General features: G+C 54.8%; 45 protein-coding genes and 1 tRNA gene. 33 read left to right on the top strand and 13 right to left on the bottom strand.

What is annotated here, in order from left to right; all coding sequences use genetic code 11:
• The coding region (glyS, locus tag WCC56_RS01495; RefSeq protein ID WP_424690672.1) for a glycine--tRNA ligase subunit beta at positions 1 to 876 on the bottom strand (876 nt) is incomplete at its 3' end.
• A 9-nt stretch (positions 877 to 885) separates the two neighbouring features.
• Positions 886 to 1,800 carry a glycine--tRNA ligase subunit alpha gene (gene glyQ / locus WCC56_RS01490; protein ID WP_424690671.1) on the bottom strand — a complete coding sequence of 305 codons (915 nt, stop codon included), beginning with the start codon at positions 1,798 to 1,800 and terminating at the stop codon, positions 886 to 888.
• Between the two features lie 396 nt (positions 1,801 to 2,196).
• Between glyQ and WCC56_RS01485 the strand changes: the two genes are divergently transcribed.
• The 12 genes from WCC56_RS01485 to WCC56_RS01430 all read left to right on the top strand — a co-directional run bounded on the left by WCC56_RS01485 (position 2,197) and on the right by WCC56_RS01430 (position 13,374).
• Positions 2,197 to 2,589 (top strand): Rid family detoxifying hydrolase, encoded by a 393-nt coding sequence (locus WCC56_RS01485; RefSeq protein WP_424690670.1) that lies wholly within the window; start codon positions 2,197 to 2,199, stop codon positions 2,587 to 2,589.
• Between the two features lie 16 nt (positions 2,590 to 2,605).
• Positions 2,606 to 3,583 (top strand): D-2-hydroxyacid dehydrogenase, encoded by a 978-nt coding sequence (locus tag WCC56_RS01480; protein WP_424690669.1) that lies wholly within the window; start codon positions 2,606 to 2,608, stop codon positions 3,581 to 3,583.
• 91 nt (positions 3,584 to 3,674) lie between these two features.
• Positions 3,675 to 4,559, top strand: a complete 885-nt coding sequence (locus WCC56_RS01475; RefSeq protein ID WP_424690668.1) for a transporter substrate-binding domain-containing protein — start codon at positions 3,675 to 3,677, stop codon at positions 4,557 to 4,559.
• 89 nt (positions 4,560 to 4,648) lie between these two features.
• A complete protein-coding gene (locus WCC56_RS01470; RefSeq protein ID WP_424690667.1) occupies positions 4,649 to 6,172 on the top strand; it encodes an amino acid ABC transporter permease/ATP-binding protein in 1,524 nt (507 codons plus the stop codon).
• Positions 6,165 to 7,232, top strand: a complete 1,068-nt coding sequence (locus tag WCC56_RS01465; RefSeq protein WP_424690666.1) for an alpha-hydroxy acid oxidase — start codon at positions 6,165 to 6,167, stop codon at positions 7,230 to 7,232. Before WCC56_RS01470 ends, WCC56_RS01465 begins: the two co-directional genes overlap by 8 nt.
• Complete coding sequence (locus WCC56_RS01460) at positions 7,229 to 8,167, top strand: ABC transporter substrate-binding protein (RefSeq protein ID WP_424690665.1); 939 nt, start codon at positions 7,229 to 7,231, stop codon at positions 8,165 to 8,167. Before WCC56_RS01465 ends, WCC56_RS01460 begins: the two co-directional genes overlap by 4 nt.
• A 13-nt stretch (positions 8,168 to 8,180) precedes the next feature.
• Positions 8,181 to 9,557 (top strand): dihydroorotase, encoded by a 1,377-nt coding sequence (locus WCC56_RS01455; protein WP_424690664.1) that lies wholly within the window; start codon positions 8,181 to 8,183, stop codon positions 9,555 to 9,557.
• Between the two features lie 14 nt (positions 9,558 to 9,571).
• Complete coding sequence (locus WCC56_RS01450; protein WP_424690663.1) at positions 9,572 to 10,345, top strand: GntR family transcriptional regulator; 774 nt, start codon at positions 9,572 to 9,574, stop codon at positions 10,343 to 10,345.
• Between the two features lie 42 nt (positions 10,346 to 10,387).
• Positions 10,388 to 11,503: a mandelate racemase/muconate lactonizing enzyme family protein gene (locus WCC56_RS01445; protein WP_424690662.1), complete on the top strand. Its 1,116-nt coding sequence runs from the start codon at positions 10,388 to 10,390 to the stop codon at positions 11,501 to 11,503.
• 239 nt (positions 11,504 to 11,742) lie between these two features.
• Positions 11,743 to 12,738, top strand: a complete 996-nt coding sequence (locus WCC56_RS01440; RefSeq protein ID WP_424690661.1) for an acyltransferase — start codon at positions 11,743 to 11,745, stop codon at positions 12,736 to 12,738.
• 31 nt (positions 12,739 to 12,769) lie between these two features.
• Positions 12,770 to 13,057 (top strand): type II toxin-antitoxin system CcdA family antitoxin, encoded by a 288-nt coding sequence (locus WCC56_RS01435; protein WP_424690660.1) that lies wholly within the window; start codon positions 12,770 to 12,772, stop codon positions 13,055 to 13,057.
• Positions 13,057 to 13,374, top strand: coding sequence for a CcdB family protein (locus WCC56_RS01430; RefSeq protein ID WP_424690659.1), 318 nt, complete (start codon positions 13,057 to 13,059; stop codon positions 13,372 to 13,374). Before WCC56_RS01435 ends, WCC56_RS01430 begins: the two co-directional genes overlap by 1 nt.
• Before the next feature lie 8 nt (positions 13,375 to 13,382).
• Here WCC56_RS01430 and malT read toward each other — a convergent pair whose 3' ends face one another.
• Entirely contained in the window at positions 13,383 to 16,109 is a 2,727-nt protein-coding gene (malT, locus tag WCC56_RS01425; protein ID WP_424690658.1) for an HTH-type transcriptional regulator MalT, read from the bottom strand.
• Between the two features lie 362 nt (positions 16,110 to 16,471).
• On the opposite strand from malT, the gene malP reads away from it, so the two are divergent.
• Positions 16,472 to 18,874, top strand: a complete 2,403-nt coding sequence (gene malP / locus WCC56_RS01420; protein ID WP_424690673.1) for a maltodextrin phosphorylase — start codon at positions 16,472 to 16,474, stop codon at positions 18,872 to 18,874.
• Between the two features lie 10 nt (positions 18,875 to 18,884).
• Complete coding sequence (gene malQ / locus WCC56_RS01415) at positions 18,885 to 20,966, top strand: 4-alpha-glucanotransferase (RefSeq protein ID WP_424690657.1); 2,082 nt, start codon at positions 18,885 to 18,887, stop codon at positions 20,964 to 20,966.
• A gap of 87 nt (positions 20,967 to 21,053) precedes the next feature.
• On the opposite strand, the gene malG is transcribed toward malQ, so the two are convergent.
• The 3 genes from malG to malE all read right to left on the bottom strand — a co-directional run bounded on the left by malG (position 21,054) and on the right by malE (position 24,780).
• The gene (gene malG / locus WCC56_RS01410; RefSeq protein WP_424690656.1) at positions 21,054 to 21,944 is read right to left on the bottom strand and encodes a maltose ABC transporter permease MalG; all 891 of its coding nucleotides are present in this window, start codon (positions 21,942 to 21,944) and stop codon (positions 21,054 to 21,056) included.
• Positions 21,945 to 21,953: 9 nt separating this feature from the next.
• Positions 21,954 to 23,516, bottom strand: coding sequence for a maltose ABC transporter permease MalF (gene malF, locus WCC56_RS01405; RefSeq protein WP_424690655.1), 1,563 nt, complete (start codon positions 23,514 to 23,516; stop codon positions 21,954 to 21,956).
• 64 nt (positions 23,517 to 23,580) lie between these two features.
• A complete protein-coding gene (gene malE / locus WCC56_RS01400) occupies positions 23,581 to 24,780 on the bottom strand; it encodes a maltose/maltodextrin ABC transporter substrate-binding protein MalE (protein WP_424690654.1) in 1,200 nt (399 codons plus the stop codon).
• A 356-nt stretch (positions 24,781 to 25,136) separates the two neighbouring features.
• Between malE and malK the strand changes: the two genes are divergently transcribed.
• The 3 genes from malK to malM all read left to right on the top strand — a co-directional run bounded on the left by malK (position 25,137) and on the right by malM (position 28,628).
• Positions 25,137 to 26,246, top strand: coding sequence for a maltose/maltodextrin ABC transporter ATP-binding protein MalK (malK, locus tag WCC56_RS01395; RefSeq protein WP_424690653.1), 1,110 nt, complete (start codon positions 25,137 to 25,139; stop codon positions 26,244 to 26,246).
• Positions 26,247 to 26,272: 26 nt separating this feature from the next.
• A complete protein-coding gene (locus WCC56_RS01390; protein WP_424690652.1) occupies positions 26,273 to 27,571 on the top strand; it encodes a maltoporin in 1,299 nt (432 codons plus the stop codon).
• A 157-nt stretch (positions 27,572 to 27,728) separates the two neighbouring features.
• Positions 27,729 to 28,628: a maltose operon protein MalM gene (gene malM / locus WCC56_RS01385; protein ID WP_424690651.1), complete on the top strand. Its 900-nt coding sequence runs from the start codon at positions 27,729 to 27,731 to the stop codon at positions 28,626 to 28,628.
• A 132-nt stretch (positions 28,629 to 28,760) separates the two neighbouring features.
• Here malM and WCC56_RS01380 read toward each other — a convergent pair whose 3' ends face one another.
• Both WCC56_RS01380 and WCC56_RS01375 read right to left on the bottom strand, forming a co-directional pair.
• On the bottom strand, positions 28,761 to 29,681 hold the full coding sequence (locus WCC56_RS01380; protein WP_424690650.1) for a GlxA family transcriptional regulator: 921 nt from the start codon (positions 29,679 to 29,681) through the stop codon (positions 28,761 to 28,763).
• 1 nt (position 29,682) lies between these two features.
• Positions 29,683 to 30,225 carry an isochorismatase family protein gene (locus WCC56_RS01375; RefSeq protein WP_424690649.1) on the bottom strand — a complete coding sequence of 181 codons (543 nt, stop codon included), beginning with the start codon at positions 30,223 to 30,225 and terminating at the stop codon, positions 29,683 to 29,685.
• Positions 30,226 to 30,400: 175 nt separating this feature from the next.
• On the opposite strand from WCC56_RS01375, the gene WCC56_RS01370 reads away from it, so the two are divergent.
• Positions 30,401 to 30,495 (top strand) — tRNA-Sec (locus tag WCC56_RS01370).
• 357 nt (positions 30,496 to 30,852) lie between these two features.
• Here the strand turns inward: WCC56_RS01370 and WCC56_RS01365 are convergent.
• Both WCC56_RS01365 and WCC56_RS01360 read right to left on the bottom strand, forming a co-directional pair.
• The gene (locus tag WCC56_RS01365; RefSeq protein WP_424690648.1) at positions 30,853 to 31,428 is read right to left on the bottom strand and encodes a PIN domain-containing protein; all 576 of its coding nucleotides are present in this window, start codon (positions 31,426 to 31,428) and stop codon (positions 30,853 to 30,855) included.
• A complete protein-coding gene (locus WCC56_RS01360) occupies positions 31,428 to 31,889 on the bottom strand; it encodes a helix-turn-helix domain-containing protein (protein ID WP_424690647.1) in 462 nt (153 codons plus the stop codon). The genes WCC56_RS01365 and WCC56_RS01360 overlap by 1 nt, the downstream gene beginning before the upstream one ends.
• 396 nt (positions 31,890 to 32,285) lie before the next feature.
• Here WCC56_RS01360 and WCC56_RS01355 point away from each other — a divergent pair, with 396 nt between their 5' ends.
• Complete coding sequence (locus tag WCC56_RS01355; RefSeq protein WP_424690646.1) at positions 32,286 to 32,795, top strand: RcnB family protein; 510 nt, start codon at positions 32,286 to 32,288, stop codon at positions 32,793 to 32,795.
• 91 nt (positions 32,796 to 32,886) lie between these two features.
• On the opposite strand, the gene WCC56_RS01350 is transcribed toward WCC56_RS01355, so the two are convergent.
• From WCC56_RS01350 to WCC56_RS01340, 3 genes are all read right to left on the bottom strand, one after another.
• The gene (locus WCC56_RS01350; RefSeq protein ID WP_424690645.1) at positions 32,887 to 33,363 is read right to left on the bottom strand and encodes a nucleoside deaminase; all 477 of its coding nucleotides are present in this window, start codon (positions 33,361 to 33,363) and stop codon (positions 32,887 to 32,889) included.
• A gap of 95 nt (positions 33,364 to 33,458) precedes the next feature.
• Entirely contained in the window at positions 33,459 to 33,839 is a 381-nt protein-coding gene (locus tag WCC56_RS01345) for a DUF4440 domain-containing protein (protein ID WP_424690644.1), read from the bottom strand.
• Entirely contained in the window at positions 33,839 to 34,438 is a 600-nt protein-coding gene (locus WCC56_RS01340; protein ID WP_424690643.1) for an HD domain-containing protein, read from the bottom strand. The genes WCC56_RS01345 and WCC56_RS01340 overlap by 1 nt, the downstream gene beginning before the upstream one ends.
• 65 nt (positions 34,439 to 34,503) lie before the next feature.
• Between WCC56_RS01340 and WCC56_RS01335 the strand changes: the two genes are divergently transcribed.
• The 14 genes from WCC56_RS01335 to bcsA form a co-directional block, all read left to right on the top strand.
• Positions 34,504 to 34,962 carry a MarR family winged helix-turn-helix transcriptional regulator gene (locus tag WCC56_RS01335; RefSeq protein WP_424690642.1) on the top strand — a complete coding sequence of 153 codons (459 nt, stop codon included), beginning with the start codon at positions 34,504 to 34,506 and terminating at the stop codon, positions 34,960 to 34,962.
• Between the two features lie 96 nt (positions 34,963 to 35,058).
• The gene (locus WCC56_RS01330; RefSeq protein WP_424690641.1) at positions 35,059 to 35,487 is read left to right on the top strand and encodes an organic hydroperoxide resistance protein; all 429 of its coding nucleotides are present in this window, start codon (positions 35,059 to 35,061) and stop codon (positions 35,485 to 35,487) included.
• A 198-nt stretch (positions 35,488 to 35,685) separates the two neighbouring features.
• Positions 35,686 to 36,297 (top strand): hypothetical protein, encoded by a 612-nt coding sequence (locus WCC56_RS01325; protein ID WP_424690640.1) that lies wholly within the window; start codon positions 35,686 to 35,688, stop codon positions 36,295 to 36,297.
• A gap of 12 nt (positions 36,298 to 36,309) precedes the next feature.
• The gene (locus tag WCC56_RS01320; protein ID WP_424690639.1) at positions 36,310 to 36,930 is read left to right on the top strand and encodes a cytochrome b/b6 domain-containing protein; all 621 of its coding nucleotides are present in this window, start codon (positions 36,310 to 36,312) and stop codon (positions 36,928 to 36,930) included.
• A complete protein-coding gene (locus WCC56_RS01315) occupies positions 36,923 to 37,678 on the top strand; it encodes a molybdopterin-dependent oxidoreductase (protein ID WP_424690638.1) in 756 nt (251 codons plus the stop codon). The genes WCC56_RS01320 and WCC56_RS01315 overlap by 8 nt, the downstream gene beginning before the upstream one ends.
• 263 nt (positions 37,679 to 37,941) lie before the next feature.
• On the top strand, positions 37,942 to 39,642 hold the full coding sequence (gene eptB / locus WCC56_RS01310; RefSeq protein ID WP_424690637.1) for a kdo(2)-lipid A phosphoethanolamine 7''-transferase: 1,701 nt from the start codon (positions 37,942 to 37,944) through the stop codon (positions 39,640 to 39,642).
• 668 nt (positions 39,643 to 40,310) lie between these two features.
• The gene (gene dppA, locus WCC56_RS01305) at positions 40,311 to 41,915 is read left to right on the top strand and encodes a dipeptide ABC transporter periplasmic-binding protein DppA (RefSeq protein ID WP_424690636.1); all 1,605 of its coding nucleotides are present in this window, start codon (positions 40,311 to 40,313) and stop codon (positions 41,913 to 41,915) included.
• A gap of 201 nt (positions 41,916 to 42,116) precedes the next feature.
• Positions 42,117 to 43,136 carry a dipeptide ABC transporter permease DppB gene (gene dppB, locus WCC56_RS01300; protein WP_424690635.1) on the top strand — a complete coding sequence of 340 codons (1,020 nt, stop codon included), beginning with the start codon at positions 42,117 to 42,119 and terminating at the stop codon, positions 43,134 to 43,136.
• A gap of 10 nt (positions 43,137 to 43,146) precedes the next feature.
• The gene (dppC, locus tag WCC56_RS01295; RefSeq protein ID WP_424690634.1) at positions 43,147 to 44,049 is read left to right on the top strand and encodes a dipeptide ABC transporter permease DppC; all 903 of its coding nucleotides are present in this window, start codon (positions 43,147 to 43,149) and stop codon (positions 44,047 to 44,049) included.
• 9 nt (positions 44,050 to 44,058) lie between these two features.
• On the top strand, positions 44,059 to 45,045 hold the full coding sequence (gene dppD / locus WCC56_RS01290; RefSeq protein WP_424690633.1) for a dipeptide ABC transporter ATP-binding protein: 987 nt from the start codon (positions 44,059 to 44,061) through the stop codon (positions 45,043 to 45,045).
• A complete protein-coding gene (gene dppF / locus WCC56_RS01285; protein ID WP_424690632.1) occupies positions 45,035 to 46,039 on the top strand; it encodes a dipeptide ABC transporter ATP-binding subunit DppF in 1,005 nt (334 codons plus the stop codon). Before dppD ends, dppF begins: the two co-directional genes overlap by 11 nt.
• A gap of 473 nt (positions 46,040 to 46,512) precedes the next feature.
• On the top strand, positions 46,513 to 47,325 hold the full coding sequence (bcsO, locus tag WCC56_RS01280) for a cellulose biosynthesis protein BcsO (RefSeq protein ID WP_424690631.1): 813 nt from the start codon (positions 46,513 to 46,515) through the stop codon (positions 47,323 to 47,325).
• The gene (bcsQ, locus tag WCC56_RS01275) at positions 47,316 to 48,113 is read left to right on the top strand and encodes a cellulose biosynthesis protein BcsQ (protein WP_424690630.1); all 798 of its coding nucleotides are present in this window, start codon (positions 47,316 to 47,318) and stop codon (positions 48,111 to 48,113) included. Before bcsO ends, bcsQ begins: the two co-directional genes overlap by 10 nt.
• A 91-nt stretch (positions 48,114 to 48,204) precedes the next feature.
• Positions 48,205 to 50,098 (top strand): UDP-forming cellulose synthase catalytic subunit (bcsA, locus tag WCC56_RS01270; RefSeq protein WP_424690629.1); only part of this gene is annotated, 1,894 nt, incomplete at its 3' end.

Genomic DNA, 50,098 nt, shown 5'->3' with positions numbered 1-50,098 from the left:
GTCGTAGACCGGGAAGTACTTCTGGTCGCCCTTCATGGTGTAGACCAGCGCTTCGGCTGGCACCGCGAGGAACTTCTCTTCGAACTTCGCCGTCAGCACAACCGGCCATTCAACCAGGGAGGTGACTTCTTCCAGCAGGCTGTCGCTCAGGTCGGCAACGCCGCCGATTTCGCGGGCTGCTGCTTCGGCATCGGCTTTAATCTGGGCTTTACGCACTTCATAGTCAGCCTGCACCTTGCCGCGTTCCAGCAGGATCTGCGGATACTGGTCAGCATGATCAATGGTGAACTCAGGTTCACCCATAAAACGGTGACCACGAATAGTGCGGCCAGAAGCCACGCCAAGAATGGTCGCTGGCAGACTTTCGTCACCCAGAAGCAGCGTAACGGTATGAACCGGACGCACGAACTGCACGTCTGAGTCGCCCCAGCGCATCAGTTTAGGAATGGGCAGCTTAGCCAGAGAGGTGCTGACCATTGCTGGCAGCAGCGACTGGGCGCTTTCGCCAGTCACCTGGGCGCGATAAAGCAGCCATTCACCTTTATCGGTGCTCAGGCGCTCGGCCTGGTCAACGGTGATGCCGCAACCCCGAGCCCAGCCTTCAGCGGCTTTGGTCGCCACGCCGTTAGCGTCAAACGCAGCGGCAATCGCCGGGCCACGTTTTTCTACTTCACGATCGGGCTGTGCAGCGCTCAGGTTAGCGACTTTCAGTGCCAGACGGCGAGGAGCGGCATACCAGGTCACCGCGCCGTGAGTCAGGCCTGCGGCATCCAGCTCAGCAGTGAAGTTAGCGGCAAAGGATTCAGCAAGATTACGCAGTGCCTTTGGTGGCAGCTCTTCGGTGCCGATCTCCACCAGAAAAGTTTTCTCAGTCATGGCGGCCTCTTATTTCTTCTTGTTATTGCACATCGGGAAGCCAAGCGCCTCGCGAGACGCATAGTAGGCTTCAGCCACGGCTTTAGTCAGGGTGCGAATGCGCAGAATGTAGCGCTGACGCTCGGTCACGGAAATCGCTTTACGCGCATCAAGCAGGTTAAAGGTGTGACCCGCTTTCAGGATGCGTTCGTAAGCTGGCAGCGGCAGAGGTTTCTCCAGCGCCAGCAGGCTTTGCGCCTCTTTCTCGTACTGCTCGAAGCAGGTGAAGAGGAAGTCGACATCGGCGTGTTCGAAGTTATAAGTGGACTGCTCCACTTCGTTCTGGTGGAACACGTCGCCGTAAGTCGTGGTGCCCAACGGACCGTCGCTCCAGACCAAATCGTACACGCTGTCCACGCCCTGGATGTACATCGCCAGACGTTCCAGACCGTAAGTGATCTCACCGGTAACCGGTTTGCACTCCATGCCGCCAACCTGCTGGAAGTAGGTGAACTGCGTCACTTCCATGCCGTTCAACCACACTTCCCAGCCCAGGCCCCATGCGCCCAGCGTGGGGTTTTCCCAGTTATCTTCCACGAAGCGAATATCGTGAATGGTCGGGTCCATGCCCAACTCTTTCAGCGAGCCCAGGTACAGCTCCTGAATGTTGTCCGGTGAGGGTTTGATGATCACCTGGAACTGGTAGTAGTGCTGCAAGCGGTTCGGGTTCTCACCGTAGCGTCCGTCGGTTGGACGGCGTGACGGTTGAACGTAGGCGGCCGCAATCGGCTCCGGGCCTAACGCACGCAGGCAGGTCATTGGGTGAGAGGTGCCGGCGCCGACTTCCATGTCCAAAGGTTGAACAATGGTGCAGCCCTGGCGAGCCCAGTAATCCTGTAAGGTCAGGATCAGTCCCTGAAAGGTTTTAGTATCAAACTTTTGCATGTTGGATCCGCACGCGATACGAGAGGTTATAAAAAGTGGGCGTCAGTATACCCTTTGACCGTCGGAGTGTCAGCCCGCTGTGACGTCCAGCTGGCAGACAGTTGATCAACATCAAGGCAGATTTTCGCTCGCTGGCTCTGAAATGCGCCGTCAAAGCCTATCATCAGAAAATCGTATACGTTCTGTTCAATGCGTATTCCCCTCACGTGTCGGTTCATTTTTTAAAATTCTAACCAAATGATTTATAGACTCTTTAAGTTAAATAGCCTGTGTAATTTCCGATCGACATCACCATACCAGCGCGACAAATCTGACCGATTGGTGAAAATTCGCGCGTTGACTTTCGTCTAATCGTATACGAATTTGAGTGCATCACCCGCACGATGAGACGCTCCAATGAAAAAGGCCATTAGCTATCCAGGTATGAACGCAGAAGACCGTCCAATGGGGCCTGCGCCGCTGTCGGCTGCGGTGCTGCATGAACCGATGCTGTTTATCTCAGGCCAGGTGGCAATTGACCCCTACACCGCGACTGTCGTCGGCAAAACCCTTCAGGAACAGACCCATCAGGTGCTGAAAAACGTTGGAGACCTGCTGAGCCAGGCGGAGATGACCTTCGACAACGTAGTCCGCGTCACGGTCTTCCTGACTGACCTGTCGCTCTTCTCGCAGCTGAACGATGTCTACGCCGAGTATTTCTCCTTTCCGTTCCCGGCGCGCGCCACGGTCGGCATTCAGCTCAACCACCCGGACTTACTGGTTGAGATGGAAGTGACGGCAATGCGCTGAGGCGCGGGAGAAGAGGATGCACATTCATATTGAGAACGACCCGGCAGGCCCTGAAGCGCTGCAACTCACGGAAGCCGTGCTGAAGCAGCGTCTGGAAGCGAATCCGGCTTTGCGTGGGCACTTCACGCTGAGCGAAAACAGCGATCCTCAGCGCATCGCTGACTTTTTACCGGCTGCCGATATCGTCTGGGCAGGCCGCAAATTTCCGCTTTATCAGCACAGTGCTGCGGCAGCAAAACTGGGCTGGGTGCAGGTGATGTCGGCTGGCGTTGAAAGCTGGCTGGAAAAGTGGCCAGAAGCGGTTCAGCTCACAAATGCTTCCGGGGTGCATGGCGACAAAGGCGCGGAATTCATTCTGATGTCGGCGCTGATGTTCAACTATGGCATCCCGGGCTTTTTACAGGATCAGGCCAGCCAGCAATGGCGTCCGACCTTTGGCGGCTGTGCCAGCGGCAAAAAAGTGCTGCTGCTTGGCTTAGGCGGCATTGGAGCAGCGGCAGCGGCTTTACTGACTCGTCAGGGTTATCAGGTAACGGGTGTTACCCGTAGCGGACACACCACGGCTGATGTGGTGCGCTGTATTAGCCTGGCAGACATCGATGCCGAACTGGCTGATACCGATGTGCTGGTCTCCACGTTGCCGTTAACGCCGGAAACGGACGGGATGTTCAGCCGTGAACGGCTGGCGATGTTACCGGCTCGTGCAGGTGTGATCATCGTCGGCCGGGCCAAAGTTTTTGACTACGACGCCCTCAGCGAGAGGCTGACAGCCGGGCAACTGGCTGGCGCTGTACTGGATGTGTTTTACGAAGAGCCGCTGCCGCAAGGCGACGCGCTCTGGCAGTGCCCGCGGCTGATCATCACGCCGCATTGCAGTCTGGACGACCACGGCGCCTATCTCGACGGTTGCCTGACGTTGTTTGAGCAGAACCTCGAACGGTATCTGGCCAAAGAGCCGCTTATAAACCGGGTGAGTAAAGAGAAAGGTTATTGATCTTACGCCAACACCAACCAACGCAGTCGACCGTGATTCATTACTTGCAGGTCATCGCTTCCACACATACCAGCACCAGGGGAATCTTTTAATGAAATTAGCACGCATCGCTTTGTTCGTATCCGGTCTGACCGGCGCACTGGTCTCTCTCTCCGTGCAGGCAGCGGATCCGGTTAAACCTTCCGCCGAAGAGTTCGGTGCGATGGCGCAGTGTAAAACGCTGCAGACCAAATATCCTTCGCTGGTTGGCAAGGACGTTGTCGTGGGGTTGGGTGGGTACACCAAAGGCTTTGAAGCCCCTTCAGCCGCCGATCCAACGGTGATTGAAGGTCTGGACCCGTCGCTGTTCGATCGTCTCGGCGGCTGCCTTGGCTTTAAACATACCTATCAGAACGGCTCGTTCAACGTTCTGCTGACCTCCATCTCAAGCGGCCGCGCTGATATCGGCCCGATGCTTTACGTCACGCCTGAACGTCTGAAGCAGATTGCTTTCGTGGCTTCTGTGCAGGTACAGGACGGGTCGATCGTCGCTAAAGGCAACCCGAAGAAAATCCTGTCTGCTGATGATCTGTGTGGCAAAACCGTAGCAGCCGCCGCCGGAACTTACGAAGCCACCAAACTGGTGCCAGAGCAGACCGCGAAGTGTAAAGCTGCCGGTAAGCCGGAAGTGAGTATGTTGATGGTACAGAACACCGATAACAGCATTCAGGCGATCAAAAGTGGCCGTGCTGATATCTACCTGACTGAAGCTGGCTCAGCCCGTGAAATCGCGAAAGCTGACCCAAGCTTCGACACGGCCTTCACCGTTGACCTGCCGATCATGGTGGGCTTCCCAATCGCGAAAGATAACACCGTGATGCGTAATGCGGTGTTGGATGCGATGAAAGTGATTCAGGACTCCGGCGCGCAGAAAAAACTGCTGGATTACTGGGGTCAGGGCGCCAGCGCACAGCGTATCGCCGTAGATAAAGGTTAAGCGTTGCAGGGTTAAGTGGCAGACCGGACCTGATGCAGACCGTGCCTCAGGTCCGGGTGAGGTAAGCGTCCGACAGCTGGAGAGAGAGCTTGGATGATTTTCTGAAGTATTTAACCCTGCCTTATCTGTGGCAGGGTGCCGTTATCGCGCTGGAATTGCTGGTTGGTGCGCTGGCTGGTGGGGTGATTATTGGTTTCTTTCTGGCGCTGGCCAGCACCTCCCGCCACTGGATTATCCGTTTTCCTGTGCAGGTTTATATCTACATTCTGCGTGGCACGCCGGTCCTGCTGCAGCTGATTTTGCTGTACAACGTGTTGCCGCAGTTTGGCCTGCGCTTCAGTCCTTTCCTCAGCGCTTTGCTGGCGTTGATGATCAACGAAACGGCCTTCTGTGCCGAGATTATCCGTGGCGGCATTCTCGCTACCGATCGCAATCAGCGTACTGCGGCTCAGGCTTTTGGCTACTCACGTACGAAAGAGATGATCCATGTGGTTATCCCTCAGGCGCTGCGTGCCATCCTGCCAACCATGGGTAATGAAGCGGTAGGCCTGTTGAAATCGACCTCTTTGGCTTCCGTGGTCGGCGTGAACGAACTGACCATGCGTGGGCAGACTATCGTTTCACAGAACTTCCTGTTTATTCCTGTGCTGGTGGCTTCGGGCGGCATCTATATGATCCTCTCCTCGCTGCTGGCTGGCGGTCAGTGGTGGCTTGAGCGTCACTACAACCTTGAAGACCGCGCCCGTCGAGCCCGCCTGCGCCTGGAAAAGCTGCCAATGCCGGTGGAGGCTGATAGGGTCTCGCTGCCAAAACAGCGTTGGGACACCCACAAAGCCGCAACGGTACTGGAAATCGATAACCTTTGTGTAGAGTACGGCAGCAAACCCGTATTGAAAGATCTGTCGCTGCATATTCGCCGTGGCGAAGTGGTGGTACTGCTGGGCCGTTCAGGTTCCGGTAAAAGTACGCTGCTGAAATCGATTCTGGCGCTGACGCCGCGCTCCAGTGGCAAAATTTCGACCGAAGGCCATATCATGGGTTATGACGAAAGCGGCCGTGCATTGCCAGACCGTCTGTTGCCGCAGAACCGTGCCCGTTCCGGTATCGGCATTGTCTTCCAGCACTTTGCCCTGTTTGACCATCTGACCGCGTTGGATAATGCCATGAGCATTCCGCTGCGCGTGCAGGGCATGCAGGAAGAGCTGGCCCGCGCCAAAGGGTTACGTGCCTTGCGGGCTGTAGGGTTGGGCGATTTTGTTGCCAACCTGCCACACGAACTTTCCGGTGGACAGCAGCAGCGTGTGGGCATCGCCAGGGCATTAGCCGCTGAGCCTCGTATCCTGCTGTTTGATGAGCCAACCTCGGCGCTGGATCCGGAACTGGTGCGTGAAGTTAACCAGACCATCCGTAATCTGGCGCAAACTGGAATCACCATGATTATCAGTACCCATGACGTGGCCTTCGCCGCAAGCGTGGCGGACCGCGTGGTGTTCTTGCAGGGCGGACAGCTAATTGAGCAGGGGCCTCCGTCCATCCTCAAACAGCCAGAAACCGAAGCCTTTGCCACCTTCCTTAAACATGAGCAGGAACATCAGGAGACTCACCATGCCTGAGTCAGCCAACGGATTGCCCTTCCAGCGAGAAACCCGCCAGCGTTTAGGCGAGCCGCTTTACCGCTACATGATGGGCCAGCCTGCGGATGCCCTGCTGGCAGCGCAGGACGTCAACAGCCAGGATTTGCAACGTTATCGCCTGTTACCCAGAGTGATGCGGGCCAATAAAGGCATAGATACCCGCGTTCAGTTTGCTGGATCTCGCTGGGCTGCTCCGCTGGGCGTCGGGGCTTTTGCCGGTGACGCGATTTTCCATCCAGAAGGTTTGCTGCCGATTGCTCGTGCCTGCAAACGCTTGCAGTTGCCGCTGGCGATCTCTGAAGAGACGGTGACACCGCTGAACGAGATTTGTGCCGTGTATGACGGGTGCTGGCTGCAACTGCGCGCAGCGGGCGAGTTGTCACGCATTGAAGGGCTGATGGCTCATGCTGCTGAATGCGGCGCAAAGGGCATTATTTTAACGGTACTGGCACCGGTTCATCCGGTTCCGGGCTTACAGCCAGGTGGATTTTCCATTGGTGAGGCGCTGCTTCAGCGCGGTCTGAAGACCATCGGGTCTACCGGCCCAGGCGTGCAGGCATTACCGGCTTTCCCCTGCTGGGGCTGGGACGAATTGCGCCAGGCCTGCGAGATGGCCGCGAAGCATCGACTGCCGTTGCTGGTAAAAGGCATCCTGCATCCTGAAGATGCCATTGCGGCACAGAATGTCGGCTGTCAGGGGATCATCGCGTCCAATATCGGCTTACGCCAGAGTTCGCGCTGGGCTTCTCCGGTGCAACAGCTTGCCGAGTTACGTCAGCATTATCAGGGCGAGCTGGTACTGGATGGCGGCGTGCGCAGCGGCACCGATGCCGTTGTCGCCGCTTGTCTGGGCGCTTCGTTGTCGCTGGTGGTTCGTCCGGTGATCAGCGCGCTGGTTTCCGGTGGAGAAGAGGCGGTCTTTGGGCTGCTGTCCGGCTGGGTTAATGAAATAACTGCCCTCAGCCACTGGTGCGGCGTCAGCGAAATCAGCGAGCTGAACCCGTCATTTCTCACCTCAGCCGGAGGGCAAAACGGATGACGATGATGTTAAAACTTAATCAAGGCGACCGCAGCGAATCCCGCATTTATTACTGTGCGCAGTATCTGGCCGAAAGCCTTGGTCTGTTTGCAAGGCACGGGCTCAGTGTGAAGTTCACCACCGCAGAGTCCGGCGGCCATACCGTTCAGGGCGGCCAGGTTCCTGCGGTGATGGCTGGCGAAGCCGATCTGACGATTGGCGGCCCGATGGTGATGATGAAAAATCATCAGGAGAACGGCCCGGAGCTGCTTTGCTTCGCAGCAGCCGTCTCGGCTAATCCATGGTTCCTCGCTGCAGGTCAGGCCGACGGGAACTTCACTCTGGAAAGCCTGCGTGGCAAGCGCGTTATTGATGTAGGCAACGTGGGCACAGCGACCTTGAGCTTTAACTGGCTGCTGCGCCAGCCCCCTCTTAAGAATGAGGTTGAGCTGATTGCTGGCAGTGGCGACGAAGCCGCCGATATGGCCGCCGTCAGCCGCGGTGAAGCCGATTACGCCCTGCATTCGATGCACGCGCTGGCGCCTTATATTGCGCGTGGCGAGCTGCACAGCATCGCCAGCCTTGCGCCACTATGCGGTGCTATTCCATGGAGTGCTTACATTGCCCGCCGCGACGTTCTGGCGGAAAAACAGCAGGCTTTCCTCGCCTTTACTGCCGCGATGCAGGAAGCGCAACAGTGGTTACACAACCACAGCGCTCAGGCGCTGGCAGACCGGGTTGAACCCTGGTATCAGGATTACCCAAAAGCGGCGCTGGTTATCGGGCTTGAAGCCTATCTGCAGGCGAATGTTTTTGCTGCCTCTCCGCTGATGGCGCAGAAAGATTTTGATCGCTTTGCCGTTCTGCTGACTGAAGCAGGCTGGCTGAGCCCGGAAATTCCGGTTCCTTTTGCCGCGCTGGTGGACGTTTCCCTCGCCACCAGTGTGAAACCGTAACAGGAGAAACGGCATGAAGACGTTGATTATAAATGGCCTTGTGGTGCTGGAAAGCGGTGAAGTGCAGGCCGACCTGCTGATTGATCGGGGCAAAATCGCCGGTATTCTGGCGCGCGGAACGGCGCTGCCGCAGGCCGACGAGATTATTGATGCCGCCGGACTGGTGATCCTGCCAGGGGCGATTGATGTTCACACCCACTTCACCGGTTCCCACGACTTCCCTGAGCAGGAACTGCTGGAAGGGACGCGCGGAGCCGCAGCGCACGGGGTCACCACGATTGTGGAAATGCCGCACTCGTTGCCGCCAGCCACCACCACCAAAAACTTTATCGCCAAGCGCGAGATGCTGGCCCGCAGCTGTTCCGTTGATTTCGCCATGTGGGCCGGGCTGGACGGGAATAACGTTGACCAGCTGGCCGAAATGGATGCGCTGGGCGCCATCGCCTTTAAAGCCTTCTTGTGCAGCGGGGCAATCAACGGCGAGGCAACCGATGAGAAAGGGCTACCGCGTCTGAACGATGATGGTTTGCTCCGCGCCATGCGTGAACTGAAGACCTTTGATGGCCTGATTGGCGTTCATGCCGAGAACCACGACATTCTGATCGGTGCAGGTCAAGAATTACGTCAGGCCGGACGCAAAGATACCCGCGCCCACGCGCTGGCAGGCCCGGAAATCGCTGAGATTGAAGCCGTGGGTCGCGTGTTGCAGATTGCCAAAGCTACCGGTGCCAGAGCGCATATCGTGCACGTCAGCTCGGCAAAAGCCGCGCTGCTGATTGCCCGTTCTCGCCCGGAAGTTCGCGCGACCTTTGAGACCTGTCCGCACTACTTACTGCTTGATGAAGAAGATTTGGTGCGCATTGGTCCCAATGCCCGATGCGGCCCGCCAATCCGCCCGCGCCCGGTAGTTGATGCGCTGTGGGAAGTGCTGCAAAGCGGTGAAATTGACGTGCTGGCTTCCGATCACTGTCCGTACACCCCGGAACAGAAACAGGCCGGGCTGGAAACCATCTGGGAGGCTGGCATGGGGCTGACCGGTGTGGAAACGCTGGGGCCGATGTTCTTCAGCGAAGGCCACATCAAACGTGGCGTCTCGTTACAGGATATCGCCCGGATGACGGCTACCGGTCCAGCAAAAGCCTTCCACCTTTATCCGCAGAAAGGCGCTATTGCGCTGGGCTTTGACGCTGACCTGGCCTTTTACGATCCGGCAGCCAGCTGGACGGTAGCAGGGGCGAACTTCCAGGGGCTGGGCAAGTGGAGTGCTTTTGAAGGTATGGCCTGCCAGGGCAAGGTTGTCCGCACGCTGATCCGTGGCGTGACGGTGTTCAGCGACGGCGAAATGCAGGTGGAACCCGGCTTCGGCCAGTTCCAGACCCGTACCCATTAACTCAGGACAGTGCTATGGCCGCAAAATCCGCGACCCCCGCGCGTAAAACGGGAAAACAGGTGAACGCGCCTTTGTTGGACGAAGAGAACATCGACGACAGTTGGGCGCCTGCCAGGCCTCGCACCCTGGTGGATCACGCGGTGGATGCCATTCTCTCGGCAGCTTCCCGGGGATTATTGCTGCCAGGCGATCGGGTTTCTGAACCGGATCTGGTGACCAGACTGGGCATGAGCCGCGTGCCGATCCGCGAAGCGCTGCGCATTCTTGAAAGTCAGGGCATTGTCTCCAGCGAACCTTATAAAGGCATCCGCCTGATGGAGATTTCGCACCAGCGTCTGGAGCAGATTATTGATGTGCGCATTCCGCTGGAAACCCTGGCCTGCCGCCGCGCCATTGAAGCAGGGCGCAACGGCCCACGTGAGATCCGCATTCTGAATCAGAGTGTGGAAGAGCTGGTGCTGATGCAGCAGCGCGAGGACGTCTACGGCTTTGCTACCGCCGATACCGCCTTCCATCGCACGCTGTGCAGCTTTGCCATGAATCCGGTGTTGAGCAACCTGTGGGAATCCATCGCGCGGCAGCTAACGGTCATTTTTGGCCTCTCCACCATGGGCAAATCGATGTCGGCGATTATCGAAGAACATCAGCGGCTGGTAGATGTGTTTGCCGAAGGGGACATCCGCAAAATGGCGGAAGAGATTGAACAACATATCCGCGTGCAGGCTTTGGATGTGGATTACGAAAAAATTATAGCGGAACGCCGCAAATTGCTTTCTCAGGCAGAGTAACGCCGCCTTAGCTTCACTCTTTTGCCACCAGGAACAGACTTGATGAAAATTACCGACGTAGAAGCCTTTTATTTAAGGCTGCCGAACATTGAAAAACGCACCGACAGTTCTCAGGATGCGCTGCTGATCAAAATCTCCACGGATGCCGGTTATGTGGGCTGGGGTGAAGTAGATGGCAGCCCTTACGTGACCAAAGCGATCATTGATGCGCCGTATTCCCACACCATGGTCACCGGCCTGAAATCGCTGCTGATTGGCGAGAACCCGCTGGATACCAAACGTCTGTGGACCAAAATGCACAAGGCGACCCTCTATTACGGACGCAACGGTGCGGTAATCCAGGCGATGGCTGGCATTGATATCGCGCTGTGGGACATCAAAGGCAAAGCGCTGGATAAACCGATTGTCGATCTGCTGGGCGGCGCGATGCGCGACAAAATGCGCGTCTATTCCTCCAACATGTTCCAGTACAGCATTGAAGACACCGTGGCCCGCGCCCGTCATGCGGTTGATACCGGCCATACCGGTGTGAAATTTGGCTGGGAACCCTTTGGGGAAAATGAAGCGCTGGATATGCGCTATCTCGATGCACTTCGTACAGCAATAGGCGACGATGTCGACCTGATGCTCGACGTTGGCCACGCCTGGGATGCGAAAACCACTATCCGCCGTGCAGAACGTTTTGATCCGTTCAACCTGTTCTGGATTGAAGAGCCGCTGCACCCGGATAATTTTGCCGGTTACGGCCAGGTTTCCGCCGCCTGTACTCAGCATATTGCCGCAGGTGAGCAGGAGTGTTCAGTAAGCGGCTTCCAGCGGCTGATTGACGAAGGGGGCATTGATATTGTGCAGATCGATCTGACCCGCACCGGCTTCACTCAGGCGATTGAAATTGCTAACTATGCTCACAGCCGTGGCCGCAAAGTGTGCAACCATAACTTCACCACCGACATCAACACTGCCGCCTCGCTGCACTTCCTCTGTGCCATCGAGAATGCGCTGGTGATGGAATATTGCGTTGAGCCAGGTGAAATCAGCCGTTCGCTGGCGAAGAACCCGGTACGCATTGAAGACGGTTACGCCTGGCTGCCGTCAGAGCCTGGGCTGGGTGTGGAACCGCGCGAAGAGATTATCGAGAAGTTTTTAGTTCGGGATTAAATCCCCGAACTGCCAGTGAATATTGATAGCTAAAGGCCGCCTGACAGCGGCCTTTTTTACTTTAGGTGATACCAGGATAATGGGCACTTTTGGGTATTAAAGTGCAGCGAATTTGTTCCCCATTGAGTGATCCCCGTCGAAACAGTCAGCCTCCTCCGATTTCTTGCACCAAAGGTTGTTGAACAATCGCCGTCCAGCTACCCTCTGGTACGCATTGATGCCAGGTAAATGAGGACAGAATGAAGGAAAAGATCGGCTGGATAGATAATTTGCGGGCGGTGGCTTGCCTGATGGTGATCATGATCCATACCACCACCTGGTACGTGACCAACAGCACGGCGATAGGAGAGCACACCTGGGATGTCTCCAATTTGCTGAATTCAGCCTCGCGCGTTTGCGTGCCGCTTTTCTTTATGATTTCGGGCTATCTGTTCTTCGGTGAACGCAGTGCGCAAGGGCGGCACTTCCTGCGGATCGTGCTGTGCCTGGCCTTTTACAGTCTGGTTGCGCTGGCGTATATCACCTGGCTGACGCCAATCAATGAAGGGATTTCCATTAAACATCTGCTGCAAAAGCCGGTGTTCTACCATCTGTGGTTCTTCTTCGCGATCATCCCGATCTATCTGCTGTCACCGCTGATCCAGGTAAAAGCCGTTCGTGCCGGTTACCTGGCCGTAGTGACGCTGGTGCTGGCGGTGCTGGCAAACCCAAACACGGTCGATCAATCGGTAGGGCCTTTTCACTGGCTTCCGCTGAATCTTTATCTGAGTGGAGACAGTTTCTATTACGTGCTGTACGCGCTGTTTGGCCGCGCGATTGGCATGATGGACACCAATAAACGCGGCATCAGCTGGCTGGCAGGAATGGTGTTTGTGGCAAGCGTAGCGGGCATCGCAATGGGGACAAAAAAGCAGATGGCGATTAACGGTGCCTTTGCGGATACCTGGTATCTCTACTGTGGGCCGGTGGTGTTTATTGCGGCGGTCAGCCTGCTGGTGCTGTTTAAAAACTGCCTGAATCAGCGACCTTTGCCCTTCCTGGCATTGATTTCCCGTCATTCACTGCCGATTTACGGCTTTCATGCGCTGTTTATCCACTTTATGCGCACCCATCATCTGGATCACACCAATCATCCGTTTATTGATATCCCGCTGGTCTTTACCCTCACATTGCTGGGCAGCCTGCTGCTGGCGATGGCACTGCGCCGGATTGATAAGACGCATCTGGTGAGTTAGTAAAGTAAACAGGCTGGTTTTTAACCAATCTATGAGCCATACTTATGCGCATAATTTTGGCGCAGGAGTTGTTATGAGAACCTCTAATTCAGCTAAAAAACGCAGTACTAATGTTTACTTGAGTATTGAACTGATCGAGCAGGCAAAAGAGTTGGATCTTAATCTGTCCGCGACCCTGAATTTGGCGCTGGAAAAAGCGGTTAAAGAGCGTCAGCGAGAGCAGTGGTTGGCCGAAAATCGCGCCGGGCTTGAGGCTCTGAATGGTTTTATAGAAGAAAAAGGTTTGTTCACGGATGACGATGACTTCAGGGTGTTGTGATGAAGCAATTTTCGATTTACAGGAATCAGGGACGAAACCGTCAAGTCTATCCCTATTTTATTGATATCCAATCAGATTTACTCAGCCACCTGGCTACCAGACTTGTCATGCCTTTAGCCCATAAACAGGCCAGCAACTCTCAGGTTAAATCCCTCACTCCTGTCATGCGTATTGAAGAGCATGACTACGTTATCCTCACTTCCATGCTCACTACCACGGACGTAAAAAATCTGAATGAGCAGCACTTTGTTAAAAATGCTGCCGGGATGAGAGATGAGATCGTCTCTGCTTTAGATTTGTTGGTCTTGGGTATCTGACCCACCACTCAAGCCCCATAACCCATTACGGACAGCAGATGCTGGGCCTGTTGCACGGCATCCTGACGGTGCGCGATCCCCATTTTCTGGTAGAGATTGCGGATATGGGTCTTGATGGTGGTAGCCGCTACCGCCAACTCTCCGGCAATTTGCTCGTTGCTGTACCCCGAATAAATCAGCCCCAGAACCTGCCATTCGCGCTGGGTTAGCGGGCTGGTGCGAATTAACTCCGGCACCTGCGGATGCGTCAGCAGTTTATTGACGAAACTTTCATCGAAGTGCGCGAACTTGTGGCGATGGTGCTGATTCAGTTCACGCAGGATTTGTTGTGCACGGCGCTGCTCAAGTTCTGGCAGCAGGTTCAGTTGCAGCAACTGCCTTAACTGCTGCGCCATCATCTCGCCTTCAATCACAAAGTGGCTGATAAAGCCGGTACGATTCGCCAGCCCCAATGCTTCAATCAATACGCGCTGCGCGTCACTTTTACGGCCGGTATTCCAGTACAATACGTTGCTTAACAGCAGGTTGCGGTTCAGATCGCTGATCAGGCGCAGCTGGCGGGCATTGCTGTTCAGTTCATCGAGCACTACCTCGGCCTCGCTAAACTGTTCCAGCAAAATCTGTACCCGGGCAATCGTTCGCCACTGGCCTTGCTGGAAATGGTTATCCGCTACGCCGGGTTTACGGGTCTGTTGCAGCCACTGCCTCGCGGCCGGTTTATTGGCGGTGATCTGCCAGTAAATCACCCGGATTTTATCGGTATTGGTCAGCCAGTCGATGTGATAGTTGCCGTTTTTCAGCAAGGTTTCGCAGCGTTGCAGATAGTGGTGCGCATTATCCAGCTGACCGCGAGCCAGCGCGCATTTCGCCAGCATCGCCAGGCATTGCAGCTGTTGTTGCGGCTGGAAGTTGGTCAACACCGTCAGACCCTGGCGGGCCGCGGCTTCTGCATCGTCCAGTCGCGACCAGGACCACAGCACCTGCGAACGCAGGCGCAGCAAAAACTCATGCATGGGCAATTGTTCAAGGTGCTGCTCACGCACCAGCTCAAACGCGCGGTCCTGCATCTCAAAAGCGGCCTGTAAAAAGCCCTGCGCTATCAGGATTTCACTCTGTTGCAGCAGCGCCCAGAGGGCGTAATGGTAAACCTGATAACGTCTGGCAATCTGCTCGGTCTGCTGCATCAGCGGCAGGGCGCGGGCTAAATCCCCTTTGCAATGCTGAATTTCTCCCGTCACTGAGGTCGCAACAATTCGGCTGTAATAACTGTCATGCGGTAAAAATCGTAACGCTTCTGTAGCCAGTTGAGCGGCTTCATCCTGGCGACCATCGTTAATCGCTACCTGTGCCCGCAGGGCATCGAATTCTGCCGTCAAATCCTGCGCCATCGAGATATCACGCAGCTGCATTTCACCTTCCGCGCGGGACAGTATCGCCTCCACTTCCGCATAACGGTGCTGACTCTGCGCCAGCCAGGCCTGTAACAACACCAGCTTCGGATTGAGGATCATCTGGTCATACGGCAGCGCGTTCAGGCACTCTTCCAGTAAGGCCAGTTCGCTTTGATTGAACAGCGCCCAGGCGTGTTGCAGCATAATATCGCGCAGCATGGTGGTGTCTTTCGCCCCCAGCGCATGGTGGATAGCCTCAGCCGGGAAGCCCAGCGCCAGCCAACCTTCAGAGGCTGAACGGTGGATCGCCGGGATGTCCGCAGACAACTCCCACTGGCAGCGCTGGCGCAGGAATGTGGCAAACAACGGATGGAAGTTAAACCACTCGCCGGTGTCATCCATACGGTGGATAAATAAGCCCTGACTTTCCAGCGCTTCCAGGCGTTGCTGACCATTGTCACCGCCCATCAGACGGACAATCAGCGCGTCGTTCATCGAACGCAATAAGGAGCAGCGCAGCAGGAAATCGCGCGTTGGCGCATCCACTCTGTCCAGGACTTCTTCCACCAGGTATTGCGACAAATGGCTGGCATTGACACCGGCCAGCTTACGGGCTGATTGTTGGGTAGATTGCTGCGCCGGGGTGGTGGACTGGCGCGCGGAAAGGGCGATCAGCTGCAGTGCCGTTGCCCAACCGGCCACCTCGTCACACAGACGATTACTGTCTGCCTGCTCAATGGGCTCTTTTAACCGGCAGTCGAAAAACTGCTGCGTTTCAGGGTGGGTAAAAGCGAGCTGGGTCGAGTTAAGTTCAAGCAGCTGATCGCGAACGCGCAGGTTGGCAATACCCAACGGCGGCAGGGTTCTGGAGAGGATCAGCACCGACACATTTTCAGGTTGATGGCGCAGGAAAAAGCGCATGCCTTCGTGGATAGCCGCGTTGGAAATTAAATGGTAGTCATCAATCACCAGCATCAGGGGCTGATCCCAGTCAGAGAGCTCGACAAACAGCTGAGCAAACAGCGCCGGGAGGCTGGCGTATTGATGCTTCTGGCTCAAGGCTTCGCTCTTGGTGCAGTGGCCGCCCGTTGCCTGTTGGATCGCGGCTATCAGGTAACTGACAAAGCGTTCGGGCTGGTTATCGCTCTCATCAAGAGAGTACCAGCCAAGGTAATTTTTGCCGGACGCCCAGTGCGCCATCAGCGTGGTTTTACCGTAACCCGCCGGGCAGGTCACCAGCGTCAGACGGTAATTTTGTGCTGCGGAAAGTCTCGTCAACAAACGCTCGCGCACCACCGTATTTTGCAACCGCAACGGGCGGCTCAGTTTCGAAGGGATAAGCATATTGAGTATCTTTTGCCGAAGGTCAGAGGACAATTTCCCCTTCTCTAACCCTGATAAAGCCGTGTCAGCTGGCCTCAACGTCAGTTTTTAGGGGGGATTTAATTATTTTAGTGTGTGTAATTAATCAGTTTTCCTTAAGGTCTGCCTGGAACGTATTGATTGCAAGAACGTTACTGTTTTTTGTTTCGTTTAGTCGCACTTCGTCACATTTTTAAAAATCAGATTTTCCATGTTCCTCTCCCGGGCTGACTCGCTACTGGCTACGCCCCTTTTCTCCTCCCTGTCTAATCCCACCCGGGAGGATGCTGTGCTCCCGCTGAACCTTCAGCATGGGACAAATTTACCAGGAGCGAGGAAAGGTGATGCAGGTTCAGTTTGATAAATCGTTGTTTCAGGCCGCGCTGGCACGCCAGTGGCGAGGCTTTGGATTACATCAGGCGCAGGAGATGACGCCGCACCAGTGGTGGCAGGCAACCAGCGCGGCGCTGTCTGAACAGCTGAACGCCAGTCCGGCTCCCCCAGCCAGTAAACAGCCGCAGCGGCACGTGAACTATATCTCGATGGAGTTTCTGATTGGACGGCTGACCGCCAACAACCTGATCAACCTGGGCTGGATTGAGCCTGTGCAGGAAGTGCTGAAAGAACAGGGCGTTGAGCTGGCGGATGTGCTGGAGCAAGAGGTCGATCCTGCGCTGGGAAATGGCGGACTGGGCAGGCTGGCGGCCTGTTTCCTGGACTCAATGGCCACGGTTGGCCAGCCTGCTACGGGCTACGGGTTGAACTACCAGTATGGCCTGTTCCGTCAGTCATTCCGCGACGGCGAGCAGCAGGAAGCGCCGGACAACTGGCACCGTGAAAGCTATCCGTGGTTCTGCCACAACAGTGCGCTGTCAGTAGACGTGGGCTTTGGCGGCATGCTGATCAAACAGCCAGACGGTCATGAGCACTGGATACCAGAATTCTCTTTGAGAGGGGAAGCCTGGGATCTGCCGGTGGTCGGTTATCAGAACGGCGTGACTCAGCCGCTGCGTTTGTGGAAAGCGGGCTCAGTCCATCCTTTCGATCTTAATTTATTCAACGACGGCGAATTTCTGAAGGCCGAAAAACAGGGTGTTGAGGCTGAAAAGCTGACCAAAGTCCTGTATCCGAACGATCACCATCTGGCCGGTAAACGTCTGCGCCTGATGCAGCAGTATTTCCAGTGCGCCTGTTCGGTGGCCGATATTCTGCGCCGACACCATTTCCTCGGGCGCAAGATTGAAGAGTTGCCGCGCTTTGAAGTGATCCAGCTTAACGACACCCATCCCACCATCGCCATCCCGGAACTGCTGCGCATTCTGCTGGACGAACATCAACTGGAGTGGGACGCCGCCTGGAAGATTGTCAGCCAGACTTTTGCCTATACCAACCATACGCTGATGCCTGAAGCGCTGGAGTGCTGGGATGAGAAACTGGTCCGTAGCCTGCTTCCACGCCATTTCTCGCTGATTAAGCAGATTAACGCCCGTTTCAAAAAAGTCGTTGATCAACGTTGGCCTGGCGACAGGCAGGTGTGGGAAAAGCTCTCCATCCATCAGAACAAGCAGGTGCGCATGGCTAACCTGTGTGTGGTCAGCGGCTTTGCGGTAAACGGTGTTGCGGCCCTGCATTCTGATTTGGTGGTGAAGGATCTGTTCCCGGAGTACCACCAACTTTGGCCGCAAAAATTCCATAACGTGACCAACGGCATCACGCCTCGCCGCTGGCTGAAGCAATGCAATCCCGCTTTGTCAGCGCTGATTGACAGCAAGTTGAATGTGGAATGGCTGACCGATCTGGATGCGCTGAAAGGCCTTGAAGCCTTTGCCGATGACAAAGAGTTCCAGCAGTCTTATCAACAAATTAAGGCCGAAAATAAGCTCCGGCTGGCCCACTACGTTGAGCGCACACTGGGGATTACCCTCAATCCTGAGGCGATTTTCGATGTGCAGATCAAGCGCCTGCATGAATACAAACGCCAGCATCTTAACTTACTGCACATTCTCTCTCTGTATCGCCAGCTGCGGGATAATCCAGCAATGGACTGTGTGCCTCGGGTGTTCCTGTTTGGCGCGAAGGCCGCACCGGGCTATTACCTGGCGAAAAATATTATTCATGCAATCAATAAGGTAGCGGAAAAAATCAATAACGATCCGCTGGTTGGGGATCGCCTGAAAGTGGTGTTCATCCCTGACTACAAAGTGTCAGTGGCGGAAATCATGATCCCGGCAGCAGACGTTTCAGAGCAGATTTCTACTGCGGGTAAAGAAGCTTCCGGCACCGGCAATATGAAGCTGGCACTGAACGGGGCGCTTACCGTTGGCACGCTGGACGGCGCGAACGTGGAGATTGCTGAACAGGTTGGCGAGGAGCATATCTTTATCTTCGGCAAAACGGTTGATGAGGTAAAGGCGCTGCTGAGCAAGGGTTACGATCCGTTGGCGTTGCGTAAGCAGGACAAGCACCTGAATACGCTGCTGAAAGAGCTGGAAAATGGCTTCTTCAGTGCGGGGGATAAAACCGCCTTCAAACCGCTGCTGGATAGCCTGCTGTCAGGCGGCGATCCTTATCTGGTGCTGGCGGATTTTGCTGATTACTGCGCCGCACAGCAGCGGGTTGAAGTGCTGTACCGCGATGCCACGCAGTGGACGCGCAGCGCCATTCTGAATACTGCCCGTGTCGGGATGTTCAGTTCCGATCGCTCAATTCGCGACTATCAACAGCGAATCTGGCAGGCGAAGCGCTGAGGAGACCCCAATGGAAAATAATGCACTTGAGCAGGCAGCCATGGAGGCAGGAATTGCCTCCGGCTTCATCAATGCGCATGGCAAGCCTCAGGCTATTGCAGCAGAAACCAAACGCGACCTTCTCCAGGCGATGGGCTGGAGCAACGAGCGTCGTCTGCCGGTAAGGCCGGTGCCCACCGTCAAAGTGTTTACCGAAGGCAACCGGTTTGCCCTGCCGGTTAACGGTGACGGGGATTTCCTCTGGCACTTTCATCAGGAAAGCGGTGCTTCACAGCAGGGAAGGGTTAACGGCAGAATGACGCTGGCGCTGCCCGACCTGCTGGCCGCTGGTTATCACCGGCTTACGCTAAGCCAGGGAACGCAAAGTTGGGAGTGCCGGGTTATTGTGGCCCCTAAACGTTGCTACGAACCGGACTCGCTGCTGGCGGGGAAAAAGCTTTGGGGAGCGTGCATCCAGCTTTATACGCTGCGCTCGGAGAATAACTGGGGAATTGGCGATTTTGGCGATCTCCGGGTGCTGTTGACCCACGTCGCTTCACGCGGCGGAGCGTTTGTCGGCCTCAACCCGATCCACGCGCTTTGCCCTGGCAATCCTGAGGCAGCCAGCCCGTACAGTCCGTCGTCTCGCCGCTGGCTGAATATTATTTATATCGACGTTGCGGCGGTTGAAGACTTCCGCTTGAGTGAGGCTGCGCAACAGTGGTGGCAGGCTGCTGAGACGCAACAAGCTTTGCAGGCTGCCCGGGATACAGACTGGGTGGATTACAGCGCAGTAATGGCGCTGAAGCTGCAGGGACTGCGTCTGGCCTATCAGCGTTTTCTGCAGCGTAAGCAGAATGATGCGCTATGCCAGGCTTTTGCCCGGTTTGTGAAACAGGGGGGTGAAAGTCTCTGGCTTCAGGCCGCTTATGACGCGTTGTATCTGCATCTTGAGCACGAAACCGGCAAAGCGCAGGGCTGGAATGAGTGGCCCGAAGCTTACCGCAACGCGCGTGGCCCGGTAGTCAGGGCTTTTTGCGAGCAGCAGGCACCGGAGGTGGAGTTTCACCTCTGGTTACAGTGGCTGGCCGAAACACAGGTGGAAAGCTGTTATCAGCTTAGCCAGCAGGCCGCCATGCCGATTGGTCTGTACCGTGATTTAGCGGTAGGTGTGGTGGAAGGAGGGGCCGAAACATGGGGAGATGGCGAGCTGTATTGCCTGAAAGCCTCTGTCGGTGCGCCACCGGATATTCTGGGTCCGCAAGGGCAAAACTGGGATTTACGGCCAATGGATCCCTGGGCCATGATCACCCGTGGCTATCAGCCGTTTATCGATCTGCTGCGATCCAACATGATCCACTGCGGGGCGTTGCGTATCGATCATGTGATGGCGCTGCTGCGTTTGTGGTGGATCCCGGCGGGAGAAAGTGCGGACAAAGGCGCTTACGTGCAGTATCCGGTAGACGACCTGCTGGCAATCCTGGCCCTGGAAAGTCAGCGCCACCGTTGCATGGTGATTGGGGAAGACCTGGGCACCGTGCCGGTTGAGATTGTTAGCAAGCTGCGTGAAGGCGGTGTCTACTCCTACAAAGTACTCTACTTTGAGCGCGATGAGGAAAACAGCTTCCGTGCCCCGCAGTCTTATCCGGTCCAGGCGATGGCGACATTAACGACCCATGATTTACCGACATTGCGCAGCTACTGGCAGGGCGATGATTTAGCCCTGGGGAAAGCGTTGGGGCTGTACCGTGATGAAGCGGTGCTGGCCACGCTTTACGCCGACCGGGCGAAGGCCCGTCAGGGCTTGCTGGATGGCCTGCATCATTACGGGTGTGTCTCAGGGAAAACGGCGAAGCGGGCCGCTCAGCTAACGCCTGTAGTGCGCCGGGGCCTGCAACGCTATGTGGCGGACAGTGCCAGCGCGCTACTGGGGCTGCAGCCGGAAGACTGGCTGGATATGGCGGCACCGGTTAACGTGCCTGGCACCAGTGACGAATACCCAAACTGGCGGCGTAAACTGTCCCACACGCTGGAGGCGATGTTTGCCGATCCCGATGTGAACAGCTTGATTCAGGATCTGGATAAGCGCCGCCGTAAAGTCTCGGTTATCTGACCGACAGCAGCAGATAAAAAAAGGGTGGCCGTAAGGCCACCCAGGACACAGGACTAGCTGTAATAATCTTATTACAGGTAAAAATACTTATCCCTTCACACCACCGGCCGTCAGGCCTCCCACCAACCAGCGTTGGGCTATCAGGAACACCGCAGTGATCGGAATGGCTGACAAAATAGCCGCCGCAGCGAAGTCGCCCCACAGGTAATTTTGCGGGTTGAGGTACTGCTGCATGCCTACCGCCAGCGTGTAACTGTTCACGTCACGTAATAACAAGGAAGCCACCGGTACTTCGGTAATGGCGGCGATAAACGACAGAATAAACACCACTGCCAGAATTGGCACCGACAGCGGCAGCAATACCAGGCGGAAGGCCTGCCACGGTGTGGCACCATCCAGCGCAGCCGCTTCCTCCAGCGAGTTATCAATGGTTTCGAAGTAGCCTTTAATCGTCCAGACATGCAGTGCGATGCCGCCCATATAGGCAAAAATCACCCCGCCGTGGGTATTCAGCCCAAGGAAGGGAACGTACATCCCCAGCCGGTCAAACAGGGCGTACAAGGCGACCAGCGACAAGACCGCCGGGAACATCTGGAAAATCAGCATGCCTTTCAGCAGCGAGCTTTTGCCACGAAACTTCATGCGGGCAAACGCATAGGCGCAGGTGGTGGACAGGGTGACAATCCCGATGGCGGTGATCGCCGCAATCTTGATGGAATTCCATAACCAGAGCATCACCGGGAACGGCGGCGGCGTAATACTGCCGTCGCTGTTGGTTACCGCTATCCCCAGCGCCAGTTTCCAGTGATCCCAGGAAACCGTCTCCGGGATCAGGCTGCCGGTGGCAAAGTTTCCGGGCCGCAGCGAGATGGCAAAAACCATCAGCAGCGGGAAGAGGATCAGCGCGACAAAACTCAGTAATAACAGGTGAGTCAGCAGCAATCTGAGACGCTGAGACTTCGGTTTAACCATGGCCATAACGCCTCCTTAATCGAATTTCATTCTTGAAGCCTTGAGATTGATCACCGCAAGGCCGCCAACCAGCAGGAAAATCAGGGTGGCAATCGCTGCCGCCAGGCCAAAGTCCTGCCCGCCGCCGCCTTCAAAGGCGATGCGCCAGGTGTAGCTGACCAGCAAATCGGTGTGCCCGGCTGGCGTGGTCGTCCCGAGCCGGTCAGGTCCGCCGTTGGTCAGTAACTGGATCAGCACAAAGTTATTAAAGTTAAAGGCAAAACTGGCAATCATCAGCGGCGTTAGCGGCTTAATCAGCAGCGGCAGCGTAATGCGAAAGAAGTTCTGAACCGGCGTTGCGCCATCCATCGCCGAGGCTTCATACAAGTCGTCGGGAATGGCTTTCAGCAGGCCCATACACAGGATCATCATGTAAGGATAACCAAGCCAGGTGTTGACGATAATCAGCATGGTTTTGGCGGTCAGCGGGTCGCTGAACCAGGCCGGTTTGATGCCGAACAGAGTGCCCAGCACCAGGTTGATTTCGCCAAAACTCTGGTTGAACAACCCTTTGAAAATCAGGATAGAAATAAATGCAGGGACGGCATAAGGCAGGATCAGCAGCAATCGGTAGGCGGCTTTGCCTTTCAGCTCATCCCATTGCACCACGCACGCCAGCACCATGCCGACCGCGGTGGTCAGTATCACCGTCAGTAATGAGAAAACCACCGTCCAGACAAAAATCGACAGGAAGGGTTTTTTGATCCCCTCATCCTGCACCACGCGCAGGAAGTTTTTCCAGCCAATACCCACCGTAAAACCAGGACTGAGAACCTCTGTTTCCCAGCCTCCTTTGGCATTGATCGCTTGATAAAAACCGGTATTCATATTGGGACTGTAGACTTTACCGCTCTGGCTGTCGGTCAGCAGATTGCCGTCCTTGCTGAGTTGGTAAAGGGGTTGAGTCCCAGAGAACTGGCGCAGCGAACTCATGCGCAGCTGCGTGCCGTCAGCCAGTTCTGCTGACAGCTGGCCCAATGCCTGGCGGTTCTGGGTGATGATCCGCAGGCCGGCTTTGGCCGTCTCAGGGAGTTTTTGCGCCGCCATCTCCAGCGTTTGCGGCTTAGTGGCATCGAATGCGAAGGGTTTGGACACCAAAACGGCACCGTTTTCCGGCGAGGTTAGCGCCAGCTGCCACTTCTCTTCATCAGGATATAGCGCGAAATTCCAGGCGTTATCCGCACGGAACTGGCGGTCCATCAGCACGCTCTGAGCACGTTCAAAGGTCAGCTGGTGGACGCTGCTGTAATTGGTAAAGGCGATGGCGATAGTGCACACCAGCGGGAACAGCACAAACAAGGCCATCCCTGCCAGGCCTGGATAAACATAGCGCCAGGCGTAAGCGCGGCGGTTGCCATAAATATACAGCCCAAGGCTGGCGAGGAGCAGCGTCAGAATGGCAAACAGGTACTCTCCCTGCGCATACATCAGCACAATCAAATAACCGGCCAGCAGGGCAAAAAGGGCGATCGCCGTCCAGGCAAGCGCGGTCTTCACCGGTCGCTTAGAGGGGGTCAGGCTGGTCTGAGCTAAAGGCATAAGAGCAATCCTTGTGGGATCGGGGCCACGCCAGCAGCGTGCCCCCGTTTTTCAGCAAAATCCGTTACTTAGTTACTCGGGCTTCAACATCTTTTAACGCCTGAGGAACGGTCTGTCGGCCATTCACGGCGTTGATGATCGCGCTGCGTTCGGCGTACCAGAAGGCACTCATTTGCGGGATGTTTGGCATGATCTCGCCATTTTTCGAGTTGGCCATGGTGGCCGCAATGCGCGGGTCATTTTCCAGTTTTTCCTGGTACGATTTCAGCGCTACGGCACCCAGTGGTTTGTCTTTATTCACCAGAGCCAGGCCATCATCCGTAATCAGGTAGTTTTCAATAAACTCCTTCGCCAGCTCTTTGTTCGGGCTGGCCGCGTTGATGCCTGCAGTCAGCACACCCACGAAAGGTTTGGAAGGTTTGCCGTGGAAGGTGGGCAGCAGCGCTACGCCATAGTTGATTTTGCTCTTATCGAGGTTTGACCAGGCCCACGGACCGTCGATAGTCAGCGCGGTTTGCCCTTTATTAAAGGCCGCTTCAGAAATCGAGTAATCGGTGTCGGCACTGATGTGCTTGTTCTTCACTAAATCGACAATGAACTGCAGGCCAGCTTTCGATCCTTCGTTGTTCACGCCGGTATTCTTGATGTCGTATTTGCCGTCAACATACTTGAAGGCGTAGCCGCCATCTGCCGCGATGATCGGCCAGGTGAAGTAGGGCTCTTGCAGGTTCCACATAATGGCGCTTTTGCCGTTTGCTCGCAGGGTCTTGTCCAGCGCCGGGATCTCTTCCCAGGTTTTCGGCGGTGTTTTGACCAGGTCTTTGTTGTAAATCAGCGAAAGCGATTCAACCGCAACCGGGTAGCCAATCAGTTTGCCGTCGAAGGTGACCGCGTCCCAGGTGAACGGGAACAGTTTGTCCTTAAACGCCTTATCCGGGCTGACTTCGGCCACCAGGCCAGACTGGGCATAGCCACCAAAACGGTCATGCGCCCAGAAGATGATGTCCGGGCCGTCGCCAGTGGCAGCAACCTGCGGATACTTCTCTTCCAGCTTGTCAGGGTGTTCAACCGTGACCTTAATGCCGGTATCTTTTTCGAACTTCTTACCGACTTCGGCCAGGCCGTTATAGCCTTTATCGCCGTTGATCCAAATCACCAGTTTGCCTTCTTCAATTTTGGCGAAGGCGGAAGAAGAGAGCACCAGCGTAGCCAATGCGGAGACCGCGACAGTGTGTTTAATGATGTTCTTAATGCTGAGGGCCATAATCCAGTCCTTTCATTGCTGTGGGGCTTGGCCCCAGACGGAAAAGCGAGGGTACGACGCCAGTGTGAAGTTAACCTCATTGCGCTTCATCATCCCTCTGCCTACGCCCCCACCTCTCAGAATGTGACGTCGCTAGCAATGCCTTCAGTAATCCCCCTTAAGCCCCCTTATCAGCCATCATTTTTTGCAGTGCAGATCACGAAACTGACTTTTGCCCGGCACTTTCCCGCCTTGCCTGCGGCTCCTCATCCTCCCTGCTCCTCCCCCACAAAAAACCGGCTGCCGGAGGATTACGCTCGCCGGTGATGTCGTCATGCTGCGAGGCATTCAGTAGCCCCCATTTACAGGAGTCCAGGATGGCGAGCGTTTCCCTCAGTGGCGTATATAAAGCCTTCGGTGAGACCGTGATTTCCAGCGACATCAATCTGGAGATTGAAGAAGGCGAGTTCGTGGTCTTCGTTGGCCCATCCGGCTGCGGTAAATCCACGTTGCTGCGCATGATCGCCGGGCTGGAGGACATCACCTCCGGCGAGCTGAAGATTGGCAACCAGCGCATGAATGAGGTGCCGCCTGCCGGACGAGGTATCGGCATGGTCTTTCAGTCTTACGCCCTCTATCCGCACCTGTCTGTGGCCGAGAACATGTCATTTGGCCTCAAGCTGTCGCGCACAAAAAAAGACGAGATTGAACGACGGGTGAATCAGGTCTCAGAAGTCTTGCAGCTGGCGCACCTTCTCGATCGTCGTCCTAAAGCGCTTTCTGGTGGCCAGCGTCAACGCGTGGCGATTGGCCGGACGCTGGTGGCTGAGCCAACCGTCTTTTTGCTGGACGAACCGCTCTCTAACCTGGATGCCGCGCTGCGTGTGCAGATGCGTATCGAGATCTCCAGGCTGCATAAGCGCCTGAAGCGCACGATGATTTACGTCACCCACGACCAGGTGGAAGCGATGACGCTGGCCGACAAAATCGTGGTGCTGAACGCCGGACACATCGCCCAGATTGGCAAGCCGCTTGAACTTTACCACTACCCGGCCAACCGCTTTGTCGCGGGCTTTATTGGCTCGCCAAAAATGAATTTCCTGCCGGTGAAAGTGGTGGCTACCGAGCCAGACCGCGTGCAGGTAGAGCTGCCCGATCGTCAGTGGGTTTGGCTGTCTGTTTCCGGCAGCGACGTGATAGTGGGCAGCAACCTTTCGCTGGGCATCCGCCCTGAACACCTTTTGCCTGGCGACAGCGCTGAGATTGCGCTCACCGGTGAGGTGCAGGTCGTCGAACAGCTCGGCAACGAAACCCAGATCCACATCCAGATTCCGGCAATTCGTCAAAACCTGGTTTACCGCCAGAACGACGTGGTGCTGGTAGAAGAAGGTGCAACATTCGCTATCGGCCTGCCGCCACACCGCTGTCATCTGTTCCGTGAAGACGGGACGGCCTGTCGCCGGTTACACCCGGAGCCGGGCGTTTAAATGCACATGTCCCCCTACAGGAGAAGATGATGATAACAATACGTAATTCCTCTCTGGCGCTGGCAGTGGCTGCAGGCGTCCTTTCTACTCAGGCAATGGCGGTGGATTTCACCGGTTATGCGCGTTCAGGAATTGGCTGGTCAGGCAGCGGCGGTGAGCAGCAATGTTTCAAAGCGACCGGGGCGGAGAGTAAATACCGTCTGGGTAACGAATGTGAAACCTATGCCGAATTGAGGCTGGGTCAGGAAGTCTGGAAGCAGGGCGATAAGAGCTTCTATTTCAACAGTAACGTGGCGTACTCCGTTTCACAGCAGAATGACTGGGAAGCAACCGATCCGGCTTTCCGTGAAGCCAATGTGTTAGGTAAAAACCTGATCGAATGGTTGCCAGGCTCCACTATCTGGGCAGGTAAGCGTTTCTACCAGCGCCATGACGTGCACATGATCGACTTCTACTACTGGGACATTTCCGGTCCTGGTGCGGGTCTGGAAGATGTGGATGTGGGCTTTGGTAAGCTCTCTATCGCGGCCACGCGTAACACGGAAAGCGGCGGATCGTTTGGCTACATTGCCGACCAGCGCAACGAGTTGCCAACGTCTAATGACGTGTTCGACGTCCGTCTGGCCGGGCTGCAAACTAACCCGGGCGGCATGCTGGAACTGGGTGTGGATTATGGCCGTGCCAACGCGCGTGACGGCTATTCTCTGGATGACAATGCCACCAAAGATGGCTGGTTGCTGACGGCAGAGCACACGCAGAGCATCTATAACGGCTACAACAAATTCGTGCTGCAGTACGCGGCTGACTCGATGACCGATCCAAACACCGGCTCTTCTAACGGTCACTCTAACGGTGCAGCGATCAACAATAACGGCAGCATGATCCGCGTGCTCGACCACGGTGCGATTGACTTTAACGACACCTGGAGCCTGATGTACGTGGCGATGTATCAGGACACTGACCGTGATAACAACAACGGCACCACCTGGCACACCGTTGGTGTGCGCCCGATGTACAAATGGACGCCTATCATGAGCACCCTGGTGGAAGCGGGTTACGACAACGTGAAATCCCAGCGTACTGGCGATCGTAACGGACAGTATAAAGTGACCCTTGCACAGCAATGGCAGGCGGGCGACAGCATCTGGTCGCGTCCGGCCATCCGCGTCTTCGCCACTTACGCCAAGTGGGATGAGAACTGGGGCTACGACACTGACTCTGGCGCAGACAACGGTCTGGCAATGAATGACACCAGCGCACGTACCTTCAGCCGTGGCAACGACGATGAAGTGACCTTCGGCGCACAGATGGAAGTCTGGTGGTAAATGTTCCGTCATCTTCCGTGATGCGGAGGCGCTGACTGGCCTTACTTTCCCTGGGAAGTCGTGAAGAGTTCCCAGGGATAAGGTCAGTTTTGGCTGCCTCGCGAGTGATTCAGTAAACCGACATCAGTCTGCAAAGGCGATGCAAAAGGAAATCCCAATGAAAAAGACGCTGTTGTCTCTGTGTCTGTCGTTAAGCCTGATGGCCGGTGCGCCCGCGGTGGCGTTTGCTGCCCAGCAGGATGCAGCCAAAGCCCCGACGCTCTCCAGCGAGCAGCTACACAAACTTTCCTGGGTGCCGCTGGTGCCGCCAGTGACGCAGGATGTGCAGCTCACTACGGCGGGCGGACAGATTAATGAGGGTGACATTCAGGGCGCGGTAGGCGCATTTGCCCTGCCTGCCGATCGGGGTTCACTGGAAGTTGTGATTACCAGCGTGGTGACCGGCAAAACCGTTTACGCGCCAAACGTGGTGGTACTGGATGAACATATGCGCCCGGCGGCGTTTTATGCCAGCAGTTCCTTCCCTTACGAGAAGCCAGGCATTGTCTCGAGCGATCGCCTTGAAGGCACGCTGAAGCTGACCCCAGCGCTGGGGCAGAAACAAATTTATTTGCTGGTGTACACCACCCGCAAAGATCTTGAGGCCACCACGCAAATGGTCAATCCGGCCAAAGCATATGCGGCAGGCGTGGGCAACGCAGTGCCAGATATCCCGGATCCTGTGGCTCGTCACACGCCAACGGGCACGCTGAGTATCAAAGTTACCGCTGAGCAAAAAGCCGGTAACGTGATGATTGGCCAGATGTTCCCTTCCTCCGAGACTACAATCGCTGCGCCAGTAGTGGTGGGCAGCACATCGGCCGCAGCTGCCACTACAGCCGCACCGGCTAAGCCTGCAGAGCCGATGCTGGACGATTCAGACGCCTGGTTTAACGAGTCGATCAAGAAGGCAGTCAAAGCCGGAGACGTGGATAAGGCGCTGAAACTGCTGGATGAAGCGGAGCGTCTGGGCTCGAAAACCGCCCGTAAAACCTTTATCGAGAGCGTGAAGAAGTAGGTTTTGCAGCGTTAAGGTCGAGAAGGGCGGGTGGAGAGACAGGCCCGCTTTTCTGCTGCTGATTTTAGCTTGAGGTGAGCGCTGCAAGGCTGGCGGGATGATCCCCTCTGCTCTGCGCGATTCACCTTCCCGCTAAGCCTGCCAGCGCTGCAACGCGCGGCGCAGCTGACGCGATGACGAAAATCCTGCCGAGAGCGCCGCTTTCTCTGCCCCTTCACCTTGCTGTAAACGCTGCTGGGCAATCGCTATCCGCAGCTGCTCATGATAATCCCTCACGCTGATCCCCAGATGTTGCCTGAACAGCCGCGTTAAATGGCGCGGGCTGACATGCACTTTTCCGGCAATCTCTTCCAGCTGCCAGTCCTGTTCCGGATGGACAACCAGCAGATCCTGAGTGCGATGAATCGCCGGATGCATATGGTTGCGATAACGCAGCCAGGGCGACAGCTGGGGATCTTCGCCGGAGCGACGGAAATAGATCAGCATTTCACGCGCGACGTTGAGCGCCATCTGCGAGCCGCAAAGCTGGTGGATAAGATGCAGTGAGAGGTCGATCCCGGCGGTAATCCCAGCGCTGGTCCAGATGCCACGATCTTCCACAAAGATGCGGTTTTCTTTCACGATAGCCGCTGGATCGGCGTTTTTCAGCCGGGTAATCACTTCATGATGGCTGGTGCATTGTACGCCGTTCAGCAAGCCAGCTTTTGCCGCGAGGATGGCTCCGGAACAAATACAGACCAGCGTAATCCGCCGGGCATGGATATCCGGCTGCTGGCGCATCAGCCAGTTACGCGCGGCAACGCCTTGCGGCGTATCAAAGTCGGAACTGGAGTCCTGCACGCCAGGAACGACTAACAAACTCCCGGCTGGCAAGCGATCGGGCATCGGTTCGATGCGGCTAACGGTCATATCAGTGGAGGTCATAATGCTCTCCTCCGGGCCGATATAACGCAGCGAGAATGCGCCGCCTGCCAGTTTCAGCGTTTCCGCCGGGCCGGTCACATCAAGTGACACAATGCCAGGCACCATCAAAAACCACACCGGGATAGTCATGTTATGGCAACTCCTGCAGACACTCCTCCACGGTACGGATAGAGGCGAATCGGTTGATCAGCACGGCTTCAGTATGATGACGGAGGTCAGCGATACTCAGCGTGATGCGGTTATGGCAAATCGGGAAGGTCAGCGTCGCTTCCGTCACGAACGTCACCTTGTAGCCCAGGTCTGAAGCCACTCGGGCGGTGGTTTCGCAGCACTGTTCGGTGCGCAGACCACAGATAATCAGATGATCGATTTTTTGCTCGCGCAGCCACGGCTCAAGCCCGGATTCTGTCAGCGCATTATGCACGCGCTTCTGCACCGTTTTAGCCACTTTGTGGTTCAGGAACGGCAGGCGCTCGACCAGGCCAGAATCAAGTGAAAACGGGCCATCCTCTTCCACATGGAAAACGTCAACAATCGGAATACCGCGAACGTGGCAGCCACCAATCAACGCGCTGATACTGCGTTCAAAAGCGGGCATCTCCACCGTTTCCTGATAACCACGATGATAGAAGGACTGCTGCGCGTCAATCACTAAAAGGACCGTATTGGACATTTCCGGACTCCATTGGAAGAGGGTATAGCCCAATAATGGCGGGAACTTGCGATACAAAGAAGGCCAAAAACGGACATGATCCTGTCGGGGGAAGACCAGTGTTGATTAAAGACGTTTTGGGAGGACTGATTTATCTGTTCGGGAGGGGCTGCTATACTCTGCGCCTCTTCAAAGAGGAAGATCGTCGTCTCCGGTGAGGCGGCTGGATTTCAAATCCAGTTGGGGCCGCCAGCGGTCCCGGGCAGGTTCGACTCCTGTGATCTTCCGCCAAATTAATGATGCCCGCAGTACAATTTAATTTTTAGATCAATCTTTAAACCAGGATTTTTGGTCGTAATGGTTTACGTTTTCAATAGCTGTTGTGAATTTTCCATTTTGGTCTTTAGTGCATCTAATTCTATTAAATCCCCATTTTTCATTAGTGTTTTTGAAAAATACTGTGTAATTGTCGTCATCTTTAACGAAGTATTTTTCAATGTTATTATTAAATAGAGTTCCCCCACATTTTACAGAACTTTTCCATTCAATTTACGAATTTTTCAATGTGGAGATATGAGTTAATCTGATAAGTAACTCTTCAACTTGACGAGATTTAACTGTTCTCTAATACAATCGTTCTAATGCCGGTTAAATAAGAAAACGGAACTTCTCCAATGCCTTAACTGTTAGTGGTAAGCCCTGTCGTAACAAAGACTCCAGATAGTCTTCAACCGATATCGGTGGTCTTCTCAGGCAAGTCCGCTGAGTATTTACGGCTGACAGAACCAGTGCCTGATTTAAGTCAAAGAGATCCGAAATAAATTCATCGGGATGAAGTGCCTCTACATCAAAATGTTTCAGCGATTGAGGTGGGAAATCTTTCATATTGAAAGTCACTATCACTTCTGCATTGCACCTTACAGCCGCAGCAACAACATGTCGATCGTCTGGGTCTGGAAGGTCCACGCTGTCAACCAGCTGCTCAAAACCGGTGACCATGGCATCCGGAAGCACTTTGTCCATCAGTTCTTCGACTCTTTGTACTTGTGCCAGCGTGAGATCGACTCTATTTTTCAGCAAGTTTCGCTGCCATTCCTCATGGATCACGGCCGTCCATTTTGGCTGATAAAGTCCAGTCAGCCCCAGGCGAACGAGTAAATCCCGTAGTAAAGAGGGATATAATACGCAAGCATCTAACACTACGGGGTAAGGAGAATGATTCATTAGTAAAGCCCAAGCTCCTGGCTCTGGTCTGCCAACTCCTGCATCGCTTGTTTGCTTTCATTATCACGCTGCTCTTTGTACTTCATCAGATCAGCAAAAAGCACACGACGATGGCGGCCCGTTTTATGAAAAGGTAGCATCCCTTCTTCCAACATTTTCACTAAATGTGGGCGTGAAACATTCAAAATGTTGGCCGCTTCCTGCGATGTCAATTCAGCATGAACAGGAACCACCTGAACCGCGTTGCCCACGGCCAGCTCACCCAGGATTGTCATCAACAACGTCAGGGCTGATGTTGGAAGCTCAATCTGCCTGGTGTTGTTATCTGCATCCTGAATCGAAATTTTTTGTGTTTCCAGCTTCGTTGAGAGATAGGTAGCCAGCTCTCTTTGTCCCTGTAGTGCTGCCTCAATCTCCTTTGGAGCCGGTAGGCTCAAGCTATCAAGAATTGAGTTTGTCATTTGTGATTCCAGTTTAGTGGTCGGTTGGACGTTTTTTCAGCTTTCAGTCATAGATGAGCCTCATGACCAAAATAAGATTAATCGAAATAAACGAAAATCGCAATAAACGAAACGGTTTTTTGCTGCTTACTCTTAAGACGCCATCAGCTTGAGCAGGTCCACCCTTTAGACCGTCCTTTTATTTGTGCAGCTAAGCGCGAATGCTTACCCCAAAAGAACCCTTCTTTACAAAATTTCTGTGCCTTCCAGCCGCGAAGGCATTATCTTCTACGTCAAAATGACGAGCGTGCGCGTTTCCACAGTCCTGACGTGCAAAAAAGTAAAAACAGAACCGATTAATTTTGTAGAATTTAATCAGTGCGCCTCAGGGCTGACGGTGTCCAATCTGGAGAAATTATGAGTAAGTCGAAGATCGTGTTGTTATCCGCTGTATTGATGGGAGCCCTGCCAGTAATGTCCACTGCGTATGCAGAAGGCGAGCAGGCTCAGACGACCCAAGGCGAGGCTCCTGCCACGCAGGATCCGGCTGCTGCTGACGACCAGTCAGCACCGGTGGCGGAAACGCCTTCTGCTCAAGATAATCAGGGCGTAACGACGCCAGGCCAGACGCCAGACGTACAAACGCCTGCGGAGCACAACCAGGATGCGCCAGAGAAGCCAGACCCGGCGCACCCGTATGCGGTGAAAACGTTCTTCGCGGACTTCCAGCGCTTCAACATCGGTAGCGTGATCCCAGACCGTTACCGCACCAAGAAATATGAAGTGGTGGACTGGAAAACCCGCAACCTGCCAAAACCAGCCGAAGGCACGGCCTGGACTTATATGGGCGGCAACTATGTGCTGTTCACCAAAGTAGATGGCAAAATCGTGCAGGCTGAATCCGGCGATATCTTCTACCACCAGTAATAAAAAAACGGAAACCGCACTCGTCGGTTTCCGTTCTCTGTTTGTTCCCACACGCTAAGCTAATCGCTTCACCAGAGCGCTCACTCGCGCTTTAGTCAGCAGGGCGGTTCAGCTCTTGCCAACGTTTATACACTTCCAGCGCTTCCACGTCCGGCTGCTGCTTCATTGGCAGGCGGCGCTGTGGGATCGGCTTGGCAAACTCCTGATAGAAGTTCTCCAGCTCAAAGTATTTACGGTCGTCGCGGTAAAACGGCACGTACTCTTCGCGGGTGGTGATGTAAATCACCTGCTTCGGGCTGCAATAGTACAGCGAGCCAAGGCACATCGGGCAAGGGCTGGCCAGAATGTAGATCTCACAGTCGGAGAGATCTTCGGTTTGCAGCTTCTTACAAGCCTCGCGGATCGCCAGGATCTCAGCATGAGCGGTCGGATCGTGACTCTGCGCGGCCTTGTTGGCGCTTTCAGCGATGATCTCGTCATTGCGCACAATCACCGTGGCAAAGGGTCTGCCACCTTCTTCAACATTCTGCATTGCCAGCGCAATCGTTCTTTTTACAAAATCCATCATGACCTCTCTCACTCGTTAAGACTGACGTAAGAGTAGGCTCAATATTGCTAGCAATCAAGCTAGCATAAATGGCTGTCAGGTTATCCTGTTGATAATTAGATGCTTATAGGTGTTTCATGCAAATGCCGCCATTGGATGCCAGAGGACGACAGGCTGAAGACCACGGTTGAGCGCCGCTGAGTAGGCTCGGCCCCCGGCAGAGACTGAATCTCCCGGTAGCTCACCACGGCGCCTTCAGTCCAGTCGCTGACCATTTCCATCTCAGCAATTTCAATCTTCAGCCCGGGTTTGGCGGCCTGGCTGGCGCGGAAAAAGCCACTCAGTTTTGGCTGATCCAGCACCGCGCCGGTTAGCCCAATCATTGAAAAATCAGGCGTGAAGCGATCCAGTAAAGCCTGAAGCTCGCCTGTGCCTTCACTCAGCCAGTTCTCAATGGCGACGTGCGCCTCCAGCACTTCGGTAAACCAGGTATTCATCACATTTTCTCACTGTTGACGGGGTATTTTTGCTGCTGGCGGCTAAACCAGTCAGCCGGAACATGGTAGGGCGCCTGAGTCAGCTGCTCAATGCCCTGTTCAATAATGAACGAAGCCTGCTTCCACAGCTCAGGATTGCCGGCGGTTAGCAGCGCAATCTGCACACGCTTTTCGACCAGATAGACGCGGGCAAAATGCGCATCGAAATGGATAATCGAACGGGTGTTATCAATGATATCCGCCAGCTTGATGGTCTGCGCATCAGCAGAGGCCTTTGCCGTATGTTGGAAATGGGCAACTTTGCGCGCGGCGCGGTTTTTAGCTTCAGCCGGATGGCTGTCGGTCAGCATCTCTACCAGCTCAGCCACTTCAGGGCCGAAGAAGTTGTTGATGTCATTTAAGGTGGATGGCGTGTCTTCGACCGTGTCGTGTAGCCATGCTGCAGCCAGCATTACCTCGTTATCGGTGATGCTTCTTACCAGCTCCACCACGGCTGCCGGATGAACGATGTAAGGTTCATCGGTGTATTTTCGCCGCTGACCTGCATCGGCGTGGGCTTTCGTGGCATAACGACGTGCCTGTTCTTCCAGTGAGTCCATCCGCTTTCTCCCGTTGGTAGAAATTTCGCTTGCAATTATATCGTGTGCTATTTATATTTTTAGTCATGACTACAGACAAAGATGACAAAAAAGCCAAGGACTCGCCACTGTTGCTTGATCAACAGCTGTGCTTTGCGCTTTATTCCGCCAATCTGGCGCTGCACAAGCTCTATCGACAGCTGTTAACTCAGCTCGATATCACCTATCCGCAATATCTGGTGATGCTGGTGCTGTGGGAAAAGGATGACGTAACGGTCTCCGAGATTGGTGAACGTCTTTTTCTGGACTCCGCTACGTTAACGCCGCTGCTGAAAAGGCTGGAAGCCGCCGGGCTGCTTAATCGCCAGCGTTCACGCAAAGATGAGCGTCAGGTAGTCGTCACGTTAACGGAGCAGGGCAAAGAATTACGCAGTAAGGCGACGAATATCCCTGAATCGGTGTTCTGTGCCTCAGCCTGTGACAGCGATACGCTGGCCTCGCTGAAAACCGGGCTGGAAACGCTGCGCGACAACCTTCACGGGTAAGCGCAGGCGGCACTAAATTCATTATCGGCTTTCTTTTCGTTATATAAATCGCACGCGATTAAATCGCACATACAAACACTAAGCAGGAGTCTCACCATGTCTATCGAAAAAGTTGTTTATACCGCAAAAGCTAAAGCCACCGGCGGCCGTGACGGCCGTGCGACCTCTTCCGACGGCGTGCTGGACGTAAAACTGGGCGTGCCAAAAGAGATGGGCGGCGCAGGCGGCGAAGTGACTAACCCAGAGCAGTTGTTCGCTGCAGGTTACTCAGCTTGTTTCCTGGGGGCGATGAAGTTTGTGGCTGGTCGCGACAAAATCTCCCTGCCTAAAGAGGCTTTTATTGAAGGCGAAGTGGGTATCGGCGCGATCCCAACGGGTTTCGGTATCGAAGCAAAACTGAATATCCACCTGGAAGGAATGGACCCAGCAGAAGCCAAAAAACTGGTCGACGCCGCGCACATTGTTTGCCCGTACTCGAATGCCACCCGAGGCAATATTGATGTGACCCTGAATATCATCAATTAATTCCTCGTCATACTTCAATCTGTAGGTGCGTTAGCTGCACCAGCGCCCCCCAGTCACTGACTAAAGTGGTTGGGGGCGCCCGTAACGTTTCCAAACACATTAAATCCGCAATGCACCTGGCAGTTTCACATTCTCCGCTTACGCTTACTTAGCACACTAACTATACAACGCACACAGCATCCTTCTCAGGAGAGAAACATGATCAAGTCCCGCATTGCAGCCCTGCTGCTCGGCACGCTGCTGGTCAGCGGCAGTACTTTCGCTGCAGACACCACCATCAAACCTACTCGCGGTACTATCGACTCGGTCAGCGATTCTGCGGTGCAGATCACTACCCGCCAGGGCGATAAGCTGGACGTGAAAATCACCGATCAGACCAAAGTGAACAGCGTCAGCAAAGCCAAAATGAGTGACATCAAGCCAGACAGCTTTATCGGCACCGCGGCTGTGCCAATGGCTAATGGCGAGCTGAAAGCGCTGGAAGTGCACGTCTTTGCGCCAAGCCTGCGTGGCAGCGGTGAAGGCTTCAACCCGTTTGAATCGCCGGACGGCAAAATCAATACCATGACCAACGGCACCGTTGGCAAGCTGGTGAACAACAATGGCAAGACACTGACGGTGAAAGTGCACGACATGGAAAAAACCGTGATTGTGCCTGACGATGTGCCTGTTGTGCTGATCGAGCCTGGCAACCGCAGCCTGCTGAAAGCCGGGACCAAAGTGGTGCTGTTCGGCATGAAAGATGCGCAGGGCAACATTGTTGCTCGCGGCATTTCTGCCGGTAAAGACGGCCTCACGCCTCCGATGTAACCCGGAGAGACCATGCCAGCTTCTTCTAAAAAACGGGTCCATCCCTGGCCCGTCCGCTTATGTCACTGGCTGAATGTGTTGGTGATGGTTGGCATGGTGATGAGCGGCTGGGGCATTTATAACGCCTCGCCGCTGTTTTCGTTTACCTTCCCCCCCTACTTAACCCTCGGCGGTTGGCTTGGCGGCAATATCGCCTGGCATCTTGCCGTGATGTGGCTGCTGTTCGTCAACGCTGCGATTTATGGGCTTTGGGGACTGTTCAGCGGGCATTTCCGGCGTCGCTTCTTTCCCTTCAGCGTGAAGTCGGTATTCCGTGATATCGGCCAGGCGCTGCGGTTTTCACTTCCGCACCAGCAGGGCCACTACAATGCGGTGCAGAAACTGCTGTATGTTGGCGTGCTGATATTGGGCGCTTTGCTGGTGCTGTCCGGCTTATCAATCTGGAAACCGGTGCAGTTCAGCCAGCTGGTCGCGCTGTTCGGTGGTTTTGATATTGCCCGTTACGTCCATTTTTTTGCCATGAGCGGCGTGATGCTATTTGTGGTGGTGCATGTGGTGATGGTGTTGCTGGTACCGAAAACGCTGCCTGCGATGATCACCGGTGGCCGCAGAGAGAACCCCGCCGATGAGTGATAAACCGAAGATTATCCTGGAACCGGATCAGCGTAAAAAGTTGGTGAATCTGGAACGCCGTCTGATGCTGCGTTCCGGTCTGACGTTAGGTGCGGTCACGATGCTAACCGGCTGCAACCTGCAGGATGGCGATGAAGTGGATAAAGCGCTTTGGGCGATGTCTCGCTGGAACGATCGGGTCCAGGCCTGGCTGTTCAGCGGCAGCAAGCTGGCGCAAACCTACAGTGAAGCGCAGATCACCCGGCCATTTCGCTTCAACGCGTTTTACCCTGAGTACAACGTGCCGGATATCGACCTCAGCGACTACCGGCTTGAAGTGTCCGGTAAAGTAGAAAACAAAACGCCGTGGACACTCGATCGGTTAAAGCAGCTGCCGCAAAACGAGCAGATTACCCGCTTGATCTGTATTGAAGGCTGGAGCGCGATTGGCCAGTGGAGCGGCGTGCCGCTGAAAACCTTCCTGCAGCATGTTGGCGCAGATTTGACGGCAAAATACGTCGGCTTCAAGTGCGACGACCGCTATTACTCCAGCCTGGACATGCCTACCGCTCTCCATCCGCAAACGATCCTCGCGTTAGATTTTGACAAAAAACCGCTGCCGCCGGATTTCGGTTATCCGCTGCGTCTGCGTGTTCCTACCAAACTGGGCTTCAAAAACGCCAAACACATCGGTGCCATCTTTGTAACCAACCAGAATCCCGGCGGGTATTGGGAAGATCAGGGATACAACTGGTTCAGTGGCATCTGAGTTAAGCCTTGTGACTTAATGTTGCAGCGGTGTTAGCTGCAACGGGAATTACCCGGATCTGAGCTTTATTTAAACGATTGTTCTGAAAATAAGCGCGCATTGTGGTTAACTACGCGGCTTGCGCGAAGGGCTGCCCTTCGTTCTGACGTTCCTGCGTGCTGATTTTGCCGGGGAATAATCGACCTGCTCTCCGAACTCTGGCGCAACGGCACGGTCTGATTAGCGTTTAAGATCCGTTTAAGTTTCGCCGGGAAAAAGGTTTAATGAACTATATAAAAGCTCTGACTCAGCAGAAGCTCTCGCTTATGCTGGCATTTTACATCGGTATTTTTTTGAATATTCCGGTGTTTTACCGTCGTTTTGATCCCTTTCTGGCCCATTTCAACGCCATGCAGTGGTTCTCCGCTGCGGTAGAAGTGGTTGCAATCGTCCTGCTTACTTTCTTCCTGATGCGTCTTTTGTCGCTGGGTGGCAAGGTCTTCTGGCGCATTACCGCCACCGCGCTGGTGCTGATTTCTGTCGCCGCCAGCTACTATATGAGCTTCTTTAACGTCGTTATCGGCTATGGCATTGTCGCATCGGTGATGACCACCGACACCGACCTGTCGAAAGAAGTTATTGGCTATCACTTCGTCCTGTGGATGGTGTTAGTCAGCGTGATTCCATTACTGCTGATCTGGCGTAACTCGCTGCGGATGACGTTGATTGAACAGCTGAAAACGCCCGGACAACGCCTGAAACCTCTGGTCCTGCTGCTGCTGGCCGTGGCATTGGTCTGGTTACCCATCCGCTTCCTGGATAAGCAGCAGAACATCAGAGAGAAGCTGACCAACATTGACCTGCCGAGCTATGGCGGCGTGGTGGCACACTCTTATCTGCCTTCTAACTGGCTCTCGGCGCTGGGGCTGTTTGCCTATACCAGCTACGACGAGAAGATGGACAGCAAAGACCTGCTTGATCCGGCGAAAAAGTTCACCTACATCGCGCCAGCCGGGCTGGACGACACTTATGTGGTGTTTGTGATCGGTGAAACGACTCGCTGGGATCATATGGGGATGTTGGGCTATGACCGCGACACCACCCCAAAACTGTCGAAAGAGAAGAACCTTGTCGCGTTCCGTGGCGAGTCTTGTGATACCGCCACCAAACTCTCGCTGCGCTGCATGTTTGTACGTGAAGGTGGAACGGATGAAGGTCCGGGACGGACGCTGAAAGAGCAGAACGTCTTCTCGGTGCTGAAAGAGCTGGGCTTCAGCTCTGAGCTGTTCGCTATGCAGAGTGAAGTGTGGTTCTACAACAACACCAATGCGGATAACTTCGCTTTCCGCGAGCAGATTGGCTCTGAGAAAGAGAACCAGGGCAAATCCGTAGACGATATGCTGCTGATCCCTGAGCTGAAAAAGTCGCTGGACCGCCATCCTGATGGCAAGCATCTGGTGGTGCTGCACACCAAAGGGTCGCACTACCTTTATTCCCAGCGTTATCCGCGTGAGTTTGCCCGTTACCAGCCTGAATGCATGGGCGTGGATGACACTTGCAGCAAAGAGATGCTGATCAATGCGTTTGATAACTCAGTGCTGTATACCGATACGGTGCTGGACAGCGTGTTCGACCAGCTGCGGGATAAGAAAGCCATCGTTTTTTATGCGGCTGACCACGGTGAATCGATTAGCGAGAATATGCACCTGCACGGTACGCCACGCCATATGGCTCCGCCAGAGCAGTTCCGCGTGCCAATGATTGTCTGGGCTTCCGATAAGTACCTGGCGGACCCCACCAATCAGAACGCCTTTGACCGGCTGAAAGCCGAACAGCGCGTAGGCAAGACCCATCGTCATGTTGAACTGTTTGATACCCTTCTCGGCTGCCTGGGTTATACCTCGCCGGACGGTGGCATTAACCAGAGCAACAACTGGTGTGCCGATCCGAAAAAGGCCGCCGCGCCGGAAGACAACAAAGCCTGATCGGCTGCTAAACTCCTGCTAAAGGCCCGGATCGTTCCGGGCTTTTTTATGCCTGAAATCCAGCGCGCCAAAAAGGCAGCATAAAATCCTGTCCGTCAGAAATGACTGTTACAAAAAATAGTCCATTTTTCCCCCGGAAAAACCCAACGAAACCCTTCTCCTGCCTGGTTTTGTCCGCTTATTTCGCGCCGCGTTCCGCTTATGACCGATCCCGGGTTGTTGCTGATTTCTTATGCCTCAGTTGCAGCATATTTAGCTGGCTAAGCTGACATAAGCAAAGCGTATCGTTCATAAAAAACCCAGTTGGCGGATTAAATTAATCGTTTTTTTTTAGAGCAAATTGCCATGATTAAAGTTGTGGGCATTATTTTTGTCCGGCTAAAAAGCAATTAAATGAACGTTTCCTCTAAAAAGAGCGTGAATTGGTTTTTTTTATGTTTGCTTGCTGTTTCTCACACTCTGTGTAAATACCTGACAGTTGTATTGACGTTCCTTGCAACTGTTGACAAATTGATGCCTCAGCGAGACAGGAAGCGGATTAGTCTGATGGTTTCTCCCAGGCCAATCTTTACGTCTCCGATGCCGCAAGGCCACGCAAAGACCGCACTAAAAAAATACAGGGTCTTGCGCAAGCACACACAACACCACATCACAATTGGAGCAGAAGCATGAGTATTTCTAAAACAGGGATGCTGAAGGTAGGTCTGAGCCTGATCGCTCTCACCGTTGCCGCTGGCGTCCAGGCTAAAACCCTTGTTTATTGTTCAGAAGGGTCGCCTGAGGGCTTCAACCCGCAGTTGTTCACCTCCGGCACCACTTACGATGCCAGCTCAGTTCCAATCTACAACCGTCTGGTTGAATTCAAAATCGGCACCACTGAAATCCAGCCTGGTCTGGCAGAAAAGTGGGAAGTCAGCGCCGACGGCAAAACCTACACTTTCCACCTGCGCAAAGGCGTGAAGTGGCAAACCACCAAAGATTTCAAACCGACCCGTGACTTCAACGCCGATGACGTGGTGTTCTCATTCGAGCGTCAGCTCGACAAGAACAACAAATATCACGGCATCTCTGGCGGCAGCTACGAGTACTTCGAAGGCATGGACATGCCTAAGTTGATCAGCAAAATCGAGAAAGTGGACGACAATACCGTTCGCTTCGTGCTGACCCGTCCTGAGTCTCCGTTCCTGGCTGACCTGGGCATGGACTTCGCGTCTGTTCTGTCTTCCGAATACGCGGACAACATGCTGAAAGCCGGCACCCCGGAAAAAGTCGACCTGAACCCGGTCGGTACCGGTCCGTTCCAGCTGGTGCAGTACCAGAAAGACTCCCGCATTCTGTACAAGGCATTTGACCAGTTCTGGGGCACCAAGCCAAAAATTGACCGTCTGGTGTTCTCCATCACTCCGGATGCCTCCGTGCGTTACGCCAAGCTGCAGAAAGGCGAATGCCAGGTGATGCCATACCCGAACCCGGCTGACATCGCCCGCATGAAGGAAGATAAAAATATCAATCTGATGCAGATGCCTGGTCTGAACGTAGGCTATCTGTCGTTCAACACCGAGAAAAAACCGCTGGATAACCTGAAAGTTCGTCAGGCGCTGATCACGGCTGTAAACAAGCAAGCGATCATCGACGCGGTTTATCAGGGCGCTGGCCAGTCGGCTAAGAACCTGATCCCACCAACTATGTGGGGCTATAACGACACGGTTAAAGATTACGCTTACGACCCGGCTAAAGCGAAAGAGCTGCTGAAAGAAGCAGGCATGCCAGACGGCTTCTCTATCGACCTGTGGGCGATGCCAGTCCAGCGTCCGTACAACCCGAACGCACGCCGTATGGCGGAAATGATCCAGTCTGACTGGGCGAAAATTGGCGTGAAAGCCAAGATCGTCACCTACGAGTGGGGCGAGTACCTGAAGCGTGCTAAAGCCGGTGAACACCAGACCGTGATGATGGGCTGGACCGGCGATAATGGGGATCCGGATAACTTCTTCGCGACCCTGTTCAGCTGTGCTGCGGCGAAAGACGGTTCCAACTATTCTCGCTGGTGTTACAAGCCGTTTGAAGACCAGATCCAGCCAGCCCGTGCTGAGCCTGATCACACCAAACGTATTGAATACTACAAACAGGCTCAGGTTGTGATGCACGACCAGGCGCCTGCGCTGATTATCGCGCACTCTACCGTGTACGAGCCGGTCAGCAAGAAAGTGACTGGCTACGTGGTTGATCCGCTGGGCAAACACCACTTCGAGAACGTTGATATTCAGGAATAAAAGTCGGGGCCAGCCAGCTGGCCCTTTCTTCTTCCTGTTGGGCCGGGCTTTTCCCGGCCCTTCTCCAGGCTGAACCGCTCGGAAGCAAAAATGGTAAAGGCGCCCTGAAAAGCGTCGCGGGGGAGAATATCCGCCGCAAGATGTGAGCAAATATAATCTCTCGGGCTACGAGCCTGCGGGAACCAAAAGAGAATCCGGAATATGCTGCAGTTCATACTCCGACGTCTGGGACTTGTCATCCCAACGTTTATTGGCATCACCCTGTTAACCTTCGCGTTTGTCCATATGATCCCCGGCGACCCGGTGCTGATCATGGCAGGCGAACGCGGCATGTCTCCTGAACGTCACGCGCAGCTTCTGGCCCAGATGGGTCTGGATAAGCCGCTGTGGCAACAATATGTCTCTTACGTCTATGGCGTGCTCCATGGCGATTTAGGCATCTCACTGAAAAGCCGCATCCCGGTCTGGCAGGAATTCGTTCCGCGCTTTAAAGCGACGCTGGAACTGGGCATCTGCGCGATGATTTTTGCCGTGGCTGTTGGGATCCCTGCCGGGGTTCTGGCTGCGGTTAAACGCGGTTCCATCTTTGATCACACCGTGGTTGGCATCTCGCTGACCGGTTACTCCATGCCGATTTTCTGGTGGGGAATGATGATGATCATGCTGGTCTCGGTGCACTGGAACCTGACCCCGGTTGCCGGGCGAATAGGCGATACGGTGTTCCTGGATGACAGTCAGCCGCTGACCGGTTTTATGCTGATCGATACCCTGTTCTGGGGCGAGCCGGGCGACTTTAAAGACGCCGTGATGCATATGATCCTGCCAGCCATCGTGCTGGGGACCATTCCGCTGGCGGTTATTGTCCGTATGACGCGTTCCGCGATGCTGGAAGTGTTAGGTGAAGACTACATCCGTACCGCACGAGCCAAAGGCCTGACGCGGATGCGTGTGATTGTGGTCCATGCGCTGCGCAATGCGATGCTGCCTGTGGTGACCGTGATCGGTCTGCAGGTTGGTACGCTGCTGGCTGGCGCCATCCTGACAGAAACCATCTTCTCCTGGCCTGGCCTGGGCCGCTGGTTGATCGATGCGCTTCAGCGTCGTGACTATCCGGTGGTGCAGGGCGGCGTGCTGATGGTGGCCATTCTGATTATCGCGGTCAACCTGCTGGTTGATGTGCTCTACGGCGTGGTTAACCCGCGCATTCGCCACAAGAAATAAGGGGACGAGGATGTCTACACTCGATCCAGGCAGCGTGAACGTTGCCCCCAAGCCAATGACCCCTTTGCAGGAGTTCTGGCACTATTTTAAGCGTAACAAAGGCGCGGTTATCGGTCTGGTTTACGTGGTTTTGATGTTCCTGATCGCTATTTTTGCCAACTTTATTGCGCCTCATGCGCCGTCTGAACAGTTCCGTGATGCCTTGCTGCACCCACCGGTCTGGCAGGATGGCGGCAGCTGGAAGTTTATCTTCGGCACGGATGACGTGGGCCGCGATGTGCTTTCCCGTCTGATGTACGGTGCCCGCCTGTCGCTGCTGGTCGGGTGTCTGGTGGTGGTGCTGTCGCTGATCCTTGGTGTGATTTTCGGCCTGATCGCCGGTTACGTTGGCGGTGTGACTGACAACGTGATTATGCGCCTGGTAGATATCATGCTGGCGCTGCCAAGCCTGCTGCTGGCGTTAGTGCTGGTGGCTATCTTCGGGCCTTCTATCGTCAATGCGTCGATAGCGCTGACCTTCGTGGCCTTGCCGCACTATATCCGTCTGACCCGTGCTGCGGTGCTGGTGGAAGTGAACCGTGATTACGTCACGGCTTCCAATGTGGCGGGCGCAGGTCCCCTTCGTCAGATGTTCGTTAACATTTTACCTAACTGCCTGGCACCGCTGATCGTGCAGGCTTCTCTGGGCTTCTCCAACGCGATCCTCGATATGGCCGCGCTGGGCTTCCTGGGTATGGGTGCGCAGCCACCAACACCGGAGTGGGGCACCATGCTCTCCGACGTGTTGCAGTATGCGCAAAGTGCCTGGTGGGTAGTCACCTTCCCTGGTGTCGCGATCCTGCTGACCGTACTGGCATTTAACCTGATGGGCGATGGATTGCGTGACGCCCTCGACCCGAAACTCAAGCAGTAGAGGCACCAGATGGCACTATTAACTGTAGATAAACTGTCGGTGCATTTCGGCGACGAAAAGGCACCGTTTAAAGCGGTTGACCGCATCAGCTACCAGGTTGAGCAGGGCCAGGTTGTCGGCATTGTCGGCGAATCGGGTTCCGGTAAATCCGTCAGCTCGCTGGCGATCATGGGGCTGATCGATTATCCCGGCAAAGTGATGGCCGAGAAGCTGGAGTTTAACCAGCGCGACCTGAAACGTATTTCCGAGAAAGAGCGCCGCCAGCTGGTGGGTTCCGAAGTGGCGATGATTTTCCAGGATCCGATGACCAGCCTGAACCCTTGTTACACCGTGGGCTTCCAGATTATGGAGGCAATTAAGGTGCATCAGGGCGGCAACAGGAAAACCCGTCGTCAGCGTGCGATTGACCTGCTGAACCAGGTGGGCATTCCCGATCCGGCTTCCCGCCTCGATGTGTATCCGCATCAGCTTTCCGGCGGGATGAGCCAGCGTGTCATGATTGCGATGGCGATTGCCTGTCGGCCTAAATTGCTGATTGCCGATGAGCCAACCACCGCGTTGGACGTGACCATTCAGGCGCAGATCATCGAGCTGTTGCTTGAACTGCAACAGCAAGAGAATATGGCGCTGATCCTGATCACTCACGATCTGGCGCTGGTGGCCGAAGCGGCGCATCACATTATCGTGATGTATGCCGGGCAGGTTGTTGAAACCGGCAAAGCGGTGGATATCTTCAAGTCTCCACGCCATCCCTACACGCAAGCGATGCTGCGTGCGCTGCCTGAATTTGCGGCTGACAAGGCGCGTCTGGCTTCACTGCCTGGCGTGGTGCCGGGGAAATACGACCGTCCGCAGGGCTGTCTGTTGAACCCGCGTTGCCCGTACGCCAACGATCGTTGCCGGGCCGAAGAACCTGAATTACGTGATATTCCGGGGCGTCAGTCCAAATGTCATTACCCTCTGGATGATGCCGGGAGACCAACTTATGAAGCCTGAACAAAACTCTGCGCTGCTGATGCAGGCGATCGATCTGAAAAAGCACTACCCGGTGAAGAAAGGGCTGTTTGGTCAGGAACGTCTGGTGAAGGCGCTGGACGGCGTCTCCTTTAATCTGGAGCGAGGCAAAACGCTGGCGGTAGTGGGCGAGTCAGGCTGTGGTAAATCCACGCTGGGTCGTTTGCTGACGATGATTGAAACGCCGACCGAAGGCCAGCTGTTCTATCAGGGACAGGATTTGCTGAAGCACGATCCGGCGGCCCAGAAATTGCGCCGTCAGAAAATTCAGATCGTCTTCCAGAACCCCTACGGCTCGCTGAACCCGCGTAAAAAGGTCAGCCAGATCCTGGAAGAGCCGCTGCTGATTAACACCAGCCTGAGTAAAGCAGAACGCCGCGAGAAAACGCTGGCGATGATGGCGAAGGTTGGCCTGAAAACTGAACATTACGATCGCTATCCGCACATGTTCTCCGGGGGGCAGCGCCAGCGTATTGCTATCGCCCGTGGTCTGATGCTGGACCCGGACGTGTTGATTGCCGATGAGCCGGTCTCCGCTCTTGACGTGTCAGTGCGTGCTCAAGTGCTGAATCTGATGATGGACTTGCAGCAGGAACTCGGCCTGTCGTATGTGTTTATCTCCCACGACCTGTCGGTGGTAGAGCACATTGCGGACGAAGTGATGGTGATGTACCTGGGCCGCTGTGTGGAGCGGGGCAGTAAAGAAGCGATTTTTGCTAACCCACGCCATCCTTACACTCAGGCGCTGCTTTCCGCCACGCCACGTCTGAACCCGGACGAACGCCGTGAGCGTATCAAGTTAACCGGCGAGTTGCCAAGCCCGCTGAATCCGCCGCCAGGCTGCGCGTTTAACGCCCGCTGCCGTCGTCGCTTCGGCCCTTGTACCCAGTTGCAACCGCAGCTCAAGCAGTATGGCGACCAGCAGATTGCCTGCTTCGCCGTCGATCAGGACGAAGGTCAGCCCGTCGGCAACTGAGGCAAAGCCACAAGCGAGAAGGGCGAATCACGGATTCGCCCTTTTTTTATGTCTGAATAGCAGGCGAATTTATAAAGAAATTAAGGCGTTAGTCGCAAGGCTACCCCGATTGCACTTAGGGCCAATGGTCAGTTCAGGTCAGCCTGAGGAACAGGGCCACCAGATAAAGTAGGGGTTCAGGGCCACTGAAAGGTGACATATGTCAAATTATGGCGGTTGCCAGCATAATCTTTGATAACTTATCCTAACGTATTGCTAAACTCGAAGAAGTTGGGTATTTCCTTCTTATCAGCAGCTGTCTTTTTGACGCCACTCTATTTAATTAACCTGACGAAATATTTAACTAAGGCAAATAATAACAAACTTGATTGATAGCCTGCGCAATCATTTATTTTATTTATCCTGAAGAGTTAATTTTTCATTCTCCCGCTCGCCTCCTGGCCATAAGAATAATCTGATGCAAAAAAAATTGTATGGTATATTGCCGCGAAATCCCCCCACTCTCCGCGATCATTCCCATGAAAAGTTATGATGACCTGCAGCGTTTTAAAGAAAAAACGCAAACAAACCATATCGAATTCAAGGACATGTCTGAACAGACGAAGAATTCAGACAGTGCCAATTGGGCGATCATCAAACAGTTAATGAATGATGGCGCAGAGTCGGCTTTGGGCAACGGCCAACGTATAGATGTGCCTGCACCCCAACCGATTGCAGAAGATACCTTTATTGCAACGTCGGCACAGAGGCAGCCTGTTTCACCGCCGCCGGTAAAGCAACCACGACCTCAGCCAGCGGCTCCAAGCCATGCTCGGGCGCAGCCGCACAGCATCGCTTCGTTGGTGGCCAAACCGGCGGCAACGCAGATCGGTGCCTCGCTACTGGACAGCATTTCAGCGTCGCTGAAACCTGCTCCGGTAGCTGAACCAACTCAGCCAGAAGCCTCAGCCCTTGTTCAGGCCGTAAATCCGTTTACTGAAACTCAGACGGTGAATCCGCTGACATCGGCGCAGCCTGCTCCGGCAGCAAATCCGTTGGCATCTGCTCAGCCTGCCAGTGCGCACGCAGCGGCCCAGCCAGCGGCTTCGCCGTTGATGTCTTCCCTGTCGTCTCTGCCAACGGCGCCACCCGCACCGGTTCGTCAGCCTGCTGCTGCGGCTTCCGTGCACGCCGAATTGCCGCGCTTCAAGCAGCTGTTCAGTACAACGCCTGACCTTTCCGCCACCTCTTTATCGAAAGAGACTTTGCTGCAACCTCTGCTGGAGAGAATTGCCTCATGCCGTTAGTTTGTGTTTGTTCTCCCAAAGGTGGCGTGGGTAAAACCACTCTGGCTGCCAACCTGGCTTATTCTCTTGCCCGTGGCGGCAGCAAAGTGCTGGCCATTGATTTTGATGTGCAGAATGCCCTGCGTCTCCATTTCGGCGTGCCGTTGTCTGATGGGCGGGGTTATGTGGCGAAGTCCGCAGAATCGCCAGACTGGAGCCAGTCTATTTTGACCACCGGCGGCAACATTTTTGTGATGCCCTATGGCGATGTCACTGAAGAGCAACGTGTTGAGTTTGAAGGTAATTTATCCCGCGATCCTAACTTCCTCGCGCGCGGTCTGCATACCGTTCTTAACTACCCAGGCTTGGTGATTGTCGCTGATTTTCCGCCAGGACCGGGTCCAGCCCTAAAGGCAATGACCGATCTTGCCGATTTACACCTTGTAGTGATGCTGGCGGATACCGCCTCGCTGTCACTGCTGCCGCAAATCGAAAACGAAAAAATGATTGGCGGTGCGCTGAATCAGCGTTCAGGACACTTCTTTGTGCTGAACCAGAGCGACAGCCGCCGCAACATCAGTCGTGACGTAACGGCCTTTATGCAACAGCGACTGGGTGACCGGTTGTTGGGTGTGGTGAATCGCGATGAGAGCGTGGCGGAAGCCAATGCCTCGCAGCAGTCCATCTTTGATTTCAGCCCTGTTTCGGCGGCGGCTTTTGATATTGAGATCGTCAGCAAGCGTATTGCTGCCCTGCTCAACATCAAGGTTGGCGACGGCGAAATGCAGGCGCCGCTGAGATCGCATTAATCGACGGCGGAGCCGTCGGGTATGGATGCCTGAAACACCGTAGCGCGTCCGCGCTGCGGTAAAAATAATAGTCTCGTTTTCAGGATGACTTATGAAAAAAGTCCTGTATTACCTGTTGCTGCTGGTATTATTCCCGCTCGCCGCAGTGATTGTGATCACCCCAATGGACAGCCAGAAACAGTATATCTTTGGCCTGATTTCTATTGCCATTCTCTTTGTCATGGGCTTCAGTAAAAGCCGCAAAATCTCTATGGTAATGGTGTTCCTTTCGGCATTAATGTCGACTCGCTATATTTTCTGGCGTGCCACGGAGACGCTCTCCTTCAATTCTGAAGTGGAAGCCATTCTCGGTATCGGTTTATTTATTGCAGAAGTGTATGTCTGGCTGATCTTGATCCTGGGCTACCTGCAAACATCATGGCCGCTTAAGAGAACCATCGAGCCGATGCCTGAAGACATCAGTTTATGGCCGACCGTAGACATCTACGTTCCGAGTTATAACGAAAGCCTCGATGTGGTGCGCGACACCGTGCTGGCCGCACAGTGCATCGACTATCCTCGTGACAAAATCAAAATCTATCTGCTGGATGACGGCAAGCGTAGCGAGTTCGCGATGTTTGCCGCCGATGCTGGCGTGGGCTACATCACCCGTGATGATAACCGCCACGCGAAAGCCGGTAACCTGAACCACGCGATGCGCATCACCAAAGGCGAGCTGATTACCGTTTTTGACTGCGATCACGTAGCAACTCGTGCGTTCCTGCAGGCAACGGTTGCCCCGTTCCTGAAAGATCCTAAATTGGCCCTGTTACAGACCCCGCACTACTTCTATTCGCCGGACCCTTTTGAGCGCAATCTGAAGGCCGCGCGCGATATCCCGAACGAAGGCGCGCTGTTCTACGGCCCGGTTCAGCAGGGTAACGACAACTGGAACGCCACTTTCTTCTGCGGTTCCTGTGCGGTTATCCGCCGTTCGGCGCTGGAAGAGATCGGTGGCTTTGCGACAGAAACCGTCACCGAAGATGCGCACACCGCCTTGAAAATGCAGCGTCTTGGCTGGAAGTCCGCGTTCCTGGCACTGCCGTTGGCTGCTGGCCTGGCAACCGAGCGTCTGGGCCTGCACATCATTCAGCGTACCCGCTGGGCGCGTGGCATGACGCAGATTTTCCGCGTAGATAACCCGCTGCTGGGCCGTGGTCTGAAGTGGCAGCAACGTCTGTGTTACCTGAACGCCATGCTGCACTTCCAGTTTGGCCTGCCGCGCGTGATCTTCCTGACCGCGCCGCTGGCTTATCTGCTGTTCAACCTGAATATCATTCACTCTTCCGCCAGCCTGATCTTCGCCTATGTGTTGCCACACCTGGTCATGTCACTGTACGTGAACTCCCGCATGAACGGCCGCTTCCGCGCCACCTTCTGGGGTGAGATTTATGAAACGGTGATGGCTTTCCACCTGGTTATCCCGACCCTCCTGACGATGATTTCGCCGAAGCACGGCAAGTTTAACGTAACGGATAAGGGCGGCCTGCTGGATGTGGGCTTCTTCGACTTCAACATCGTGCGCCCACACGTTATCTGTGCGGCGTTGCTGTTGGTTGGCGTGGTCAGCGGCATTGTCCGTGCCGTGGCGCATGACTACTTCGGCGTAGACCCTTACGTGATCGCCCTGAACGTCGGTTGGGCGCTGTTCAGCCTGATCATTCTGATGGCGGCGATTGCCGTAGCGCGTGAAACCAAACAGACCCGCAAAACCATCCGTATCGAGGTGAACATTCCTGTTGTGCTGCATTATGCCAGCGGGATCTCTTCACGCACCACCACCGTCGATTTGTCGATGGGGGGTGCGCAGGTTAACGCGCCTGATGAACGTCATGAAACCGATGAAATCGAAGCTATCGACCTGATGTTGCAGTCCGGCGCGATCTCGATTCCGGTCAGCATTATGGGGTCGAACGATGGCGTTATCCGCCTGAAATTTGATGAGA

It is taken from the genome of Erwinia sp. (genome assembly GCF_049696395.1).
Classification (GTDB): Bacteria; Pseudomonadota; Gammaproteobacteria; order Enterobacterales; family Enterobacteriaceae; genus Erwinia.
This window is presented reverse-complemented; position numbering and strand designations above follow the sequence as displayed.

Bases quoted from the DNA above. Each gene is read 5' to 3' on its own strand.
- dppA (WP_424690636.1), top strand. From the start codon at position 40,311: ATGAGTATTTCTAAAACAGGGATGCTGAAGGTAGGTCTGAGCCTGATC.
- WCC56_RS01320 (WP_424690639.1), top strand. From the start codon at position 36,310: ATGCCAGCTTCTTCTAAAAAACGGGTCCATCCCTGGCCCGTCCGCTTA.
- WCC56_RS01315 (WP_424690638.1), top strand. From the start codon at position 36,923: ATGAGTGATAAACCGAAGATTATCCTGGAACCGGATCAGCGTAAAAAG.
- WCC56_RS01380 (WP_424690650.1), bottom strand. From the start codon at position 29,681: ATGACTATCCCGGTGTGGTTTTTGATGGTGCCTGGCATTGTGTCACTT.
- bcsQ (WP_424690630.1), top strand. From the start codon at position 47,316: ATGCCGTTAGTTTGTGTTTGTTCTCCCAAAGGTGGCGTGGGTAAAACC.
- glyQ (WP_424690671.1), bottom strand. From the start codon at position 1,800: ATGCAAAAGTTTGATACTAAAACCTTTCAGGGACTGATCCTGACCTTA.
- malK (WP_424690653.1), top strand. From the start codon at position 25,137: ATGGCGAGCGTTTCCCTCAGTGGCGTATATAAAGCCTTCGGTGAGACC.
- dppD (WP_424690633.1), top strand. From the start codon at position 44,059: ATGGCACTATTAACTGTAGATAAACTGTCGGTGCATTTCGGCGACGAA.
- WCC56_RS01460 (WP_424690665.1), top strand. From the start codon at position 7,229: ATGACGATGATGTTAAAACTTAATCAAGGCGACCGCAGCGAATCCCGC.
- WCC56_RS01360 (WP_424690647.1), bottom strand. From the start codon at position 31,889: ATGACAAACTCAATTCTTGATAGCTTGAGCCTACCGGCTCCAAAGGAG.
- WCC56_RS01365 (WP_424690648.1), bottom strand. From the start codon at position 31,428: ATGAATCATTCTCCTTACCCCGTAGTGTTAGATGCTTGCGTATTATAT.
- WCC56_RS01465 (WP_424690666.1), top strand. From the start codon at position 6,165: ATGCCTGAGTCAGCCAACGGATTGCCCTTCCAGCGAGAAACCCGCCAG.
- malM (WP_424690651.1), top strand. From the start codon at position 27,729: ATGAAAAAGACGCTGTTGTCTCTGTGTCTGTCGTTAAGCCTGATGGCC.
- WCC56_RS01440 (WP_424690661.1), top strand. From the start codon at position 11,743: ATGAAGGAAAAGATCGGCTGGATAGATAATTTGCGGGCGGTGGCTTGC.
- WCC56_RS01455 (WP_424690664.1), top strand. From the start codon at position 8,181: ATGAAGACGTTGATTATAAATGGCCTTGTGGTGCTGGAAAGCGGTGAA.
- malE (WP_424690654.1), bottom strand. From the start codon at position 24,780: ATGGCCCTCAGCATTAAGAACATCATTAAACACACTGTCGCGGTCTCC.
- bcsO (WP_424690631.1), top strand. From the start codon at position 46,513: ATGGTATATTGCCGCGAAATCCCCCCACTCTCCGCGATCATTCCCATG.
- malG (WP_424690656.1), bottom strand. From the start codon at position 21,944: ATGGCCATGGTTAAACCGAAGTCTCAGCGTCTCAGATTGCTGCTGACT.
- WCC56_RS01445 (WP_424690662.1), top strand. From the start codon at position 10,388: ATGAAAATTACCGACGTAGAAGCCTTTTATTTAAGGCTGCCGAACATT.
- WCC56_RS01345 (WP_424690644.1), bottom strand. From the start codon at position 33,839: ATGAATACCTGGTTTACCGAAGTGCTGGAGGCGCACGTCGCCATTGAG.
- WCC56_RS01450 (WP_424690663.1), top strand. From the start codon at position 9,572: ATGGCCGCAAAATCCGCGACCCCCGCGCGTAAAACGGGAAAACAGGTG.
- WCC56_RS01475 (WP_424690668.1), top strand. From the start codon at position 3,675: ATGAAATTAGCACGCATCGCTTTGTTCGTATCCGGTCTGACCGGCGCA.
- WCC56_RS01335 (WP_424690642.1), top strand. From the start codon at position 34,504: ATGACTACAGACAAAGATGACAAAAAAGCCAAGGACTCGCCACTGTTG.
- WCC56_RS01435 (WP_424690660.1), top strand. From the start codon at position 12,770: ATGAGCCATACTTATGCGCATAATTTTGGCGCAGGAGTTGTTATGAGA.
- malP (WP_424690673.1), top strand. From the start codon at position 16,472: ATGCAGGTTCAGTTTGATAAATCGTTGTTTCAGGCCGCGCTGGCACGC.
- malT (WP_424690658.1), bottom strand. From the start codon at position 16,109: ATGCTTATCCCTTCGAAACTGAGCCGCCCGTTGCGGTTGCAAAATACG.
- WCC56_RS01325 (WP_424690640.1), top strand. From the start codon at position 35,686: ATGATCAAGTCCCGCATTGCAGCCCTGCTGCTCGGCACGCTGCTGGTC.
- WCC56_RS01330 (WP_424690641.1), top strand. From the start codon at position 35,059: ATGTCTATCGAAAAAGTTGTTTATACCGCAAAAGCTAAAGCCACCGGC.
- dppB (WP_424690635.1), top strand. From the start codon at position 42,117: ATGCTGCAGTTCATACTCCGACGTCTGGGACTTGTCATCCCAACGTTT.
- malQ (WP_424690657.1), top strand. From the start codon at position 18,885: ATGGAAAATAATGCACTTGAGCAGGCAGCCATGGAGGCAGGAATTGCC.
- WCC56_RS01390 (WP_424690652.1), top strand. From the start codon at position 26,273: ATGATGATAACAATACGTAATTCCTCTCTGGCGCTGGCAGTGGCTGCA.
- WCC56_RS01480 (WP_424690669.1), top strand. From the start codon at position 2,606: ATGCACATTCATATTGAGAACGACCCGGCAGGCCCTGAAGCGCTGCAA.
- WCC56_RS01355 (WP_424690646.1), top strand. From the start codon at position 32,286: ATGAGTAAGTCGAAGATCGTGTTGTTATCCGCTGTATTGATGGGAGCC.
- malF (WP_424690655.1), bottom strand. From the start codon at position 23,516: ATGCCTTTAGCTCAGACCAGCCTGACCCCCTCTAAGCGACCGGTGAAG.
- WCC56_RS01340 (WP_424690643.1), bottom strand. From the start codon at position 34,438: ATGGACTCACTGGAAGAACAGGCACGTCGTTATGCCACGAAAGCCCAC.
- eptB (WP_424690637.1), top strand. From the start codon at position 37,942: ATGAACTATATAAAAGCTCTGACTCAGCAGAAGCTCTCGCTTATGCTG.
- WCC56_RS01375 (WP_424690649.1), bottom strand. From the start codon at position 30,225: ATGTCCAATACGGTCCTTTTAGTGATTGACGCGCAGCAGTCCTTCTAT.
- dppF (WP_424690632.1), top strand. From the start codon at position 45,035: ATGAAGCCTGAACAAAACTCTGCGCTGCTGATGCAGGCGATCGATCTG.
- dppC (WP_424690634.1), top strand. From the start codon at position 43,147: ATGTCTACACTCGATCCAGGCAGCGTGAACGTTGCCCCCAAGCCAATG.
- WCC56_RS01430 (WP_424690659.1), top strand. From the start codon at position 13,057: ATGAAGCAATTTTCGATTTACAGGAATCAGGGACGAAACCGTCAAGTC.
- WCC56_RS01350 (WP_424690645.1), bottom strand. From the start codon at position 33,363: ATGATGGATTTTGTAAAAAGAACGATTGCGCTGGCAATGCAGAATGTT.
- WCC56_RS01485 (WP_424690670.1), top strand. From the start codon at position 2,197: ATGAAAAAGGCCATTAGCTATCCAGGTATGAACGCAGAAGACCGTCCA.